Origin of the sequence: Vibrio sp. SCSIO 43136 (assembly GCF_023716565.1) — a bacterium.
GTDB lineage: Bacteria > Pseudomonadota > Gammaproteobacteria > Enterobacterales > Vibrionaceae > Vibrio.
Genome location: NZ_CP071848.1, coordinates 1725730 through 1782243, shown reverse-complemented (window position 1 = coordinate 1782243; position 56514 = coordinate 1725730). Strand labels below are relative to the sequence as shown.

57 protein-coding genes and 4 pseudogenes (1 of these 61 only partly in view) are annotated in these 56514 nt (G+C 43.7%); 41 read left to right on the top strand and 20 right to left on the bottom strand.

What is annotated here, in order from left to right; translation table 11 throughout:
• The 3 genes from ydiJ to J4N39_RS08315 form a co-directional block, all read left to right on the top strand.
• A protein-coding gene (gene ydiJ, locus J4N39_RS08325) for a D-2-hydroxyglutarate dehydrogenase YdiJ (protein ID WP_252017970.1) crosses the window boundary here: on the top strand, positions 1 to 1362 show its 3' portion. Its footprint begins 1668 nt before the window's first position; 1362 of the gene's 3030 nt are visible here — the last part of the coding sequence; its start codon lies off the left edge, out of view; its stop codon occupies positions 1360 to 1362.
• Positions 1363 to 1502: 140 nt separating this feature from the next.
• Positions 1503 to 2057, top strand: coding sequence for a GNAT family N-acetyltransferase (locus J4N39_RS08320; RefSeq protein ID WP_252017968.1), 555 nt, complete (start codon positions 1503 to 1505; stop codon positions 2055 to 2057).
• On the top strand, positions 2039 to 2485 hold the full coding sequence (locus J4N39_RS08315; RefSeq protein WP_252017966.1) for a methyltransferase family protein: 447 nt from the start codon (positions 2039 to 2041) through the stop codon (positions 2483 to 2485). Before J4N39_RS08320 ends, J4N39_RS08315 begins: the two co-directional genes overlap by 19 nt.
• Positions 2486 to 2539: 54 nt before the next feature.
• Here J4N39_RS08315 and J4N39_RS08310 read toward each other — a convergent pair whose 3' ends face one another.
• The 6 genes and pseudogenes from J4N39_RS08310 to hutC form a co-directional block, all read right to left on the bottom strand.
• On the bottom strand, positions 2540 to 3265 hold the full coding sequence (locus J4N39_RS08310) for a DUF3581 domain-containing protein (RefSeq protein ID WP_252023677.1): 726 nt from the start codon (positions 3263 to 3265) through the stop codon (positions 2540 to 2542).
• Positions 3266 to 3425: 160 nt separating this feature from the next.
• Complete coding sequence (gene hutH / locus J4N39_RS08305; RefSeq protein ID WP_252017964.1) at positions 3426 to 4958, bottom strand: histidine ammonia-lyase; 1533 nt, start codon at positions 4956 to 4958, stop codon at positions 3426 to 3428.
• A 14-nt stretch (positions 4959 to 4972) separates the two neighbouring features.
• On the bottom strand, positions 4973 to 6661 hold the full coding sequence (gene hutU, locus J4N39_RS08300; protein ID WP_252017962.1) for a urocanate hydratase: 1689 nt from the start codon (positions 6659 to 6661) through the stop codon (positions 4973 to 4975).
• A gap of 17 nt (positions 6662 to 6678) precedes the next feature.
• A complete protein-coding gene (gene hutG, locus J4N39_RS08295; protein ID WP_252017960.1) occupies positions 6679 to 7668 on the bottom strand; it encodes a formimidoylglutamase in 990 nt (329 codons plus the stop codon).
• Positions 7658 to 8840 (bottom strand): annotated as a pseudogene (gene hutI / locus J4N39_RS08290) (imidazolonepropionase). Before hutI ends, hutG begins: the two are co-directional and overlap by 11 nt.
• Before the next feature lie 105 nt (positions 8841 to 8945).
• Positions 8946 to 9653 carry a histidine utilization transcriptional repressor HutC gene (gene hutC / locus J4N39_RS08285; protein ID WP_252017958.1) on the bottom strand — a complete coding sequence of 236 codons (708 nt, stop codon included), beginning with the start codon at positions 9651 to 9653 and terminating at the stop codon, positions 8946 to 8948.
• Between the two features lie 281 nt (positions 9654 to 9934).
• Here hutC and thrS point away from each other — a divergent pair, with 281 nt between their 5' ends.
• From thrS to rplT, 4 genes are all read left to right on the top strand, one after another.
• Positions 9935 to 11863: a threonine--tRNA ligase gene (gene thrS, locus J4N39_RS08280; RefSeq protein ID WP_252017956.1), complete on the top strand. Its 1929-nt coding sequence runs from the start codon at positions 9935 to 9937 to the stop codon at positions 11861 to 11863.
• 3 nt (positions 11864 to 11866) lie between these two features.
• The gene (gene infC, locus J4N39_RS08275) at positions 11867 to 12418 is read left to right on the top strand and encodes a translation initiation factor IF-3 (RefSeq protein WP_252023675.1); all 552 of its coding nucleotides are present in this window, start codon (positions 11867 to 11869) and stop codon (positions 12416 to 12418) included.
• Between the two features lie 120 nt (positions 12419 to 12538).
• Positions 12539 to 12733, top strand: coding sequence for a 50S ribosomal protein L35 (rpmI, locus tag J4N39_RS08270; protein WP_004401085.1), 195 nt, complete (start codon positions 12539 to 12541; stop codon positions 12731 to 12733).
• 40 nt (positions 12734 to 12773) lie between these two features.
• A complete protein-coding gene (gene rplT, locus J4N39_RS08265) occupies positions 12774 to 13127 on the top strand; it encodes a 50S ribosomal protein L20 (protein WP_004401084.1) in 354 nt (117 codons plus the stop codon).
• A gap of 114 nt (positions 13128 to 13241) precedes the next feature.
• Here the strand turns inward: rplT and J4N39_RS08260 are convergent, their stop codons facing one another.
• Positions 13242 to 14210, bottom strand: coding sequence for an integron integrase (locus J4N39_RS08260; RefSeq protein WP_252017954.1), 969 nt, complete (start codon positions 14208 to 14210; stop codon positions 13242 to 13244).
• A 1307-nt stretch (positions 14211 to 15517) separates the two neighbouring features.
• Between J4N39_RS08260 and J4N39_RS08250 the strand changes: the two genes are divergently transcribed.
• The gene (locus J4N39_RS08250) at positions 15518 to 15805 is read left to right on the top strand and encodes a carboxymuconolactone decarboxylase family protein (RefSeq protein WP_017034940.1); all 288 of its coding nucleotides are present in this window, start codon (positions 15518 to 15520) and stop codon (positions 15803 to 15805) included.
• Positions 15806 to 15993: 188 nt separating this feature from the next.
• Positions 15994 to 16275 (top strand): hypothetical protein, encoded by a 282-nt coding sequence (locus J4N39_RS08245; protein WP_252017952.1) that lies wholly within the window; start codon positions 15994 to 15996, stop codon positions 16273 to 16275.
• Between the two features lie 195 nt (positions 16276 to 16470).
• On the opposite strand, the gene J4N39_RS08240 is transcribed toward J4N39_RS08245, so the two are convergent.
• The gene (locus tag J4N39_RS08240; protein WP_252017892.1) at positions 16471 to 16653 is read right to left on the bottom strand and encodes a hypothetical protein; all 183 of its coding nucleotides are present in this window, start codon (positions 16651 to 16653) and stop codon (positions 16471 to 16473) included.
• Between the two features lie 317 nt (positions 16654 to 16970).
• Between J4N39_RS08240 and J4N39_RS08235 the strand changes: the two genes are divergently transcribed.
• From J4N39_RS08235 to J4N39_RS08225, 3 genes are all read left to right on the top strand, one after another.
• Positions 16971 to 17372 (top strand): DUF6228 family protein, encoded by a 402-nt coding sequence (locus J4N39_RS08235; protein ID WP_252017950.1) that lies wholly within the window; start codon positions 16971 to 16973, stop codon positions 17370 to 17372.
• Positions 17373 to 17513: 141 nt separating this feature from the next.
• Positions 17514 to 17816 carry a hypothetical protein gene (locus J4N39_RS08230; RefSeq protein ID WP_252017948.1) on the top strand — a complete coding sequence of 101 codons (303 nt, stop codon included), beginning with the start codon at positions 17514 to 17516 and terminating at the stop codon, positions 17814 to 17816.
• Positions 17817 to 17947: 131 nt separating this feature from the next.
• Positions 17948 to 18235, top strand: a complete 288-nt coding sequence (locus tag J4N39_RS08225; protein WP_252017906.1) for a carboxymuconolactone decarboxylase family protein — start codon at positions 17948 to 17950, stop codon at positions 18233 to 18235.
• 191 nt (positions 18236 to 18426) lie between these two features.
• On the opposite strand, the gene J4N39_RS08220 is transcribed toward J4N39_RS08225, so the two are convergent.
• A complete protein-coding gene (locus tag J4N39_RS08220; RefSeq protein ID WP_252017946.1) occupies positions 18427 to 18660 on the bottom strand; it encodes a hypothetical protein in 234 nt (77 codons plus the stop codon).
• Between the two features lie 805 nt (positions 18661 to 19465).
• Here J4N39_RS08220 and J4N39_RS08215 point away from each other — a divergent pair.
• On the top strand, positions 19466 to 20029 hold the full coding sequence (locus tag J4N39_RS08215) for a hypothetical protein (RefSeq protein WP_252017944.1): 564 nt from the start codon (positions 19466 to 19468) through the stop codon (positions 20027 to 20029).
• Between the two features lie 863 nt (positions 20030 to 20892).
• Positions 20893 to 21060 carry a hypothetical protein gene (locus tag J4N39_RS08210; protein WP_252017942.1) on the top strand — a complete coding sequence of 56 codons (168 nt, stop codon included), beginning with the start codon at positions 20893 to 20895 and terminating at the stop codon, positions 21058 to 21060.
• Positions 21061 to 21291: 231 nt separating this feature from the next.
• Here J4N39_RS08210 and J4N39_RS08205 read toward each other — a convergent pair whose 3' ends face one another.
• A complete protein-coding gene (locus J4N39_RS08205) occupies positions 21292 to 21474 on the bottom strand; it encodes a hypothetical protein (protein ID WP_252017940.1) in 183 nt (60 codons plus the stop codon).
• Positions 21475 to 22237: 763 nt separating this feature from the next.
• Here J4N39_RS08205 and J4N39_RS08200 point away from each other — a divergent pair.
• From J4N39_RS08200 to J4N39_RS08185, 4 genes are all read left to right on the top strand, one after another.
• Complete coding sequence (locus J4N39_RS08200; RefSeq protein ID WP_252017938.1) at positions 22238 to 22651, top strand: hypothetical protein; 414 nt, start codon at positions 22238 to 22240, stop codon at positions 22649 to 22651.
• Between the two features lie 129 nt (positions 22652 to 22780).
• On the top strand, positions 22781 to 23473 hold the full coding sequence (locus J4N39_RS08195) for a hypothetical protein (RefSeq protein WP_252017936.1): 693 nt from the start codon (positions 22781 to 22783) through the stop codon (positions 23471 to 23473).
• 144 nt (positions 23474 to 23617) lie between these two features.
• Positions 23618 to 24367, top strand: a complete 750-nt coding sequence (locus J4N39_RS08190) for a metallophosphoesterase family protein (RefSeq protein ID WP_252017934.1) — start codon at positions 23618 to 23620, stop codon at positions 24365 to 24367.
• 619 nt (positions 24368 to 24986) lie between these two features.
• The gene (locus J4N39_RS08185; RefSeq protein WP_252017906.1) at positions 24987 to 25274 is read left to right on the top strand and encodes a carboxymuconolactone decarboxylase family protein; all 288 of its coding nucleotides are present in this window, start codon (positions 24987 to 24989) and stop codon (positions 25272 to 25274) included.
• A 184-nt stretch (positions 25275 to 25458) separates the two neighbouring features.
• Here J4N39_RS08185 and J4N39_RS08180 read toward each other — a convergent pair whose 3' ends face one another.
• Positions 25459 to 25647: a hypothetical protein gene (locus tag J4N39_RS08180; protein ID WP_252017932.1), complete on the bottom strand. Its 189-nt coding sequence runs from the start codon at positions 25645 to 25647 to the stop codon at positions 25459 to 25461.
• Positions 25648 to 26049: 402 nt separating this feature from the next.
• Positions 26050 to 26175 carry a hypothetical protein gene (locus J4N39_RS22970; RefSeq protein ID WP_286036782.1) on the bottom strand — a complete coding sequence of 42 codons (126 nt, stop codon included), beginning with the start codon at positions 26173 to 26175 and terminating at the stop codon, positions 26050 to 26052.
• 1396 nt (positions 26176 to 27571) lie between these two features.
• Between J4N39_RS22970 and J4N39_RS08175 the strand changes: the two genes are divergently transcribed.
• Positions 27572 to 28870 (top strand): hypothetical protein, encoded by a 1299-nt coding sequence (locus J4N39_RS08175; protein ID WP_252017930.1) that lies wholly within the window; start codon positions 27572 to 27574, stop codon positions 28868 to 28870.
• 189 nt (positions 28871 to 29059) lie between these two features.
• Here J4N39_RS08175 and J4N39_RS08170 read toward each other — a convergent pair whose 3' ends face one another.
• Positions 29060 to 29242, bottom strand: a complete 183-nt coding sequence (locus tag J4N39_RS08170) for a hypothetical protein (RefSeq protein WP_252017928.1) — start codon at positions 29240 to 29242, stop codon at positions 29060 to 29062.
• A 715-nt stretch (positions 29243 to 29957) separates the two neighbouring features.
• On the opposite strand from J4N39_RS08170, the gene J4N39_RS08165 reads away from it, so the two are divergent.
• A protein-coding gene (locus tag J4N39_RS08165; RefSeq protein WP_252017926.1) for an IS3 family transposase occupies positions 29958 to 31129 on the top strand; the annotation gives its coding sequence in 2 pieces (ribosomal slippage) (positions 29958 to 30240 and positions 30240 to 31129; 1173 coding nt in all).
• An 806-nt stretch (positions 31130 to 31935) separates the two neighbouring features.
• Here the strand turns inward: J4N39_RS08165 and J4N39_RS08160 are convergent.
• Positions 31936 to 32118 (bottom strand): hypothetical protein, encoded by a 183-nt coding sequence (locus tag J4N39_RS08160; protein WP_252017914.1) that lies wholly within the window; start codon positions 32116 to 32118, stop codon positions 31936 to 31938.
• A 306-nt stretch (positions 32119 to 32424) separates the two neighbouring features.
• On the opposite strand from J4N39_RS08160, the gene J4N39_RS08155 reads away from it, so the two are divergent.
• The 11 genes and pseudogenes from J4N39_RS08155 to J4N39_RS08105 all read left to right on the top strand — a co-directional run bounded on the left by J4N39_RS08155 (position 32425) and on the right by J4N39_RS08105 (position 42843).
• A complete protein-coding gene (locus J4N39_RS08155) occupies positions 32425 to 33183 on the top strand; it encodes a hypothetical protein (protein ID WP_252017912.1) in 759 nt (252 codons plus the stop codon).
• A gap of 668 nt (positions 33184 to 33851) precedes the next feature.
• Positions 33852 to 34277: a GNAT family N-acetyltransferase gene (locus J4N39_RS08150; protein WP_252017910.1), complete on the top strand. Its 426-nt coding sequence runs from the start codon at positions 33852 to 33854 to the stop codon at positions 34275 to 34277.
• A 137-nt stretch (positions 34278 to 34414) separates the two neighbouring features.
• A complete protein-coding gene (locus tag J4N39_RS08145; protein WP_252017908.1) occupies positions 34415 to 34831 on the top strand; it encodes a hypothetical protein in 417 nt (138 codons plus the stop codon).
• Positions 34832 to 36555: 1724 nt separating this feature from the next.
• Positions 36556 to 36843, top strand: coding sequence for a carboxymuconolactone decarboxylase family protein (locus tag J4N39_RS08140; RefSeq protein ID WP_252017906.1), 288 nt, complete (start codon positions 36556 to 36558; stop codon positions 36841 to 36843).
• A gap of 55 nt (positions 36844 to 36898) precedes the next feature.
• Complete coding sequence (locus tag J4N39_RS08135) at positions 36899 to 37339, top strand: hypothetical protein (protein WP_252017904.1); 441 nt, start codon at positions 36899 to 36901, stop codon at positions 37337 to 37339.
• A 128-nt stretch (positions 37340 to 37467) separates the two neighbouring features.
• Positions 37468 to 38010, top strand: a complete 543-nt coding sequence (locus J4N39_RS08130; RefSeq protein WP_252017902.1) for a hypothetical protein — start codon at positions 37468 to 37470, stop codon at positions 38008 to 38010.
• A gap of 199 nt (positions 38011 to 38209) precedes the next feature.
• A complete protein-coding gene (locus tag J4N39_RS08125; protein ID WP_252017900.1) occupies positions 38210 to 38710 on the top strand; it encodes a lecithin retinol acyltransferase family protein in 501 nt (166 codons plus the stop codon).
• A 138-nt stretch (positions 38711 to 38848) separates the two neighbouring features.
• Complete coding sequence (locus J4N39_RS08120; protein ID WP_252017898.1) at positions 38849 to 39280, top strand: NUDIX hydrolase; 432 nt, start codon at positions 38849 to 38851, stop codon at positions 39278 to 39280.
• Between the two features lie 159 nt (positions 39281 to 39439).
• A pseudogene (locus J4N39_RS08115) lies at positions 39440 to 39975 on the top strand (GNAT family N-acetyltransferase).
• A 1095-nt stretch (positions 39976 to 41070) separates the two neighbouring features.
• Positions 41071 to 41592 (top strand): GNAT family N-acetyltransferase, encoded by a 522-nt coding sequence (locus J4N39_RS08110; RefSeq protein WP_252017896.1) that lies wholly within the window; start codon positions 41071 to 41073, stop codon positions 41590 to 41592.
• Positions 41593 to 41736: 144 nt separating this feature from the next.
• Positions 41737 to 42843, top strand: a complete 1107-nt coding sequence (locus tag J4N39_RS08105; protein ID WP_252017894.1) for a hypothetical protein — start codon at positions 41737 to 41739, stop codon at positions 42841 to 42843.
• Between the two features lie 195 nt (positions 42844 to 43038).
• On the opposite strand, the gene J4N39_RS08100 is transcribed toward J4N39_RS08105, so the two are convergent.
• Entirely contained in the window at positions 43039 to 43221 is a 183-nt protein-coding gene (locus J4N39_RS08100) for a hypothetical protein (RefSeq protein ID WP_252017892.1), read from the bottom strand.
• Between the two features lie 315 nt (positions 43222 to 43536).
• Here J4N39_RS08100 and J4N39_RS08095 point away from each other — a divergent pair, with 315 nt between their 5' ends.
• Complete coding sequence (locus J4N39_RS08095; RefSeq protein ID WP_252017890.1) at positions 43537 to 44229, top strand: hypothetical protein; 693 nt, start codon at positions 43537 to 43539, stop codon at positions 44227 to 44229.
• 1812 nt (positions 44230 to 46041) lie between these two features.
• Here J4N39_RS08095 and J4N39_RS08090 read toward each other — a convergent pair.
• Positions 46042 to 46221, bottom strand: coding sequence for a hypothetical protein (locus tag J4N39_RS08090; RefSeq protein ID WP_252017888.1), 180 nt, complete (start codon positions 46219 to 46221; stop codon positions 46042 to 46044).
• A gap of 267 nt (positions 46222 to 46488) precedes the next feature.
• On the opposite strand from J4N39_RS08090, the gene J4N39_RS08085 reads away from it, so the two are divergent.
• The gene (locus tag J4N39_RS08085; RefSeq protein ID WP_252023783.1) at positions 46489 to 46635 is read left to right on the top strand and encodes a hypothetical protein; all 147 of its coding nucleotides are present in this window, start codon (positions 46489 to 46491) and stop codon (positions 46633 to 46635) included.
• Positions 46636 to 46667: 32 nt separating this feature from the next.
• A complete protein-coding gene (locus tag J4N39_RS08080) occupies positions 46668 to 47030 on the top strand; it encodes a GNAT family N-acetyltransferase (RefSeq protein ID WP_252023673.1) in 363 nt (120 codons plus the stop codon).
• A 185-nt stretch (positions 47031 to 47215) separates the two neighbouring features.
• On the opposite strand, the gene J4N39_RS08075 is transcribed toward J4N39_RS08080, so the two are convergent.
• Entirely contained in the window at positions 47216 to 47398 is a 183-nt protein-coding gene (locus J4N39_RS08075) for a hypothetical protein (protein WP_252017886.1), read from the bottom strand.
• Between the two features lie 316 nt (positions 47399 to 47714).
• Between J4N39_RS08075 and J4N39_RS08070 the strand changes: the two genes are divergently transcribed.
• Together J4N39_RS08070 and J4N39_RS08065 are read left to right on the top strand one after the other, a co-directional pair.
• Entirely contained in the window at positions 47715 to 48194 is a 480-nt protein-coding gene (locus J4N39_RS08070) for a GNAT family N-acetyltransferase (RefSeq protein WP_252017884.1), read from the top strand.
• Between the two features lie 228 nt (positions 48195 to 48422).
• Positions 48423 to 48884 carry a GFA family protein gene (locus tag J4N39_RS08065; protein ID WP_252017882.1) on the top strand — a complete coding sequence of 154 codons (462 nt, stop codon included), beginning with the start codon at positions 48423 to 48425 and terminating at the stop codon, positions 48882 to 48884.
• Between the two features lie 139 nt (positions 48885 to 49023).
• On the opposite strand, the gene J4N39_RS08060 is transcribed toward J4N39_RS08065, so the two are convergent.
• The gene (locus tag J4N39_RS08060) at positions 49024 to 49392 is read right to left on the bottom strand and encodes a hypothetical protein (RefSeq protein ID WP_252017879.1); all 369 of its coding nucleotides are present in this window, start codon (positions 49390 to 49392) and stop codon (positions 49024 to 49026) included.
• A 1578-nt stretch (positions 49393 to 50970) separates the two neighbouring features.
• Here J4N39_RS08060 and J4N39_RS08055 point away from each other — a divergent pair.
• Together J4N39_RS08055 and J4N39_RS08050 are read left to right on the top strand one after the other, a co-directional pair.
• Positions 50971 to 51507: a hypothetical protein gene (locus J4N39_RS08055; protein WP_252017877.1), complete on the top strand. Its 537-nt coding sequence runs from the start codon at positions 50971 to 50973 to the stop codon at positions 51505 to 51507.
• A gap of 669 nt (positions 51508 to 52176) precedes the next feature.
• Positions 52177 to 52461 (top strand): annotated as a pseudogene (locus J4N39_RS08050) (GNAT family N-acetyltransferase); the annotation flags it as partial.
• A gap of 40 nt (positions 52462 to 52501) precedes the next feature.
• Here J4N39_RS08050 and J4N39_RS08045 read toward each other — a convergent pair.
• Positions 52502 to 54036 (bottom strand): IS3 family transposase gene (locus J4N39_RS08045; protein WP_503061963.1). Its coding sequence is split into 2 segments (ribosomal slippage): positions 52502 to 53583 and positions 53583 to 54036, totalling 1536 coding nucleotides; the frame shifts between segments, so codons are not numbered across the junction.
• A gap of 50 nt (positions 54037 to 54086) precedes the next feature.
• On the opposite strand from J4N39_RS08045, the pseudogene J4N39_RS08040 reads away from it, so the two are divergent.
• From J4N39_RS08040 to J4N39_RS08030, 3 genes and pseudogenes are all read left to right on the top strand, one after another.
• Positions 54087 to 54364, top strand: a pseudogene (locus J4N39_RS08040) (GNAT family N-acetyltransferase); the annotation flags it as partial.
• Between the two features lie 130 nt (positions 54365 to 54494).
• Positions 54495 to 54827 carry a hypothetical protein gene (locus J4N39_RS08035; protein ID WP_252017862.1) on the top strand — a complete coding sequence of 111 codons (333 nt, stop codon included), beginning with the start codon at positions 54495 to 54497 and terminating at the stop codon, positions 54825 to 54827.
• Positions 54828 to 54983: 156 nt separating this feature from the next.
• Complete coding sequence (locus J4N39_RS08030) at positions 54984 to 55289, top strand: NIPSNAP family protein (protein WP_252017860.1); 306 nt, start codon at positions 54984 to 54986, stop codon at positions 55287 to 55289.
• Between the two features lie 234 nt (positions 55290 to 55523).
• Here J4N39_RS08030 and J4N39_RS08025 read toward each other — a convergent pair whose 3' ends face one another.
• Complete coding sequence (locus J4N39_RS08025; RefSeq protein ID WP_252017858.1) at positions 55524 to 55670, bottom strand: hypothetical protein; 147 nt, start codon at positions 55668 to 55670, stop codon at positions 55524 to 55526.
• Positions 55671 to 56514: the final 844 nt, after the last annotated feature.

Genomic DNA, 56514 nt, shown 5'->3' with positions numbered 1-56514 from the left:
CAGATAGACGTGCAAGTACGTGATAGCTTTAAGCAAGCCATGGAGTGTAATGGTAACGGCTTGTGTTTTAACTATGACACCAGCTCACCTATGTGTCCTTCGATGAAAGTGATGGCGGATAGACGCCATTCACCGAAAGGGCGTGCAGGGTTAGTAAGAGAGTGGCTACGTCAGTTAACCGACCAAGGTGCAGATGTACTCGATCTTGAAAAGCAGACCTTAACTGGCAGCGTTTCAATTCGTGATTTGCTTGAGCGTGTGCGTAACACCCTAAATAAACGCCATGAATACGACTTCTCGCACGAAGTTTATGAAGCGATGAACGGCTGTTTGGCGTGTAAGGCGTGTGCGAGCCAGTGTCCAATCAAGGTGGATGTACCGAGCTTCCGTTCGCGCTTTTTGAACCTTTATTACAGCCGTTACCAACGCCCAGCGAAAGATTACTTGGTAGCAAACATTGAAACCATGCTGCCGCTAATGGCGAAAGCGCCGACCTTAGTTAATGGGGTGCTCAAGCAGTCTTGGGTGCAGTCGTTGACGGCGAAAACCATAGGTTATGTTGATGCGCCGCTATTGAGTGTGCCTGTGCTTGAAAAGCGTGTGAGTACTGACACTCAGTTTGACCTGAAAAAGCTTAACAGTCTGTCTGAACAGGAAAAAGCGCAACACGTACTGATTGTTCAAGACCCGTTCACCAGCTATTACGATGCCCAAGTGGTTGAAGATATGGTGAGCTTGGTGAAAAAACTTGGACTGCAACCAATCTTGTTGCCATTCAAACCCAATGGTAAAGCCCAGCACATCAAAGGCTTCCTAAAGCAGTTCACCGATACCGCAAAGAGCACGTCAGAGTTTTTGGCCATGCTAGCGGATACTGGCATTCCACTTGTTGGTGTCGACCCTGCGCTAGTACTTTGTTATCGCGATGAGTACGCAGAGATCTTGCAAGAAAAACGTGGCAACTTTGACGTGTTGACTGTGCATGAATGGCTGCTACCACGTTTAGAACAGTGGCAAGCGGCTGAATCTGTCGATGATAAGCCTTGGCACCTGTTTGCTCACTGTACCGAGAAGACAAAGCTGCCAAACGCTGAGAAAGAGTGGTCTACCATTTTTAGTCACTTTGGCGCAAAACTCCAGCCGATGGCTGTTGGCTGTTGTGGTATGGCAGGCACGTTTGGCCATGAAGTGGACAAGCTAGAGATATCTCAAGATGTCTACGGATTGAGTTGGAAACCTCGTTTGACTGAGCTGGATAAACAACGCTGCGTGATCACAGGCTATTCTTGTCGAAGCCAAGTGAAACGCTTTGAAGGGGTGAGTTTGAAACACCCGCTGCAAGCCTTGTTGAGCTACGTATGAATTGAGCGCCCATAACGGGCGCTTTTTTTGTGGTTCAGATCAATAAATAGTCGATTTTTTGTGCGTATTAATTGAACGATCACTGGGTGTGATCCAAAATCACTGCACAAAAATTAATCGAATTTATTTGATGTTGGCTTATGCAAGATAATTTATATAAGTTCCCTGTGCTGTGTCACAGTGACGGTGAGGCACTGCTGCGCTTTGAGCAGCGTAATCGTCTTTGGTTCGAAGAGTTTGTCGAGCAGCGACCTGAGGGTTTTTACTGCATGACGGGCATTAGCAACCATATCCGACAGTGTTTGCACCAGTATCATGAATTAACCATGCTTCCTACCTTGATCAAAAATGGTCGTGGCGAGATTTTAGGCCGCGCCAATCTGCATCGTATTGATTTGACTGAAGGCGAAGCTTGGGTTGGCTACCGAGTGAGCGAAAAAGCGGCTGGTCAGGGACTTGCTACACGTGCGACCAGTCAGTTGATCAATTATGCTCGTACATTCCCCGGGCTTAAGCGTTTGAAGGCTTATGCTGCGGTACAAAACGTTGCCTCTCAACGAGTACTACTCAATAACAATTTCACCATGATTGGCAAAGTGGGTGTCTCTGAGAAACTTTCAGGTGCGATGCTTGATTGCTATGAGTATCAACTCGATATCCAAGGGTTTAATACCGCTTGTCGTTTCTTGAACTAAAAGTTCCTCCGGTCATTCTATTTATCGTTGCGCTGCTGCTGATTTGGTGGAGCGCATCGGTGCCACCAAGCTTTCTATCGACACTTGTTTCCCTTGTGATCTGGTTTGTTGCCGCATGGTTAGGCTTTTCCGGTGTACGTGAGTTCCGCCGTCATCAAACGACAGTCAACCCTCACCGTCCAGAGCAAGCAGCCACTGTGGTTCGTACTGGGGTATTTGCCCGCACCAGAAACCCGATGTATTTGGCACTCGTATTGGGACAGGTCGCAACCAGTATCTACTACGTGAATTTTTATGGCGTGGTGATCATTGCGGGATTTGTTTGGTATATGAATCGCTATCAGATCCGAGCGGAAGAGCGTGCGTTAGAGAAGCTGTATGGTGATGAGTACCGCACTTATTGTGAGTCGGTGAGAAGGTGGGTATAGATTGGATATAAAAAAGCCCCAACACAGGGTTGAGGCCGTTTAGTCATTCTTGCTTTATGCTGCAACTGCGTGCTCTGCGAGGAAAGCATCTTTACGTGAGTTGAAACGCTCAACCAGATCGTCAACAGCAGATTTCTCGTAAGGTTTCAGACCAGAGGCAACCATTCGCTTGCTTCCTTTGCCGACAACAATGCCATTGTCGATGAAGTCGAAGTTCATGGTCACTAGGCCGCGCTTACCTTCAATTTCAAACGTTGCACCTGCGAATTTAACTTCTGGCTTTTTCAGCTCTAGCGTATCAAATTCAACTTCCATGCTCTCGTAGATCACCAATGGGCGTTGGCAGTTGATCATCATCTGCTTCTCTTCCATCAGTGGCACCATGATGTGCGGGAAGTTCATGCCAGAGAACTGAACGTAAGATTTCACCATGTGCTCGATGAACTCAGGGTCTTTATTAACTGCGCCTTCGTGATGCATGTGCAGGTATTCTTTGCCTGCTTGGTCGATAAGTGCGCTTTCAGTGCCATGTTTTTCTTCAAACGACAGCTCAACACCGTCTGTCACCATACCTGAGAAGTCAAAACGCATCTTCTGGCTAACGCCTTCTTGGTGAAGCAGCACTGCGAACAGTAGGTCACCCGGTACACAGAAGCGCTTGTTATCTTCATCGTGGATTGGGTTGTAGTCACCAGCAACTTTTTTAGCAAAGTGGCTAGCCTGTTGGCGAGAGAACTGAATCTTGTCGTTTTGAGTTGTAAAGTAAGGTGTTAGAAACATAATCACTGAGTCATCTAAAAATCTGCGGTGATTATATCCGACTATTCAGTTTTAATGGTCTAACCATTGAGAATTTTGCTAAATATTCACTTTGGATAGGCGTTTATTGGGACATATATAAAAAAAAGCCCCAAAATATCGGGGCTGTTTGGATCGTAAGTTAAATACTTGGCAATAATTCATTAGGCATCAATGAATTGTGTTTCGCCTGTTTAAGCACATTATTGGCTTTTTCGATATCTGGGGCAAAGTAGCGGTCTTTATCATAAAACGGCACTTCTTCTCGTAGTAATTGTTTGGCAATTTCTACCCGTATTGACGATTTATTCGGCGCTCGGAAATCTAGCCCTTGTACCCCAGCTAAATATTCTACAGCTAAGATCCCACGGGTATTTTCTGCCATGTCTCTTAATCTCCGGCCAGCAAATGTCGCCATAGAAACGTGGTCTTCTTGGTTGGCAGAGGTTGGCAAGCTATCGATAGACGCTGGATGGGCGAGCGTTTTGTTCTCACTTGCCAGCGCCGCTGAGGTGACTTGAGCAATCATAAAGCCAGAGTTTACCCCTCCGTTGTCAACCAAAAATGGTGGCAGTTTGCTCAATGCGCTGTCGATAAGTAACGCCATACGTCGCTCGGACAGACTGCCAATTTCTGCAATTGCCAGTGCTAGGGTATCGGCGGCCATGGCAACGGGTTCTGCGTGAAAGTTACCACCCGAGATAATATCGTCTTGTTCAGCAAAGACTAATGGGTTATCAGACACCGAGTTCGCTTCAACCAGTAGTGTTTTGGCAGCATTGCGGATCTGTTCCAAACAAGCACCCATGACTTGAGGTTGGCAACGAAGTGAGTATGGATCTTGGACTTTTTCGCAGCCTGCATGCGAATTTCCGATTTCACTGCTGTCATCGAGCATATGCCTGTAGGCAAGGGCGGCATCGATTTGAGTTTGGTGACCTCGCACTTGGTGAATTCGCTCGTCAAATGGACGTCGACTACCAAGCGCTGCCTCTACGGAGATAGCGCCGCAAACTGTTGCTGATGAGTATAGGTCTTCTGCGTTAAATAACCCTTCTAGCGCAAATGCAGTAGAGGCCTGTGTGCCGTTAAGCAGCGCTAGCCCTTCTTTAGGCGCAAGGGTGATTGACTGAAGCCCGGCAATCTGCAGCGCCTCTTGACCAGAGATCACTTTGCCATTGTGTCTCGCTTGGCCTTCACCCAGTAATACTGTGCTCATGTGCGCCAGTGGTGCAAGGTCACCTGATGCGCCCACGGAGCCTTTTTCTGGTACGCAAGGGTAGACTTGGCTATTTACAAGCTCAATCAGTGCCTGAATCACTTCCAAGCGGATCCCTGAGTAGCCACGGGCAAGCGAGTTGATTTTCAACACCATCATGAGACGAACGGTTTCATCCGCCATAAAAGTGCCAATGCCTGCGGCATGCGAAAGCACAATGCTTTTTTGCAGAACTTCGAGATCTTCAGGGGCAATACGAGTGTTGGCGAGTAGACCAAAACCTGTATTGATGCCGTAAACGGTTCGGTCTTCTTTGATCACTCGCTCAACCGCTTGTGTGCTGAGGTTTATTGCATCGTGTGCACTTTCATCGAGTGACAAATTCACAGGGGTTCGGCTGATTTGACGTAGCTGACTGAGCGTAAGTTGTCCCGGCTGTAATTTAAGATTTAGCATGTCTGATACTTCCTTCATACTTTGCTCGAAGTGATCATTGGCAGGTCTAGTTGCTGCTCTTTGGCGCAGTTGATGGCAATGTCATAGCCCGCATCCGCATGGCGCATGACGCCAGTTGCTGGGTCATTTCTTAATACCCGAGCGATGCGTTGGTGTGCATCCTCACTGCCGTCACAACAAATCACCATGCCAGAGTGTTGCGAGAATCCCATGCCAACACCACCTCCATGATGGAGTGACACCCATGTTGCCCCGCAGGAAGTATTGAGTAGTGCATTCAGTAGTGGCCAATCAGAAACCGCATCTGAGCCATCGATCATGCCTTCTGTTTCACGATTTGGGCTGGCAACCGAGCCAGAGTCTAGGTGGTCTCGGCCGATAACAATTGGTGCTTTGAGCTCTCCGTTTTTCACCATCTCATTAAATGCCAATCCTAATCGCATTCGATCTTTGAGTCCTACCCAACAGATGCGTGCTGGCAGCCCTTGAAATTGAATACGCTCTTTTGCCATATCGAGCCAGTTGTGTAAGTGCGGGTTATCTGGGATAAGCTCTTTGACTTTTTGGTCGGTCTTGTAGATATCCTCAGGATCACCGGATAGCGCTGCCCAGCGAAATGGTCCAATACCTTCACAAAATAGGGGACGAATATAAGCAGGAACGAAGCCTGGGAAGTCAAAGGCGTTTTCAACCCCTTCCTCTAACGCCATTTGGCGGATGTTGTTACCGTAATCTAAAGTCGCAGCCCCTTTATCTTGAAGGTCAAGCATGGCTTTCACTTGCACCGCCATTGATGCCTTGGCGGCTTTCACCACGTGGGCTTCATCTTGTTGGCGCATTTGGGCAGCCTTCTCCATGCTCCAACCTTGTGGGAGGTAGCCGTTAAGAGGGTCGTGGGCGGAGGTTTGGTCCGTGACCACATCTGGGGTGATGTTTCGTTCAACCAATTCGCTAAACACATCAGCAGCGTTGCCGAGTAGCCCGACAGAGATTGGGGTGGTTGAGGATTGAATCATCGCCAGTGCTTCATCCAGGCTGGTGGCTTTTTTATCGACATAGCCCGTACGTAGGCGATAATCGATACGGCTTTCATCACACTCTACCGCCAGCATGGAGAACTCTGCCATGGTGGCGGCTAATGGTTGTGCGCCACCCATACCGCCAAGGCCACCAGTGAGAATCCACCGATCTTTCGCCACACCATCAAAGTGCTGTTTTGCCACCGCAACGAAGGTTTCGTAGGTGCCCTGAACGATGCCTTGTGAGCCAATGTATATCCAGCTGCCAGCAGTCATCTGCCCGTACATGGCTAGACCTTTTTTATCCAGCTCGTTGAAGTGCTCCCAGTTCGCCCAGTGAGGCACGATGTTAGAGTTGGCGATCAACACTCGTGGCGCATTGGTGTGGGTTTGAAACACGCCAACAGGTTTGCCAGACTGCACCAACAGGGTTTGATCGTCTTCTAGGCGTTTAAGTACTTCAACAATCTTGTCATAACACTCCCAGTTTCTCGCTGCACGACCAATGCCACCATAGACCACTAAAGCATGAGGGTGCTCGGCAACGTCGGGGTCTAAGTTATTCATTAGCATTCGTAGCGGCGCTTCTGTCATCCATGATTTTGCAGACAGCTCGCTGCCATGCGGGGCACGAATCGTACGTGACTCATCTAAACGAGAATGACTTCCTTGGTGGTGAGACATGGGAACTCCTTGTGGTTTTATCTGTTGTTTGGGTTTGATGCTGTCATCGCTCTTGCTATCTCCCAGCACAGGCGTGCGGCGAGTTTGGCGGTGTGACTGTCTTGATCAAACATTGGGTTATATTCGGCGATATCGGCGATTTTGAGTTTGTTCGCATTGGCTAAAATGGTTTTGAAATAAGGGAGTAGGCGTTCGAGACTGACGCCAAACGCTGCGGGCGCACTGACCCCCGGTGCAGTCGATGCAGGAAAGACATCGAGGTCAATGGTGAGATAGAGATAGTCACAACCATCGATAAAGCTTTGAAGTTGGTTAAGGGCTTGTTTGGGCTCGTTGTCCATCATTTGTGAGTCTTCGAGATACCAAACGTCTAGCTCATGGGCACGTTGGAACAAAGCGCGAGTGTTGCTGGCGCGACTTACCCCTAAGCAGGCGTATTTAAATGGCCAACCTCGCTTGTCGCAATCATGCTGGATCTGAAGAAAAGGGGTCCCTGAGCTTGGCTTTATTGGGAGATGTTCATCTTCGAAACAACGAAGATCAAAATGCGCATCAAAGTTAATGATGCCAATCTTAGGTGTATGATTGTTTTTAGAGAGGTGTTGCGCCAACCCTTGGTAAGAGGCCCAAGCAATCTCATGACCACCTCCGAGTAATATGACAGGAGTGTTTGATAACGCCTGTGACAGCGAGTTTGCCACTTGCTGCTGCGCAATTTCTAACTCATCGTCATGGCAATAAATGGTTCCTAGGTCGCAAATGGAAGAACTCTCATGCCAAGCCATGTCGGCAAGAGCTTTACGGATTTTGTTGGGAGCTTCCTTGGCTCCAATACGTCCCTTGTTTCTTGCGACACCAGCGTCGGTTCCAAACCCAACAATAGTGACGGTGTCACTCTCTCTTGGTGCTGTACCGACTTTATGGTGCACTCGTATGCCCATCTCTGCATCTTCGAGATCATTTCTTCCTTGCCAATGAAAGTCTTGCTCTAGTCGATTATCTTGCATGACAAATCTCTCCTTGAACTAAACGAGCTTCAAGTTGTGGCTGGCCGATTTGATAACTCAACTCGGCAGGAGTGTTGGCATTCCAAATCGCAAGATCAGCATCAAGCCCGACTTGGATACGGCCAGTATCTGGATTCCCAATCGCAACTGCGGCATTGGCAGTCACCCCTTTTAGGGCTTCTTGGGGCGTTAAACCAAACAGAGTGCAGGCCATATTCATCATCATTCGAAGATCGGTAAATGGGGAGGTGCCCGGATTGTGGTCACTCGCAACCGCCATTGGGACATTGTGCTGTCTAAGCAGCTCGATAGGAGGAAGCTGACGCTCTTTTAGGAAGTAGAATGCGCCAGGGAGCAGGGTAGCAACGGTGCCACTGCGGGCCATCGCTTCAACCCCTGACTTATCTAAGTACTCTATGTGGTCGGCAGAAAGCGCATTGTACTTGCACGCTAACTGGGTACCGCCCAGCAACGAAAGCTGCTCAGCGTGAATTTTTATCTCGAGATGATGGGCCTGTGCGGCTTGAAAGATGCGCTCGGTTTGCTCAACTGAAAAGGCAATTTTCTCACAAAATACGTCAACACTATTGGCAAGCTGTTGCTCGGCCGTGGCGATATTCTGGTGGCACTATGTGCGCTGCGAGCAAGGTGGTTGATACATTGATTTTTCGATGAGCCTGCAATGCTTTAGCGGCACGCAGCATCTTTATTTCCGACTGTGCACTTAACCCATAACCCGACTTAATCTCTATGCTAGTCACCCCCGATTGGATTAGGCCATCTAGGCGGGGAAGGGCGAGTTCAATCAGCGTATTGGTGCAGGCACCACGAGTCGCTTCAACCGTCGACAAGATCCCACCGCCTTGGCGGGTGATTTGTTCGTAACTCATTCCATTCAAGCGCTGCTCAAATTCGTTTGCGCGGCATCCTGCGTAAATCAGGTGGGTATGGCTGTCAATAAAGCCAGGGGTGACTAGCTTATTTTGGCAGTTGTAGATCTCGGTGCTGAGTGTGTTTTGTACTTGCGCTGTTTGTATTTGCCACTGAGACATGGGCAAGACACGAGAGATCTTTCCGTTTTCGATTTCAATCGCTTGGTCTTGCTGCACTTGGTAACCGCAGTCGTCATCGGCCATGGTTACGAGGTTTGCGTGAATGAGTGTCAGTGACATGGTAGTGCCTTTGTTTAAATGTATATACAAATAAATAGACAAATACAGCCAAAGGATCAAGGTGAGTGTTACAAAATTGTGATCTTTAAGACAAGAAGTCGGGGATCAAAGATCGACTTTTGATGTCAATTTATAGCGACTCGCAGGATGGTATAGCTTGGCAAAACTGACCAAATCACTGCCGCTCCATGTGCGGCGGTTGAGCAGCAAACATGGTTCAGAGTCATCGATTTGTAAGTGGTGTCGAATATCTGATTTAGCAATCAAAGCTTCTACTGTGTGCTCAAGAGCGGTGAGTGGACAATTATCAGAAAGATACTGGTGAGGAGTAATGGCAGTGAAGTCTTGCTCTAGGTAGTTTGGAGCCAGTTGGGCGTTAATCCAACGCTTCTCTAGTTGGATAGGTACGCCATCAGCAAAGTGCACGATCTGAGAAACAAACACCTGACTGCCGATCATCACGCCAAGTTTCGTTGCGATGGTTTCGTCGGCTTTGGTTTCGGCAACTTTTAGGATTTGAGCGTGATACTTTTGCTGGCGAGAAGTGACTTCAAAAGCGATGTTGGTGGTTCTAAGCAGTGGAGATTCTGCTTTATGCTGAGGTTGGCAAACAAAGGTGCCTCTTCTTGGAGTACGTTCTAGCTTTCCTGCATTGACCAAATCTCTGATGGCCTTATTTACTGTCATTCGGCTGACATCAAATTGCTTGGTGAGCTCAAGTTCTGTGGTGATTTGAGTACCCGCAGGCCATTGGCCAGATTGAATTTTCTGGTCGATGTAATCGCGAATCTGAACGTATCTTGGAGATTTCAAAGTGGTACTTCCTTGTTTGGTATAGACAAATAGTGCCGTGATATTGATAAAAATGCAAAACTCCTATTGTACGTTCATCGATTATAGGAATTAGCTCAATGAAAAAAAGAACGCACTTTGTCATGCAATCTTCTTTTGCTTTTAGTCAATTAGGTAAGTAGTATTGTGCGTTCGATGATGGTCCGGTATCCGTATTACCAATAGGCTATCGTCGTATTTCTCAACTGACATTAAATAAACACGTGTTGCTTAGTGTGCAACACCACTGTAAAGGATTAAACATGCCTATTATTACTCTTCCTGACGGCAGTCAACGTCAATTCGACAACCCAGTTTCAACGCTTGAAGTTGCTCAATCTATCGGTCCTGGTCTTGCTAAAGCAACCATCGCTGGCCGTGTAGATGGCGTGCGTGTTGACGCTTGTGACCTAATTGAAAACGATGCAAGTCTAGAAATCATCACTTCTAAAGATGAAGTAGATGGTCTTGAGATCGTTCGTCACTCTTGTGCTCACCTTCTTGGTCATGCACTTAAGCAGCTTTACCCACAAGCAAAAATGGCAATCGGTCCAACGATTGACAACGGCTTCTACTACGATATCGACTTAGACGAGTCTCTAACGCAAGAAGATCTTGAAAAGATTGAAAAGCGCATGAAAGAGCTTGCGAAAACTAAGTACCAAGTTATCAAGAAGACGGTGAGCTGGCAGGAAGCGCGCGATACCTTTGAGGGTCGTGGCGAATCTTACAAAGTGGAAATCCTTGATGAGAACGTTGCTAAAGACGATCGTCCAGGCCTATACCACCACGAAGAATACATCGACATGTGTCGTGGTCCACACGTACCACACATGGGTTTTTGTCAGCACTTCACACTGCTGAACGTTGCTGGCGCATACTGGCGTGGTAACAGCGACAACAAGATGCTGCAACGTATCTACGGTACTGCATTCCACGACAAGAAAGCTCTTAAGGCGCACCTAACTCGTCTAGAAGAAGCGGCTAAGCGTGACCACCGTAAACTTGGTAAGCAACTTGACCTGTTCCACATGCAGCAAGAAGCACCAGGTATGGTGTTCTGGCACAACCATGGCTGGACAGTATACAAAGAACTTGAAGACTTCATGCGTAAGCAGCTAGTTAAGTTTGAGTACGAAGAAGTTCGTGCACCGCTTATCCTAGATGTGAACATGTGGGAAAAATCAGGTCACTGGGACAAGTACGGTGACATGATTTTCGCAACAGAGTCAGAAAAACGTACTTACGCAGTAAAACCAATGAACTGCCCAGGCCACCTACAGATCTTTAACCAAGGTCTGAAATCATACCGTGATCTGCCATACCGTATGGCTGAGTTTGGTATGGTTCACCGTAACGAGCCATCAGGCTCTCTACACGGCCTAATGCGTGTTCGTTCATTCACTCAGGATGATGCACACGTATTCTGTACTGAAGACCAAATCCTGCAAGAAGTTTCTTCTTGTATCGAAATGGTATTTGATACTTACCGCACATTTGGCTTCGATAACATTGATATTAAACTGTCTACTCGTCCAGAGCAGCGTGTTGGTACTGATGAGATCTGGGACAAAGCGGAAGCAGCACTTGCAGAAGCACTTGATGCAAACAACCTGAAATACGAACTACAGCCGGGTGAGGGTGCGTTCTACGGTCCTAAGATCGAGTTCACTCTATACGACTGTCTAGATCGTGCATGGCAGTGTGGCACAATCCAGCTAGACTTCTCTATGCCTGGTCGTCTTGGTGCGACTTACGTGGATGAAAACAACGAACGTCAAGTTCCTGTAATGATCCACCGTGCAATTCTAGGTTCTCTTGAGCGTTTCATCGGTATTCTTATCGAAGAATACGCTGGCTTCTTCCCAACGTGGTTGTCGCCGGAACAAGCTGTTATCATGAATATTACTGACAAACAGTCTGAATATGTTCAAGAAGTAGCAGAAAAACTGCAAAAAAGTGGAATTAGAGCCAAAGCGGACTTGAGAAATGAGAAGATTGGCTTTAAAATCCGCGAACACACTTTGAAGCGTGTACCGTATATGCTTGTTTGTGGCGACCAAGAAATGGAAGCTGGCGAAATCGCAGTACGTACTCGTAAGGGCAAAGACCTAGGCAAATTTAAAGTGGATGATTTTATCTCATACATCCAAGCCGAAGTTGCAAGCCGTAAGCTCAATCTGGAGGAATAAGCTATTAAAGGCGGAAGACGTGGCCAACAACCGGCCAAGCAAAACCAGCATCGTTTAAACGGTGAAATTCGTGGCGTTCGTGAAGTTCGTCTAACAGGTGCAGATGGTGAATCTGTAGGTGTCGTTTCTATCCAAGAAGCACTAGATGCAGCTGTAGAAGCTGGTATGGATCTTGTAGAGATCAGCCCTAACGCCGAGCCACCAGTTTGTCGTGTGATGGACTATGGCAAGTTCCTCTTCGAGAAGAGCAAAGCTGCTAAAGAGCAGAAGAAGAAGCAAAAGCAGGTTCAGATTAAGGAAGTTAAATTCCGTCCTGGAACTGATATCGGAGACTATCAGGTAAAACTACGCAACCTGACGCGTTTCCTTGAAGACGGCAACAAAGTGAAGGTAACAATTCGCTTCCGTGGCCGCGAAATGGCTCACCAAGACATCGGCGTTGATGTTCTGAATCGCCTGAAAGAAGATACTGTAGATTTAGCTGTAGTAGAATCTTTCCCGAGCAGAATTGAAGGTCGCCAGATGATCATGGTATTGGCCCCTAAGAAGAAGTAATTAACGGCTTACAAGTAATCGAAACCCGCCGCCTATCTTTTTCGTAAAGAGCTGACGGCGGGTTTTTATTCGCCCTAATTACTATTGTTTAATCAACTCAACAATGCGGAGTTATTCATCATGCCTAAGATGAAAACCAACAAAGGTGCTGCTAAGCGTTTCAAGAAAACTGCTGGTGGTATTAAGTACAAGCACGCTACTAAACGTCACATCCTGACTAAACGTACTACTAAGAACAAGCGTCAGCTTCGTCCAAATGCAATCCTTCCTAAGTGTGAAGTGGCTGCAGTTGTTCGTATGATGCCATACGCTTAATTTTTTTAGTTTATTACATATTTAGTTTAGGAGAAGCATAATGCCTCGCGTAAAACGTGGTGTACAAGCTCGTGCACGTCATAAGAAAGTTCTAAAACAAGCTAAAGGTTACTACGGTGCTCGCTCTCGCGTATACCGCGTAGCTTTCCAAGCAGTTACTAAAGCTGGTCAATACGCTTACCGTGACCGTCGCAACAAGAAACGTCAATTCCGTCAACTATGGATTGCACGTATCAACGCTGCATCTCGTCAAAATGGTCTATCTTACAGCCGTTTCATCAACGGTCTTAAGAAAGCATCTATCGAGATCGACCGTAAGATCCTTGCTGACATCGCGGTATTCGACAAAGCTGCATTCGCAGTTCTAGTTGAAAAAGCGAAAGCTGCTCTTTAATAGCAGTTATTAGGATTAAGAAAGGGGAAGCTTAGGCTTCCCTTTTTTGTATGTGAAAATCGGTAATCGGTAATCGGTAATCGGTAATCGGTAATCGGTAATCGGTAAACACCCTTATAGCCTTGATAGTGGGCTTAGCACACCACTTGCTCCTCGATTGATTACATGGGTGTAGATCTGAGTGGTCTTCACATCTGTGTGACCAAGCTGTTCTTGCACGGTTCTAATATCTGCACCGCCTTCAAGTAGATGCGTTGCAAAGCTATGCCTTAACGTATGGCATGTCACTGACTTTTCGATGCCAGCTTTCTTTGCTGCATTCCTTACCGCTCTTTGAACCGACGTGTGGTCAATATGATGTCGGCGGATCTTGTTGGTAGCAGGATCTTGTGAAAGCCTCCTTGAAGGAAAAAGAAACTGCCAATTCAGTTCTCTATTCGCATCTGGATACTTCTTGCTTAAAGCGTCAGGCATCCAAACTCCACCGTATTCACTATTTAATCTATCTTGCTTCCAGTAGCGCTGAACCGTTTTTTGTTGATGCACAATGAAGTCGACGAGTTCTGTGGCCAAGGTGACCACTCTATTTTTATTGCCTTTTCCTCGCCAAACCCTAAGCGCACAGTAATCAAAATCGATATCGTGGAAACGAAGCCTCATGCACTCCATCAGCCTTAGGCCTGAACCATACATTAGCTGAGCGGGTAAGAGAAAATCAGGAGTAATATGCTCCATCACCAACCGAACCTCACTAGGTGTAAGTACCACTGGTAACTTAGGCTCTCGAGTAGACTTTCGAAAACGTAAATCGACCTCGATAGGCTCGTTAACTATGTGTTTGTATAAGAAAACCAAAGCATTGAGCGCTTGAGTTTGGGTTCTGCTCGCTACGTTTTTCTTGATCACCAGGTACGTCAGAAATTCTTCAACATGCTCTTTGTTAAGCTCTTTCGGGTGCTTCTTCTTGTGGTAAATAATGTATTGCTTAATCCAAGACACATACGCCTCGACAGTCGCTCTTGCATAGTGTCTGGCATACATAAACTCTGAAACATACTGTAGAAAAGGGGATTGATTAGCCATAAATTGATACTGGATAAATGAACAGTTACTTAACGATAGTTGGTTATTGAATTAATATTGAGCAAAAAACTTTATATTGTGGGTGTTGCGGCAGAAATGATTTTGTAGGTGTTTGATTTACAGTTGGTTTTGTGTTGTATGTCAAAAAGTGAGTGTGGAATAGGTAGCACTATGTGTGAGATGATCTACGGCATGGAGCTGTAGATAAAGCGTTAGTACGGGTTTGACATCAAGGGTCATCAGTTTTGGTGCTCGTCTTTACACCTTTCAGTTTGTACCTTTCACGTTCTTTCCTGTGGCACTATATGCGGAGTGTTCGCTTTGATTTCATCGTTTACGGTTTCTAACTCATAATCTATTTCTTTAGTGCTTCTTCATTTTTGTGGCGGCTTCTGGGCGAATCTTGGGTGCTATTGGTGTTGCCGTCGGAGTGCGAGGATCGAGTCCTTTTCTAATTTGAAGTTTGCAAAGTAGGGCGGTTCAGTGCGTTTTTCTTCTAGCCCACTTTTGTCTCTTAATCGAGTTTAAGTTTTGTAGCTGCCCGTCTCACTTCAGTGTTCAAAGCCTTTCATATTATGCTACTTTTCAATATCTTGGAGCGCACAAATAGAAGTGGCGCATGTACTAACAAATTGCTTAAGAGCGATTCGTAACGCGTGGCATTTTTACTATGCGGTGGCTTATGCTGATTATGGCGTCGTGCGGTAGCTTTTGTATTGCGTTACTCACACCTTAGCAAGGCGTTAGTTTGCGGTTGGAAAAAGCCAGTCCAAATAAGAGCTTAGTTCTGTGTTTTGGGTGTTCACCTGTTCGTATTCACCAAGCCACGTTCTTTCCGGTGGCACTTTTATTTAGGTGTTTGTGGTTCGCTCATCGTTTACTGAAGCGACCATTCTTTTGTTGTTCTAAAGCGCTGTTTCTTTTTTTGCTGGAACACTGTTCATCGAGTTTGGGTTTTACTAGTGCTGTTGTTGGAAATAGTGAAAGTATCCTTTGCCATTTATGCCGGTGTTTGGTCAAGAAATTATGCGATTGCCTCTTCTTTGCCACGTGCGTTTGTGCCATGTGTTCAAGTTGGTCAGCTGTCCGTTTACTTCAGCGTACGGTTTAAGTATTGTAAGTTAAATCAGCATCTTGGCACCAAGCCTTTAGCTTAGGGTGTGTTTGCAAACTAACAAGTGCTTGAAGTCGGACTGCCAACCTATGGCATTTTTGGTTCAAATTGGGTTTAGTGATTACGGTGGTCTGTTTGGGGTTTGTGCATTGGCAGCCGCTTAAGCAGGCGTTAGAACTTACAAGGAGTATGTATGCTAGGGAAACATCAAAAAGGTTATGAGGAGTTTTATCACTCAACCCACGAAAATGAGCACCTTGATACTAAGACCGAGCTGTTAGTCGGTTTGTCAGCGGCTATGGCTATGAATTGTTTACCGTGTACACGTTACTATTTGCTAGAGGCAAAAAAAGCAGGTATTACAAAAGGTGAAATATCTGATGTAACCGCAAAAGTTATGGCTGTTTCGGCGGGGCAGAAAAAGCTGCAAATGCAAGAGGTTTTAACAAAATATAAGATCGACCTCGACAGCTTTGAGTAACGTTCTAACAAGCAATTTAAGAGGGATTCACAACGCTTGGCACTTTTGCTTCTACTTCAAATTTAGTGTTTATGGCACAATGCTTTAGGTTTGGGTGGTAGCGTTGTTCACCCCTTAATTGGGCGTTATGTGTTTGTTTGAGTATCAGTCATACTTCAATTGTATAAATCTGGCGGCAGGTGCCCAATATGGATGATAAGCAGTTGGATCGTAGTTTGCGATCAATCGGGAAAGAGTGTTTTGTTAAGTACTACGAATTGTTCCGTGACCATAATTGGTCGAAAGAAGATTTAATTGAGCATTTGGTCGCTCTTGAAGGTTATCAAGAATCAGGTTGTATAACTCGAATATCTCAGTCGAGACGAATCTTTAAAGACAATCGTGAACACGATGCTTTGGATATTGTAATTAGTTCTAGTCGCTTACCTAATGAGATTGTCGAAAAGGCTAGAATGCTAAAAATTAAGTAGGTTACACATAACAATCAATTAAAGTCGGACTGCTAACCTGTGGCATTTTTGGTTCGGTCGGCAGCGGTGTTTACGGTGGCCCGGTTTGAGTTTTGTGGCGTTAGCAGCCGCTTAATTGGGCGTTAGTTTGCGGTTAGAAAAAGCCAGTTCAAATAAGAGCTTAGTTCTGTTTTTCGGGTGTTCACCTGTTCGTCTTCACCAAGCCACGTTCTTTCCGGTGGCACTTTGATTTAAGTGTTTGTGGTTCGCTCGTCGTTTACTGTAGCTTTCATTCGTTTGGTGTTCGGAGGCGCTGCTTCTTTTTCGCTGAAACAGTGTCGGTAGAGTAGGGGCTTGGCTGGTGCTGTTGTTGGTTACAGTGAAAGTATCCTTTGCCATTTTGTCACAGTGTTTGCTCGTGAAATTTTGCGATTCTCTCTTCTTTGCCACGTGCGTTTGTGCCTTGTGTTCAAGTTGGTCAGCTTGTCCGTTTACATCATCGCACGGTTTAAGTATTGTATTTTAAATCAGCATCTTGGCACCCAGCCTTTAGCTTAGGTTGTGTTTGCAAACTAACAAGTGCTTGAAGTCGGACTGCCAACCTATGGCATTTTTGGTTCAAATTGGGTTTAGTGATTACGGTGGTCTGTTTGGGTGTTGTGCATTGGCAGCCGCTTAAGCAGGCGTTAGCTGTCTTACGTTGAACGGTGTTGAATATGAAGATTACAAGTGAAAATGGAATAATGGCTGAGTTTCATTCGCCTGAGCTGGATTCATCGGGTTGGTTGGGGCATTACTCGTTATCTTTGTCCGGTGTAGCAATGAGTTCAACTATTCGTGTAACTAACCCACCGTATGGCGAAAGTCCATTGGATTATTTTTCCATGCTTGCTCGTAATTGGAAAGGTTGGGTTGGAGAGAAAAATTGGGTTGCACTAGAAGGTGAATACTCATTGTCCGCTAAGGCAGACACTACAGGCCACATTACACTAAGAATAAAAATATGGTCTGGGAGCTGTGAACCTTTTTGGAGTTCAGAGGTGGCACTTATAATCGAAGCAGGACAATTGAAGGCTATAGAAGATGGTTTTAAATCTTTCCTGCATCCAAACAGCTAACAATCGCTTCAACCTGACTGCCAACCTGTGGCATTTTTGATTCGGTTTGGCATTTGTGATTACGGTGGCCTGTTCGAGTTCGGTGCAGTTGGCAGCAAGTTAAGCGGGCGTTATACGTTTTATAGTGTTGGGTGGGATTATATGTCTGAAGAAGAAATTAGACTTGCAATGAGCTTACTTGAAACAGATGAAAACTACTTAGAAAATATAGTCGCTCTAACTCGAATTGGGAATAGAAAGTATGGGCAGTGTTGGAATACTGAATATCATGTGTTCGGTCTTGTAGCTTCGGATACTGATCATTTGCCATTAAATCATGTTCGCCCACGGTGCTCAGAAGATTTTCTTGTGAAAGCTGATAAAGAACTAGCTGAAACCATAGAGCACTATCGCATATATGTCGTTAAGGCTTGCAATGAGATTATCAGCCGCAACAACGTATAACAATTGCTTAAAGTCGGACTGCCAACCTATGGCATTTTTGGTTCGAATTGGCTTATGTGATTACGGTGGTCTGTTTGGGTGTTGTGCATGGCAGCCGCTTAAGCAGGCGTTAGAACTAAAATGGAGAAGTTATGCTAGGGAAGCACCAAAAAGCTTACGAAGAGTTTTATCATTCAACTCATGAAAATGAACACCTGGACTCAAAGACGGAGTTACTTGTTGGCTTATCAGCTGCGATGGCCATGAACTGTTTACCATGTACCAAATATTATCTACATCAAGCAAAGAAAGCTGGGATAACAAAAGGTGAAATTACTGATGTTACAGCTAAGGTAATGGCGGTAGCCGCTGGTCAAAAGAAACTACAAATGCAGGAAGTCCTTCAGAAACATAAAATAGACTTAGACACCTTTGAGTAACGTTCTAACAAGTGCTTGAAGTCGGACTGCCAACCTATGGCATTTTTGGTTCGGTTTGGCTTTAGTGATTACGGTGGTCTGTTTGGGTGTAGTGCATTGGCAGCCGCTTAAGCAGGCGTTAGTTTGCGGTTAGAAAAAGCCAATCCAAATAATAGCTTAGTTCATTTTTCTGGGTGTTCACCTGTTCGTCTTCACCAAGCCACGTTCTTTCCGGTGGCACTTTGATTTAGGTGTTTGTGGTTCATTCGTCGTTTACTGTAGCTTCCATTGGTTAGGTGTTCGGAGGCGCTGCTTCTTTTTCGCTGAAACAGTGTCGGTAGAGTAGGGGCTTTACTGGTGCTGTTGTTGGCAACAGTGAAAGTATCCATTGCCATTCTGTCATAGTGTTTGGTCGCAAAATTCTGCGATTGTCTCTTCTTTGCCATGTGCGTTTGTACGGTGTGTTCGAGTTGGTCAGCTGTCCATTTACATCAGCTCACGGTTTAAGTATTGTATTTTAAATCAGCATCTTGGCACCCAGCCATTAGCTTAGGGTGTGTTGGCAAACTAACAAATGCTTGAAGTCGGACTGCCAACCTATGGCATTTTTGGTTCAAATTGGGTTTAGTGATTACGGTGGTCTGTTTGGGTGCAGTGCATTGGCAGCCGCTTAAGCAGGCGTTAGTTTGCGGTTGGAAAAAGCCAGTCCAAATAAGAGCTTAGTTCTGTTTTTCGGGTGTTCACCTGTTCGTCTTCACCAGGCCACATTCTTTCCGGTGGCACTTTGATTTAGGTGTTTGTGGCTCGCTCACCGTTTACTGAAACGACCATTCTTTTGTTGTTCGAAGGCGCTGTTTCTTTTTCGCTGAAACACTATCTATAGAGATTGGTTTTTGCTTGTGCTGTTGTTGGCAGCGGTGCAAGTATCCTTTGCCATTTGATGTGAGTGTTTGGTCGCAAGTTTTGTGATTTTCTCTTCTTTGCCATGTGCGTTTGTACGGTGTGTTCGAGTTGGTCAGCTGTCCATTTACATCAGCGTACGGTTTAAGTATTGTATTTTAAATCAGCATCTTGGCACCCAGCCTTTAGCTTAGGGTGTGTTTGCAAACTAACAAGTGCTTGAAGTCGGACTGCCAACCTATGGCATTTTTGGTTCGAATTGGCTTTAGTGATTACGGTGGTCTGTTTGAGTGCAGTGCATTGGCAGCCGCTTAAGCAGGCGTTATGTTTTTTTATGGAGTTATCAGCTTTATGGAAGAGTTTATTCACGAATTTTCAGGTTTTAGTGGCTACCCATCGAAATGTCACATTCGTATACTTGATCAAGAAAATATGCCTCTAGTCATAATGTGTACACAAGTTCACGACAATGAAGGTACCTCAGTGACAAACATGGCTGAAGATATAGCGCAGGAAATTAAACGATATTTAGAAAGAGATAATTTAACGTTGTCTACTGCAATCAGTAGGTATTTAAGAGAGAGAAAACTGTCGGAAATGCTGGGTGATCTGGTTCGTGGCTTAAAGGAAGCGAACAAGTATACTGTTTTTGCGTTGGAATCGATTAAGTTAGCATTGGAACATACTGAAAGATACCGCAGTAAAAAAGAACGAGTTGATGGTTTTATTTGGGTTGAGCATTACCCAAAAGGGGTGCTATCAATTGTAAATAACGATTTATACTCAGTAGTAACTTTCAGTGGGGAAACTTGGAGTCCAAATTGGAATCACTGTAATATAGCAAGTATTTCTGAGTTTACTGGGTATTCTGAAAGTTATTTTAGAAGTCCAAAAGAAGCACTGCCACAAACATAACAAGTGCTTAAAGTCGGACTGCCAACCTATGGCATTTTTGGTTCGAATTGGCTTATGTGATTACGGTGGTCTGTTTGGGTGTTGTGCATGGCAGCCGCTTAAGCAGGCGTTAGTTTGCGGTTGGAAAAAGCCAGTCTAAATAAGAGCTTAGTTCTGTTTTTCGGGTGTCCACCTGTTCGTATTCACCAAGCCATGTTCTTTCCGGTGGCACTTTGATTTAAGTGTTTGTGGCTCGCTCGTCGTTTACTGTAGCTTCCATTCGTTTGGTGTTCGTAGGCGCTGCTTCTTTTTCGCTGACACACCATCTATAGATATTGGGTTTTATTGGTGCTGTAGTTGGCAACAGTGAAAGTATCCTTTGCCATTTTGTCACTGTGTTTGGCCGCAAAATTCTACGATTGTCGCTTCATTGCCAAGTGCGTTTGTGCGGTGTGTTCGAGTTGGTCAGCTGTCCGTTTACATCAGCGCACGGTTTAAGTATTGTATTTTAAATCAGCATCTTGGCATCTAGCCGTTAGCTTAGGGTGGGCTGGCAAACTAACAAATGCTTCAAGTGGACTGCCAACCTATGGCATTTTTAGTTCAAATTGGGTTTAGTGATTACGGTGGTCTGTTTGGGGTTTGTGCATTGGCAGCCGCTTAAGCAGGCGTTAGTTTGCGGTTGAAAAAAGCTAATCCAAATAAGAGCTTAGTTCATTTTCCCGGGTGTTCACCTGTTCGTATTCACCAAGCCATGTTCTTTCCGGTGGCACTTTGATTTAAGTGATTTTTGTTCGTTCACAGTTTACTGCGATTTTCCCAGTTTTGGTGTTCGTAAGTGCTTTTTCTTTGTTGTTGAAACAGTGTCATAAAAGGGGAGTTTCATGGGTGCTGTTGTTGGCAGCAGTGAAAGTGTCCTTTGCCATTTTGTCACAGTGTTTGGTCGTGAAATTCTGCGATTGTCTCTTCTTTGCCACGTGCGTTTGTGCGGTGTGTTTAAGTTGGTCAGCTGTCCGTTTACATCGGTACTAGGTTTAAGTATTGTATTTTAAATCAGCACCTTGGCACCCGGCCATTAGCTTAGGGTGGATGGCAAACTAACAAATGCTTCAAGTGGACTGCCAACCTATGGCATTTTTGGTTCGGTTTGGCTTATGTGATTACGGTGGTCTGTTTGAGTGTTGTGCATTGGCAGCCGCTTAAGCAGGCGTTAGTTTGCGGTTGGAAAAAGCTAATCCAAATAAGAGCTTAGTTCATTTTTTCGGATGTTCACCTGTTCGTTTTCACCAAGCCACGTTCTTTCCGGTGGCACTTTGATTTAGGTGTTTGTGGTTCGCTCGTCGTTTACTGTAGTTTTCTTTCGTTTGGTGTTCGGAGGCGCTGCTTCTTTTTCGTTGAAACAGTGTCGGTAGAGTAGGGGCTTTACTGGTGCTGTTGTTGGCTACAGTGAAAGTATCCTTTGCCATTTTGTCACTGTGTTTGCTCGTGAAATTCTGCGATTGTCTCTTCTTTACCACGTGCGTTTGTACGGTGTGTTCGAGTTGGTCAGCTGTCCGTTTACAATAGCGTACGGTTTAAGTATTGTATTTGAAATCAGCATCTTGGCACCTAGCCATTCGCTTAGGGTGTGTTGGCAAACTAACAAGTGCTTGAAGTCGGACTGCCAACCTATGGCATTTTTGGTTCGAATTGGCTTATGTGATTACGGTGGTCTGTTTGTGTTCAGTGCATTGGCAGCCGCTTAAGCAGGCGTTAGTTTGCGGTTGGAAAAAGACAATCCAAATAAGAGCTTAGTTCATTTTCTGGGTGTCCACCTGTTCGTATTCACCAAGCCATGTTCTTTCCGGTGGCACTTTGAATTAAGTGTTTGTGGCTCGCTCGTCGTTTACTGTAGCTTTCATTCGTTTGGTGTTCGTAGGCGCTGCTTTTTTTTCGCTGACACACCATCTATAGATATTGGGTTTTATTGGTGCTGTAGTTGGCAACAGTGAAAGTATCCTTTGCCATTTTGTCACTGTGTTTGGCCGCAAAATTCTACGATTGTCGCTTCATTGCCAAGTGCGTTTGTGCGGTGTGTTCGAGTTGGTCAGCTGTCCGTTTACATCAGCGCACGGTTTAAGTATTGTATTTTAAATCAGCATCTTGGCATCTAGCCATTAGCTTAGGGTGGGCTGGCAAACTAACAAATGCTTCAAGTGGACTGCCAACCTATGGCATTTTTGGTTCAAATTGGGTTTAGTGATTACGGTGGTCTGTTTGGGGGTTGTGCATTGGCAGCCGCTTAAGCAGGCGTTATATGCTCATGAGGAAATGATGGGACACAATGATATACATTGGCACGACTGTGAGTTGCTGTCGATGATTGAAATACCTTTACAAAGTGAGTTGATATTAAGAGTGCTATATCCGGTAGACTGGGAAAATGATAAATATGAAGAAGTTGCAATTGTATTCAGCGGATTTCACTCTCTCACTATCAACGAAATCCCTTTCGAGGGTAACCCAACACTCTTAGCCTTAGACTCGGTAGAAAGGGTAGATGATGACTTTTTCGAGTCGAGTTGGCTCAAATTCAATTTGAGTACAAGTGCTGGTTCTCGTGTGGTTGAAGCACAAAGCGTACATCTTAGAGAACGCATATAACAATCGCTTCAACCTGACTGCCAACCTGTGGCATTTTGGGTTCGGTTTGGCGTTTGTGATTACGGTGGCCTGTTTGAGTTCGGTGCAGTTGGCAGCAAGTTAAGCGGGCGTTAGGCGACAGGAGGTTAAATGGTAACAGTTATTCCAATCATATCTGTAGTAATTGGTATTTTACTAGGTGCTGTGATTAGCTTTATTTCATTCCAATATAAAGAGCGGAAGAGTTGTAGAGAACGGTTGAATAAATCACTATTTAATCTGTTGTCCGTGTGGGCCAGTATTGTAGTCAATAGTACAATACACTCAGATTTGCTCAAGGATGCTCTTGTTAATGCGCTAAAGCGAAAGTTTCCAAATGAAAGAATGCCAGACAACTTTACGGATGAACTGGCTAAAGGTTTACGTGGTATGTTTCCTGTGGTAGACCAACATGAGTTGTATAACAAGTATCATGCATCAGTTGAGTCATTGGCAGAAATCGATCCTCTATTAGCTTTTCAGTTATCAAACAACAAGTTTTTGATTGATTACCTCAAGACATTGCATGAATTCTCCATAAAAGAAGAGTCTGATGAAAAGTCAGGCGTCTTTTTGGATAGCTTTTCAAGTTTTGCATATAAGGAGTCAATGCTTGAGTTCGAGAAGGATCTTCTTAAGTTATCTCGGTTACTGGGGAAAAAACAGGAGTGTGAAGTTAAGGAGCGGATCGCCAATAAAAAGAAAAAAATGACGAAGATTCCCGATGCTGATATGGATGAATATGTAAGCCAAGTTTTCGACCCAGCGATTAAGAAAATCGTTGGTAGCACAAATGTCGCCTAACAAATTGCTTAAGAGTGACGGCTAACCTTTGGCATTATTGGTTTGGTTTGGTTTGGTTGGGTTTAGTGGTTACGGTGGCATTGTTTGGGCTTAGTGGCAGTTAGCCGCACCTTAGCAAAGCGTTATAAGCACAAGGAGTGCATCGTGGAAAAGTTTGCAATAATGTCAGATATTCATAGTAACATCTTTGCGCTTGAGGCAGTGGTTAAGGATGCTAGAGCGAAAGGTTTTACGAATTTCGTTAACCTAGGTGATATTTTATATGGCCCAATAGCTCCAAGGCAGACATATGAGTACTTGCAATCATTGGGAGCTATAACTATATCGGGTAATCAAGACCGCCAGATATACGAGGCTACGGAAGCTGAAATAGAATCAAATCCTACAATGCAATTTATTCTATGTGAGTTGGGGCAGGAGCCACTAAGTTGGATGAAGCAACTACCATTCGACTTACAAATCACAAATGACATTTACGCATGTCATGGAACACCCACGGATGATCTTGTGTATTTGTTAGAGGACATTAGTACTGGAAAACCAATAGTTCGGACTGATCACGAAATACTTAAAAGACTAAATGGTATTACCTCTCCGGTTATTATTTGTGGTCATACACATACACCGAGGTGTGTTGAGCTATCTACGGGACAATTAGTCATAAACCCTGGTAGTGTAGGTTTGCAGGCATATACGGATGACGAACCAAGTGTTCACTCAATGCAAAACTTTTCTTCAAGAGCATCATATGCAACGTTACAGAAAAACAAAGGCGGTAAGTGGGATGTTGTTTTCCATAAAGTAACGTATGATGTTGAAAGTGCGGTAAATGAAGCCCAAAAGCGAGGCAGAAATGACTGGGTTCATTTTCTATCTACAGGCAGGTGCTTATAACAAATTGCTTAAGAGTGACAGCTAACCTTTGGCATTTTTGGTTCGGTTAGCTTCAGTGTTTACGTGGCTTTGCTTAGGTTTAGTGGTCGCTTAGCTGCACCTTAGCAAGGCGTTATGTGGCTGTTTTAGTTCATATTTTCTAGCTTATTTCGGCGAAAGAGTACTGAGTTCTACGTCAGCGCTTTTCACCTTTCAGTCTTCATGATTCTTGGTGTTCAAGCACGCTGCTTCTTTGTGGTGGGATGTCTGTCCTCTAACCTCGATTTCCGTACTCGCTGTGGTCAGCTTCAGTGAAAGTATCCTTTGTCATGTGAGCGCAGCTAGTGCGGGCACATCGTCAAATGTCGCTTCATTGCCAAGTTCGTTTATCGATCTAGTTCAACTTGGGTAGCTGTCCTTTTTACTTCAGTGGCCGGGCCTAGTAATGTATTCCAAATCAACACCTTGTCACCAAGCCTTTAGGTTCATCGCACTGTCTCGCAACATAACAAATGCTTCAAGTGGACTGCCAACCTATGGCATTTTTGGTTCAAATTGGGTTTAGTGATTACGGTGGTCTGTTTGAGTGTTGTGCATTGGCAGCCGCTTAAGCAGGCGTTAGAACTAAAATGGAGAAGTTATGCTAGGGAAGCACCAAAAAGCTTACGAAGAGTTTTATCATTCAACTCATGAAAATGAACACCTGGACTCAAAGACAGAGTTACTTGTTGGCTTATCAGCTGCGATGGCCATGAACTGTTTACCATGTACCAAATATTATCTACATCAAGCAAAGAAAGCTGGGATAACAAAAGGTGAAATTACTGATGTTACAGCTAAGGTAATGGCGGTAGCCGCTGGTCAAAAGAAACTACAAATGCAGGAAGTCCTTCAGAAACATAAAATAGACTTAGACACCTTTGAGTAACGTTCTAACAAGTGCTTGAAGTCGGACTGCCAACCTATGGCATTTTTGGTTCGGTTTGGCTTTAGTGATTACGGTGGTCTGTTTGGGTGTAGTGCATTGGCAGCCGCTTAAGCAGGCGTTAGTTTGCGGTTGGAAAAAGCCACTCCAAATAAGAGCTTAGTTCATTTTTCCGGGTGTTCATCTGTTAGTATTCACCAAGCCACGCTCTTTCCGGTGGCACTTTGATTAAAGTGTTTGTGGTCCATTCGTCGTTTACTGTAGTTTCCATTGGTTTGGTGTTCAAAGGTGCTGCTTCTTTTTTGCTGAAACAGTGTTGGTAGAGTAGGGGCTTACTGGTGTTGTTGTTGGCAATGGTGCAAGTATCCTTTGCCATTTTATGCCAGTGTTCGGTCAAGAATTTCTGTGATTGTCTCTTCTTTGCCAAGTGCGTTTGTGCGGTGTGTTCTAGTTGGTCAGTTGTCCGTTTACATCAGCGCACGGTTTAAGTATTGTATTTTAAATCAGCACCTTGGCATCCAGCCATTAGCTTTGAGTGGTCTGGCAAACTAACAAGTCGTTCAAGCTGACGCACAGACCTACGGCACTTTTGGTTTGAAGTTAAGTGTGCTTTGTAAGTTGGGTGTTGGTGCGCAGCTTAACTCAGCGTTAGTTTGCGGTTGGAAAAAGCCAATCCAAATAAGAGCTTAGTTCATTTTTCTGGGTGTTCACCTGTTCGTCTTCACCAAGCCACATTCTTTCCGGTGGCACTTTGATTTAGGTGTTTGTGGTTTGCTCATTATTTACTGAAGCTACCATTCTTCTGTTGTTCAAAGGTGCTGTTTCTTTTTCGCTGAAACAGTGTCGGTAGAGTAGGGGCTTTACTGGTGCTGTTGTTGGCTACAGTGAAAGTATCCTTTGCCATTTTGTCACTGTGTTTGCTCGTGAAATTCTGCGATTGTCTCTTCTTTGCCACGTGCGTTTGTGCGGTGTGTTTAAGTTGGTCAGCTGTCCGTTTACAATAGCGTACGGTTTAAGTATTGTATTTTAAATCAGCATCTTGGCACCCAGCCATTAGCTTAGGGTGGGTTGGCAAACTAACAAATGCTTCAAGTGGACTGCCAACCTATGGCATTTTTGGTTCGAATTGGCTTTAGTGATTACGGTGGTCTGTTTAGGTGCAGTGCATTGGCAGCCGCTTAAGCAGGCGTTAGTTTGCGGTTAGAAAAAGCCAATCCAAATAAGAGCTTAGTTCAGTGTTCTGGGTGTTCACCTATTCGTTCTCACCAAACCACACTCTTTCCGGTGGCACTTTGATTCAAGTGTTTGTAGTCCGCTCATCGTTTACTGCGACTTTCCCAGTTTTGGAGTTCGCAAGTGCTGTTTCTTTTTCGCTGAAACAGTGTCGGTAGAGTAGGGGCTTTACTGGTGCTGTTGTTGGCTACAGTGAAAGTATCCTTTGCCATTTTGTCACAGTGTTTGCTCGTGAAATTTTGCGATTGTCTCTTCTTTGCCACGTGCGTTTGTGCCTTGTGTTCAAGTTGGTCAGCTGTCCATTTACATCAGCGTACGGTTTAAGTATTGTATTTTAAATCAGCACCTTGGCACCCAGCCATTTGCTTAGGGTGGGTTGGCAAACTAACAAGTGCTTCAAGTGGACTGCCAACCTGTGGCATTTTTGGTTCAAATTGGGTTTAGTGATTACGGTGGTCTGTTTGGGTGTAGTGCATTGGCAGCCGCTTAAGCAGGCGTTAGTTTGCGGTTGGAAAAAGCCAATTCAAATAAGAGCTTAGTTCATTTTTCCGGATGTTCACCGGTTCGTCTTCACCAAGCCACGTTCTTTCCGGTGGCACTTTGGACTAAGTGATTTTGGTTCATTCACTGTTTACTGCGACTTTCCCAGTTTTGGTGTTCGTAGGTGCTGTTTCTTTGTTGTTGAAACTGTGTCGTAAAAGGGGAGTTTCAAGGGTGCTGTGGTTGGCAACAGTGAAAGTATCCTTTGCCATTTTGTCACAGTGTTTGGCCGCAGAACTCTGCGATTGTCTCTTCATTGCCAAGTGCGTTTGTGCGGTGTGTTCTAGTTGGTCAGCTGTCCGTTTACATCAGTGTACGGTTTAAGTATTGTATTTTAAATCAGTACCTTGGCGCCAAGCCATTAGCTAATGGTGGGTTGGCAAACTAACAAGTGCTTCAAGTGGACTGCCAACCTATGGCATTTTTGGTTCGGTTCGGCTTATGTGATTACGGTGGTCTGTTTGAGTGTAGTGCATTGGCAGCCGCTTAAGCAGGCGTTATACAGCATGGCAAATTATGGAGTCAATATGACAGAATCTGAATTTAGAGAGTCAATAAAAGATAAAGACCTGATCGGTATTGATTCTGAATTTACATTTTCAACCCGAAAGCTGGTTTCTCAATTTAATGCTGACGGAGCACATTTAAATAGATGGTGGGTGATGACACCAGTCAGTTGGCAATGTCCTTGCTGTAAACGAAGCAAGGGAGAAATCGTTCGACTTAACAAAAATAACTATCTAACTTGTCAGCTTCATGAACATCACGATCATATGAAAGATGTGGTCAAAGAACTCTTCGAGAGCTTTTCAGTAAAGCAAAACATTATAGTGGCAGATGAACTGTCGGAAAAGTTTGCTATTAAAACAGCATTTTCACTTTCGGCTTATGACAATACAGTTGTTTGTTTTGATTGTAATAAAGCTGACGCTGATGCAAAAAAAATAGTAAATGCACATAAGAGTTTTTCTTTCTCTCCAAAACAGATTGGTGAGTTTTTGGTAGTTACTGCAAACAAAGAACATCAAATTGATGTGCATAAAGCGCAAGGGGTGTGGCAAGAAGCCAAACCTATTTTTGAACTACGTTTGAAGATGGCTGAAAACTTTGCTCGGATTGCAGCGGAGAAAAAAGACTGGTATCAGCCATCTGATAACACTGCGAAAAATATAGAAAGAAAGGCGAGATGGCAGTTTGGAGTAAATGGGGTTACAGAAGTTAATAAATATGAACCAGAAAGAGTGCTTTATACTCCAGAACCTTTCAAAGGAAAAAACTCTTCTTGGCGTGAAAAAGTTAATCCACAGACACGTTCCAGACCATCAAGCAAACAGTTAGAGCACCTTGCTTCAACTAGAGGTAAGTATTGGAATAGGTATGATGAAAATTGGCTTTGTCCTTGCTGTTCTAGAGATAAGTTCACTTGTGTCCGTCCTTCTAAAAAGAACCCGTGGGTTCTTGAAATAAAATCAGGTTCTATGTTTCAGCAAGCTACTTTTGAAGTGGATCATCAAGCTGAACCCATGTGTGCAGATTGTCTTGATACAGCACTAAACTGGGGGCGAGAGATTATAAAAGAAACTGGAATCGAAATATCTTTCCCTAGTTCATTGATCAGTATAGAAGAGTTAAACAGTATAATTGTTATTCGTCCTCACTCTAAGCATAATCATCTTAACGATAAAATTAATGCAATGATGCCTTATCTCATGAAACGAGCAAAAAAAATAGCATCGTTGGAAAAAGCTAAACATGAAGCAATGATGGAAGAAGTCCGCAAGCAAAATGAAGAGTTTCAACGTCTTCGTAGTAAAAATGCTGTATAACAAAGCATTTAAGAGTGATTCCCAACGCTTGGCATTTTTCATTTCATCGTTGGGTTTTGTGTTTACGGTGCTATGGTTGGGTTTCGTGGTAGCGTTGCTCACACCTTAATGCGGCGTTAGTTTGCGGTTTGAAAAAGCTTGTACAAATAAGAGCTTAGTTCTGTTTTTCGGATGTTCACCTGTTCGTCTTCACCAAGCCACGTTCTTTTCGGTGGCACTTTGATTTAGGTGTTTGTGGTTCGCTCGTAATTTACTGTAGTTTTCATTCGTTTGGTGTTCGGAGGCGCTGCTTCTTTTTCGCTGAAACAGTGTCGGTAGAGTAGGGGCTTTACTGGTGCTGTTGTTGGCAACAGTGAAAGTATCCTTTGCCATTTTGTCACAGTGCTTGCTCGTGAAATTCTGTGATTGTCTCTTCTTTGCCACGTGCGTTTGTGCCTTGTGTTCAAGTTGGTCAGCTGTCCGTTTACAATAGCGTACGGTTTAAGTATTGTATTTTAAATCAGCATCTTGGCACCCAGCCATTAGCTTAGGGTGGATTGGCAAACTAACAAGTGCTTCAAGTGGACTGCCAACCTATGGCATTTTTGGTTCGGTTTGGCTTATGTGATTACGGTGGTCTGTTTGAGTGTAGTGCATTGGCAGCCGCTTAAGCAGGCGTTAGTTTGCGGTTGGAAAAAGCCAGTCCAAATAAGAGCTTAGTACTATTTTTCGGGTGTTCACCTGTTTGTCTTCACCAAGCCACGTTCTTTCCGGTGGCACTTTGATTTAGGCGTTAGTGGCTCGCTCATCGTTTACTGAAGCGACCATTCTTTTGTTGTTCGAAAGCGCTGTTTCTTTTTTGCTGGAACACTGTTCATAGAGTTTGGGCTTTACTGGTGCTGTTGTTGGCAACAGTGAAAGTATTCTTTGCCATTTTGTCACAGTGTTTGCTCGAAAATTCTGCGATTTTCTCTTCTTTGCCACGTGCGTTTGTGCCTTGTGTTCAAGTTGGTCAGCTGTCCATTTACATCAGCGTACGGTTTAAGTATTGTAAGTTAAATTGATACGACCCCAATAAAGTAGACACCTAATTAAAGGATTAGGTGTCATGCAAGTCACATCTCGTAGAAAATACTCAGAAGAATTCAAACGTAATGCTGTTAAGCGATCATTAGAGTCTCCAGATACGGTAAAGTCTGTTGCTATAGCTTTGGGAATTAGCCCTAAAATCTTGAGCAAATGGAGAGCAACGATGACTACTCGAAAAAAGCCAGCTAAACCAATCCCAAACAAAGGGCCAAAAAAATCTCTAGCTCAGCTCGAAAAAGAAAACCGTGAGTTAAAGAAACGCCTTGAAATGGCTGAGATGGAGAACGAATTCTTAAAGGAAGCGAAAGCTTACTTCGACAGCCTAAAAGAGTAAGGTTTGAACATATTTTTAAGCGGACGAAGAACACCTTACCTGTGCGTTTGCTCTGTCGATGGCTCAATGTTTCTCCAGCGGGTTATTACAAATGGCGTAATCGCCAGCAGACAACACGTGAGCAAACCAATGACACTTTGCTGGAGTTCCTTAAGAAGGAAAGTGATGATCAACACTGCATTCCTGGGTACCGCAAACTCTGGGAAGCAGCGATTGCGAGCGGGTTCATCTGTAATAAGAAAAGAGTTCAACGCTTATTACAAAGCCTGGGGTATCGTTCAATAGCCAGTAAAAGGCGTCATGGCCGAGCACCACGACAAGAGCCGATGATGGCAGCATACAACCTGCTCAATCGCCAGTTTGATGTAAAGGAACCAAACCGTGTCTGGGTATCGGATATCACTCAAGTTAGATGCAAAGAAGGGTGGAACTACCTCTGCATCATTCTTGACTTGTACTCTCGTAAAGTCGTTGGGTGGTCTACAAGCCGTATTAACAATGCGGATTTGGTCATAAAAACCCTGAATAAAGCTTGGAAATCTCGACGTCCAAATGGTGAAAAACTGATGTTCCACTCGGATCAAGGCGTACAGTATAGAGCCTTCGAAACCATACGCTGGCACCGCAAACGCAAAGTCACGATAAGTATGTCTGGTAAAGGTAATTGCTGGGATAATGCTTGCTCAGAGAGCTTCTTTGCCCAATACAAAAAAGAATGGATAAGCAATCTAGGCGAACTGTCTCGACAGGAGATGACCGTTCAAAGTCGACAATATATCGATAGTTATTATAATCCAGTAAGAAGACATGGGGCCCTTGGTGGAGTGAGCCCCAATGACTTCGAGCTAATGAATTAAAACCCCGTGTCTACTTTTAGGGGGTCATATCAAATCAGCATCTTGGCACCAAGCCTTTAGCTTAGGGAGTGTTTGCAAACTAACAAGTGCTTGAAGTCGGACTGCCAACCTATGGCATTTTTGGTTCGAATTGGGTTCAGTGATTACGGTGGTCTTTTTGGGTGCAGTGCATTGGCAGCCGCTTAAGCAAGCGTTAGTTTGCATTCAAAAAAAACGATCCAAATAAGAGCTCAGTTCATTGTTTTGGGTGTTCACCTGTTCGTCTTCACCTAGCCTCGTTCTTTCCGGTGGCACTTTGAGTTAAGTGATTTTGGTTCGTTCACTGTTTACTTCGACTTTCCGAGTTTTGGTGTTCGTAGGCGCTGCTTCTTTGTTGCTGGAACAGTGTCGTAAAAGGTGAGTTTTATTGGGGCTGTTGTTGGCAACAGTGAAAGTATCCTTTGCCATTCTTGTCACTGTGTTTGCTCGTGAAATTCTGCGATTGTCTCTTCTTTGCCACGTGCGTTTGTGCTGTGTGTTCGAGTTGGTCAGCTGTCCGTTTACAACAGCGTACGGTTTAAGTATTGTATTTTAAATCAGCACCTTAGCACCTAGCCATTAGCTTCGGGTGTGTTTGCAAACTAACAAGTGCTTGAAGTCGGACTGCCAACCTATGGCATTTTTGGTTCGAATTGGCTTATGTGATTACGGTGGCCTGTTTGGGTGTTGTGCATGGCAGCCGCTTAAGCAGGCGTTAGTTTGCGGTTGGAAAAAGCCAATTCAAATAAGAGCTTAGTTCAGTGTTTAAGGTGTTCACCTGTTCGCTCTCACCAAGCCACGTTCTTTCCGGTGGCACTTTGATTTAAGTGTTTGTGGTTCGCTCGTCGTTTACTGTAGCTTTCATTCGTTTGGTGTTCGGAGGCGCTGCTTCTTTTTCGCTGAAACAGTGTCGATAGAGCAGGGGCTTCACTGGTGCTGTTTTTGGCAGCAGTGAAAGTATCCTTTGTCATTTTGTCACAGTGTTTGGCCGCAGAACTCTGCGATTGTCGCTTCATTGCCAAGTGCGTTTATGTGGTGTGTTCTAGTTGGTCAGCTGTCCGTTTGCATTAGTGCACGGTTTAAGTATTGTATTTTAAATCAGCACCTTGGCACCAAGCCATTAGCTTAGGGTGGTCTGGCAAACTAACAAATGCTTCAAGTGGACTGCCAACCTATGGCATTTTTGGTTCGAATTGGCTTTAGTGATTACGGTGGTCTGTTTGAGTGTAGTGCATTGGCAGCCGCTTAAGCAGGCGTTAAGTTACTAGGAGGACTACGTGGAAAAGGAAATATGCCGCTTATGTAATAAGGTCGCTATCCTTCAGCGATCGCATATAGTCCCCAGCTCTGTATTTAAATCAGTTAAAGCAGGTGAATCCCAGTTGTATGTTTTTGAAGAACAAGCAAAACCTGCTTATCGTAACGTTGATCCTAAAGAGAAACTACTTTGTCGAGACTGTGAACAGTTTCTTAGCGTGAATTATGAGCGATATGGGACTGCTTTTACAAAGAATCCTAAGAATGTAGTAAAGTACAAAGAACACATTGAGTTCAAGAAATTCGACTATCAAAAGTGGTATTTGTATCACTTGAGCATCTTATGGCGAGCGTCAATTTCTACTCTTGAGGAATTCTCTAGCATAGAACTCGGGGATTTTGATCCAGTTTTACAACAATGCATTTTGGCTAATAGCTTAAGCTTGGGTGGTGGTTTTTCGCTTGATGACTTCATCACCATCACAATGTTTCGTGTAATTGATAAATCATCTCGTATTAACGATGCTGCAATAAAAAATATTATGCTCAACCCAGTACGGGAAGGTGACAACAACGATGTATTGTTCTTTTTTATGGCAAATGGCTTTTTGGTTCAATATAGGCTGAACAAAAAACACATTGAGCAACTTCGGTACAAAACGCGAAGAAGAACAGATTTAGAAAGAAATATGCAAAGGTTTGTTCGTAAAGTTGACATAACTGAATCAGCTTTTTTGGTAGACAATTTCAATTGGTTGATCGAACAGGTGAAATCGTAACTTAACAAATTGCTTAAGAGTGACGGCTAACCTTTGGCATTTTTGGTTCGGTTGAGTTTAGGGATTACGGTGGCTTTGCTTAGGTTTTGTGGCAGTTAGCCGCACCTTAGCAAGGCGTTATGTGGCTGTTTTAGTTCATGTTTGCTAAGTTGGTTCGGCTCAAGGGTACTGAGATCTACGTCAGTGCTTTTCACCTTTCAGTCGGCGTGATTTTTGGTGTTCAAGTACGCTGTTTCTTTGTGGTGGGATGGCCGTCTGTAAACCGAAATTTGTGTGCTCGCTGTGGTCAACTTCAGCGACAGTATCCTTTGCCATTTGAGCGCAGCTGGTGCGGGAACATCCTCAAATGTCGCTTCATTGCCAAGTGCGTTAATCGAGTCAGTTCAACTTGGGTAGCTGTCCGATTTACTTCGGTGGCAGGGTCTAGTAATGATATTCCAAATCAACACCTTGTCACCAAGCCTTTAGGTTCAACGTACTGTCTCGCCACATAACAAATTGCTCAAGAATGACGGCTAACCTTTGGCATTTTTGGTCCGGTTTGGTTTAGTGATTACGGTGGCTTTGCTTAAGTTTCGTGGTAGTTAGCCGCATCTTAGCAAGGCGTTATGTTCACACGAGGAAATATGGAAGTTTTTTGCAAAAAATTGAGCTCTGAAGACAGTCGTATGTATCGTGATTTACGATTGGAAAGTCTGAAGTTGTCCCCCGAGTCTTTTGGTTCATCTTATGAAGAACAGTCACAACTTCCTAAGTTGTTCTTTGAAAAGCTTATCGAGGAACATAGCGAGACTCATGTGATGATCGGTGCTTTCGCAAATGGTCAACTTGTTGGGATATGTGGCTTAATTCCTACCGATTGTGGTGACGCTTTAGAAGTGGTTCAAATGTATGTATCAGCAACCGCTCGTGGAAAATCGGTAGGGCAGCAACTGTTGTCAAAAGCCTGCTCAATTCTAAGTTCGAGGCTTGAAAGCAAGCTAGAATTAACAGTTTACCTTAGCAATGATGCCGCTATTAACGCATACGAGAAATTTGGCTTTAAACAGGTCTTTAAGACCGAGCACGAAATGGTTATGAATTTTGAGCCGTGAATATAACAAATGCTTAAAGACGGACTGCCAACCTGTGGCATTTTGGGTTCGGTTTAAGTTTTGTGATTACGGTGGTCTATTCAGGTGTCGTGCATTGGCAGCCGCTTAAGCAGGCGTTAGGCATACAAGGAACTTCTATGAATATTCGAACATTCAGAATGCTGGTATTACTTTACGTTGCTATATCGATTGGTGGTTCAATACTCAACCAAAAATACCTTTTCTGGCTTATCCCAGATGAAATAATAGGCACATGGAATGCGTACAACACTTTTATCTTTGATCTTAGAGATTTACCTTCCATGGTAAATATCGGCCAGATTCTTATAAATTTGTTACTTTCGATTTATGGTACATTTGGCCTTATTTTTTGTTGGAGATATTCACGAGAAGTGTTTTTTATATCAACTTTTCCTTTGTCTATAGTTATGATTTTTATGGCAACGTCTCACCTTACTCACGCGGGTGCTCTTGCGCTTGACTATCTTGAATGGTCTTTGGCTGGAGCGATAGTGTGCGCCAGTTACTTCACACAGCTTAAAGAAAAGTTTTGAAAGCAAAAATCCAGTGACAAAGTATGCCTAACAAGGCGTTCAAGACGGATTCACAACGCTTGGCGATTTCAGTACAAGTCAGGTTAAGTGTTTAAGGTACAATGATTTAGGTTTGGTGGTTGGCGTTGTTCACCACTTAACGCGGCGTTATGTGGCTGTTTTAGTTCATTTTTTCTAGCCGGGTTCGGCGCAAAGATACTGAGTTCTGCGTCAGTGCTTTTCACCTTTCAGTCATCATGAGCCTCAGTTTTCAAGCACGCTGTTTCTTTGTGGTGGGATGTCCGTCTGCAAACCGAAATTTTCGTGCTCTCTGTGGTCAGCATCTGTGAAAGTATTCTTTGCCATGTGAGCGCAGCTGGTATAGGAACATCCTCAAATGTCGCTTCATTGCCAAGTGCGTTAATCGAGTCAGTTTAACTTGGGCAGCTGTCCGTTTTACTTCAGTGGTAGGGTCTAGTAATGTATTCCAAATCAACACCTTGCCACCAAGCCACTAGGTTCATCGCACTGTCTCGCAACATAACAAGTGCTTGAAGTCGGACTGCCAACCTATGGCATTTTTGGTTCGACTTGGGTTTAGTGATTACGGTGGTCTGTTTGGGTGCAGTGCATTGGCAGCCGCTTAAGCAGGCGTTAGTTTGCGGTTGGAAAAAGCCAGCCCAAATAAGAGCTTAGTTATGTTTTTCGGGAGTTCACCTGTTCGTCTTCACCAAGCCACGTTTTTTCCGGTGGCACTTTGATTTAGGCGACTTTGGTTCGTTCATTGTTTACTGTAGCTTCCATCCTTTTGGTGTTCATAGGCGCTGCTTCTTTGTTGCTGGAACAGTGTCGTAAAAGGGGAGTTTGATGGGTGCTGCTGTTGGCATTGGTGAAAGTATCCTTTGCCATTTTGTCACAGTATTTACTCGCAAAATTCTGCGATTGCCTCTTCTTTGCCACGTGCGTTTATGCGGTGAGTTCAAGTTGGTCAGCTGTCCGTTTACATTAGCGTACGGTTTAAGTATTGTATTTTAAATCAGCGCCTTGGCATCCAGCCATTAGCTTTGGGTGATCTGGCAAACTAACAAGTCGTTCAAGCTGACGCACGGACCTACGGCATTTTTGGTTTGAAGTTAAGTGTGCTTTGTAAGTTTGGCGTTGGTGCGCAGCTTAACTCAGCGTTAGTTTGCATACAGAAAAAGCTAATCCCAATAAGAGCTTAGTTTAGTGTTAAGGGGGGCCACCTGTTCGTCTTCACCAAGCCACATCCTTTCCGGTGGCACTTTGATTTAGGTGTTTGTGGCTCGCTCATCGTTTACTGAAGCTACCATTCTTTTGTTGTTCGAAAACGCTGTTTCTTTTTTGCTGGAATACTGTTCATAGAGTTTGAATTTTGCTTGTGCTGTTGTTGGCTACAGTGAAAGTATCCTTTGCCATTTTGTCATAGTATTTACTCGCAAAATTTTGTGATTGTCTCTTCTTTACCACGTGCGTTGGTGTGGTATTTTCGAGTTGGTTAGCTGTACATTTACATCAGCGTACGGTTTAAGTGTTGTATTTTAAATCAGCACCTTGGCACCCAGCCATCAGGTTAGGGTGGGTTGGCAAACTAACAAGTGCTTGAAGTCGGACTGCCAACCTATGACATTTTTGGTTCGAATTGGGTTTAGTGATTACGGTGGTCTGTTTGAGTGTTGTGCATTGGCAGCCGCTTAAGCAGGCGTTAGAACTAAAATGGAGAAGTTATGCTAGGGAAGCACCAAAAAGCTTACGAAGAGTTTTATCATTCAACTCATGAAAATGAACACCTGGACTCAAAGACAGAGTTACTTGTTGGCTTATCAGCTGCGATGGCCATGAACTGTTTACCATGTACCAAATATTATCTACATCAAGCAAAGAAAGCTGGGATAACAAAAGGTGAAATTACTGATGTTACAGCTAAGGTAATGGCGGTAGCCGCTGGTCAAAAGAAACTACAAATGCAGGAAGTCCTTCAGAAACATAAAATAGACTTAGACACCTTTGAGTAACGTTCTAACAAGTGCTTGAAGTCGGACTGCCAACCTATGGCATTTTTGGTTCGGTTTGGCTTTAGTGATTACGGTGGTCTGTTTGGGTGTAGTGCATTGGCAGCCGCTTAAGCAGGCGTTATGCTTCTATGAGAACGAGGGGGGAACGGTGTTCGAAATAGAGTTTAGTATTTGGTTGGCCAGCAAAAAACAATGGGTTCATTTGGTAAAGGTGATTCCTCTCTCTACCGTCCCTAGGATTGGTGAGTTTATAAAGTTCGAAAATCGTGTTGTAGGCGATTATTTCGGTTGGAAAATCAGTGAAGTGACCTATCGAGAGAATGGTAAAATAGAAGTATCTACTGAGTTGCTAGACAACATAGATCAGAGAATGTACTCCTTTGAAGAGGACGAAGAATTTCAAGAGTATTATGAGTCCTATTTAGCGGAGGGTTGGATTTCCCCGCACGGCATAAAGGCTAATACTCAGTTCGTCTGTCGCCAATCCAAAGCATAACAATTGCTTAAACCTGACTGCCAACCTATGGCATTTTTGGTTCAAATTGGCTTTAGTGATTATGGTGGTCTGCTTAAGCACAGTGCAGTTGGCAGCAAGTTAAGCAGGCGTTATGCCTAAGGAGAAAAATGTCAATTTTAGATGAAGTCGAAACAGAGGTGTGGCATATCCTAGCCACAATCTACACATACCAACAGCAGACCGCAGGTCTAAGTGGTCAAACAACACGATATGATTTTGCTAATACTTTAGTAGCAAGAAACGCTTTAGCTGAAATGGTTGTAATTCGTACTGCACGATTAGCAGACCGAACTCGTAAAGTGAGAAATATGGAAATGCTGCTTAAACGAGTAAATTTTGGTGAGCGCACAAAAGAAGTTGAGTCTGCTGTGCAAGATTTTATGGTTGCAGTCGCACCAGTGGTAAAAAAGAGACATGAAGAAATCGCTCACATGAAGCCAGGAACACTCTCTAGTTATCCGGTGGAGCCACTAGCAGGGGAAACCTTGGAAGCTGTATCCAAGCTAGTAACAGCAGTCGATGTGGCAAGAAATAATATTGTGACTTACAAATATAAAGTTGGTTCGCTTGAGCAGGTTATAGATTTACGTGAGTCATTAGTTGCTGGGAAAAGAGTGTTTCTTGTTGAAGAACAGCAGGTTGAAAATTAGGCATAACAAAGCATTTAAGAGTGATTCCCAACGCTTGGCATTTTTCATTCCATCGTTGGGTTTCGTGTTTACGGTGGTATGGTTGAGTTTCGTGGTAGCGTTGCTCACACCTTAATGCGGCGTTATGCCTTCATCGCTCTTGAATTAGAAATATACACCCTCATATTAAGCTAGGTGTATATTAACGAAAGAGTAGAAAATGGATTTTTCGACGATCAAACCGGGTGATGTTGTAGTGTCAAACTTTAGCATGGGCCCCTTTCCATACCAACATTGGGCATTGGTTTCAGACAAAAAGTGTTCTGATGGTTATTACATGTTAATTTCAGCATCAGAAAGAACTGGAACAGTAAAAGAAGAACAAGTCGGTGTAGTTACTGAAGGTGCAAAAACGTACCTTGCAGATATAAATCTACCAGTCCCTGCTGAACTAGCTATTCAAAATGCTCGCTCCCAAATTGATGTATGGCAGTATTCAGTGACGGATAGAAATTGTGAGCAGTTCATAAACTTCGTCCTTGGGCTTGGCATTACATCAAAACAAGTTAAGACAGGGTTAGCTCTTGGTGCTACTGGTGCTTTGGCTACCGCACTTATTTCAGAGAAGCCGACATTGTTCAAAATCCTAGGTGTAGCTGTAGCGTGCGCTGGTATTGGCGTTGCGAGTGCAAAAGCGGTTGAGAAAAAAGAACAGGCATAACAAGCAATTTAAGAGGGATTCACAACGCTCGGCATTTTTGCTTCTACTTCAAATTTAGTGTTTATGGCACAATGCTTTAGGTTTAGGTGGCAGCGTTGTTCACCCCTTAATTGGGCGTTATTGGCACGGGAAAGTTCAGTGGAAGAAAGAGTACGAAATAGGGAAGTTAAAGTATGTCCAGTTGTACTGAGGATTTCAGAGAATAGTCGTGAATTGCTTCTGTTTAACCATCCGCTGGCTGACGTTCAGTTAGTAAAAGGTACATTGGAATTAACGGACTCTTCTATAGAAAGTGCTGCTTTGAGAGAACTCGAAGAGGAGTCTGGCTTATCTAATATTGCACAGACTCAGTATCTTGGTTGTTGGGAAAGTGGTTTCCAAAATCAATTGTGGCATTTTGTTCTTTGTGAAGCAGAACAAGAACTACCCGATAGTTGGAAGTTTTATACACTAGATGATGGTGGTCATGAATTTAGTTTTTTTTGGTATAAGGTCGGAAGTAAACCCGATTTTACATGCCACAAAGTATTCTCTGATGCCATTAAGCGAGTCGAAATGCTGTGCAAATAACAAATGCTTCAACCTGACTGCCAACCTATGGCATTTTTGGTTCGGTTTGGCTTTAGTGATTACGGTGGTCTGTTTGAGTGTGGTGCATTTGGCAGCAAGTTAAGCAGGCGTTATGTTTTTCAATCAATCATAGAAGCAATATTACAAGGAAGTGTTCAGTTGTTTAAATGGCAAGTCGATAATGAAGTAGCTTTAGAGTTAGTAAATTCCCAAAGAGCCCACGAAGTTTTTCAAATTATTCGTGACGAAAATGAATATTTATCGGAGTGGATGGCGTGGCCTCCTCATACCAAAAAGATAGAAGATTATCAGCGATTTGTTTGTGACTCGCTCCATAAATATTCTGAAGGTAAAGGTTTGGTTTGCTTTATTCTTTATAAATCAGCTGCATTAGTTTTAACTACATTGACTATGACTTAAAGAAAGTAGAAATAGGCTACTGGCTATCGAAAGCCTTTCAAGGCAAGGGGATCATGACTAGGGCATGTAAGCAATTAATTGGTATCGCTTTTACTGAACTTAACATGGATAAAGTTGAAATACCGGTTAGTGTTGGCAATATGCCAAGTAGAGGTGTATGTGAACGCCTGGGTTTCGAAAAAGAAGGCATCATAACTAATTCCGAAAATTTGAACGGTCGTATTATGGACCATGTTTACTATAGTTTGTCTCGTAATACATGGAATCAAACATAACAAGGCAATTAAGGTGACCCGTTACACTCGGCATTTTTGGTATGAAGTTCGGTGCGCTTTGTAGGTTTGTCGTGGGGCACCTTATTGCAGGCGTTAGTTTGCATTCAGAAAAAGCTAATCCAAATAAGAGCTTAGTTCAGTGTTCTGGGTGTTCACCTGTTCATTCTCACCAAGCCACGTTCTTTCCGGTGGCACTTTGAATTAGGTGTTTGTGGCTCGCTTATCGTTTACTGAAGTGACCATTCTTTTGTTGTCCGAATGCGCTGTTTCTTTGTTCCTGGAACAGTGTCGTAAAAGGGGAGTTTTATTGGGGCTGTTGTTGGCAGCAGTGAAAGCATCCTTTGCCATTTTGTCACTGTGTTTGCTCGCAAAATTCTGCGATTGTCTCTTCTTTGCCACGTGCGTTTGTGCGGTGTGTTCGAGTTGGTCAGCAGTCCGTTTACATCAGCATACGGTTTAAGTATTGTATTTTAAATCAGCACCTTGGCACCCAGCCATTGACTTAGGGTGTGCTTGCAAACTAACAAATGCTTGAAGTCGGACTGCCAACCTATGGCATTTTTGGTTCGAATTGGCTTATGTGATTACGGTGGTCTGTTTGGGTGTAGTGCATTGGCAGCCGCTTAAGCAGGCGTTAGTTTGCGGTTAGAAAAAGCCAATCCAAATAAGAGCTTAGTTCTGTTTTTCGGGTGTTCACCTGTTCGTCTTCACCAAGCCACGTTCTTTCCGGTGGCACTTTGATTTAAGTGTTTGTGGTTCGCTCGTCGTATACTGTAGCTTTCATTCGTTTGGTGTTCGGAGGCGCAGCTTCTTTTTCGCTGAAACAGTGTCGGTAGAGTAGGGGGCTTTACTGGTGCTGTTGTTGGCAATAGTGAAAGTATCCTTTGCTATTTTGTCACAGTGTTTGCTCGAAAAATTCTGCGATTGTCTCTTCTTTGCCACGTGCGTTTGTGCCTTGTGTTCAAGTTGGTCAGCTGTCCGTTTACAACGGCATACGGTTTAAGTATTGTATTTTAAATCAGCATCTTGGCACCCAGCCTTTAGCTTAGGGTGTGTTGGCAAACTAACAAGTGCTTGAAGTCGGACTGCCAACCTATGGCATTTTTGGTTCGAATTGGGTTTAGTGATTACGGTGGTCTGTTTGGATGTTGTGCATGGCAGCCGCTTAAGCAGGCGTTATGCAGCAGGGGAAATATGGAAATCGTAGAAGCGGATAGTTCACTAAAAGCAGTTGTTGAGGAATTTTATTTGGAGCAAGGTTATCACAGCGGCTGGTCAGATGATGAAAGGGCATTTATCTGTTTAATTGATGGGGTTGTAATTGGCTCAGTCAAAGTCGAGCTACTAAATGACGTAACTGTTCTGCGAGGGATGTATATTGATTCCCAATATCAAGGACAGGGTCTAGGGTTGAGGTTTCTGAAGCATATTGAACCAGTTTTGAACAAACGAACAGCCTATTGCATGCCATTGAACAGTGCTGCGAACTTCTACAAGCACATTGGTTTTGTTGAAGCTTCAGAAGCTGAGTATCCAGAGTTTTTGCAAGTTCGTTGTAGAAAATACAGAGAGCAAGGATACGAAATATCAACTATGCGTCGAGAAATGCTCGCATAACAATTTGCTCAAGCTGACAGCTAACCTGTGGCACTTTTGGTTCTGGTTGAGTTTAGTGATTACGGTGGCTTTGCTTGGGTTTCGTGGTGGTTAGCTGCAACTTAGCAAGGCGTTATACGCTTAATGTTTATAAATGAGGGTGCGATGATAAAGCTCGATAAATGTTCAGATGACTGGAAAGAGTGGCAAGTGACTATTGACGGAAATAGTTATAATTTAGGCGATATTGGTTCTTCTTATAGTGAAAATACATTCGACATACATTTAGAAAGTAATTTTATTCCACTATCTTCATTGCCAACACGTAGCCTTTCTGACATCCCTAGAGAATTAGTTATCAATTTAGATGGGGCAGACGGAGGATTAGGTAAGTATGTTAGGTATATTTTCATTTCTACATACCCTGGCGAAGAGTACTTTGGCTACGTTTGGGAAATTGACCCTGAAAAGTGGGAAAGCCCTTTAAATCCCTTCATGATACGAGATGAGTTAGCTAAACACTTGGTTCATAGTTTGTGTGATGATGACCCTAAAAAAGTGAGTTCCGAAAATGATGAATATATGGCTACAATCTATTTCAATATCGATTACCATTTACCGAATGAAGACTTGTTAAGCACAATCGAGATGGTCAAAAGTACTATTAATGTCGGACTTGAAAGAGCGGAGGAAAAGTTACTTTTAGGAGGGTACAGCAATAAAATCGTTGCAAAATTCCAGTTCGCTCCTGAGGCACAGCAAGCGTGCACTAGCTATTTACTTTATTTCATTGAGTTTCTTAGAGATATGGGGATCGATGCAGATGGACAAATAGAAAGTCATGAAAGTAAAGTGCTGTTTGCTGTTCAGCCTAAGTCGAAAGATGAATCATTGACAGTAATATCCCAAGCTTTGGCAATGTACTTATCTTCATCTGAAGTTGATACACGCAATATTACACCATTAGTGAAAGAACTTGATCCGCTGACTGAACTAAAAATTGAAAAGTTAAAAAGTGAAATAGATAGGCTTAAATCGAGCTTGCGCACAAACGAGGCCATTTTGAGATATCAAGATCGATTATTAACCAATACCGAGCATGTTGCAAAACTTCCTAAGCAACCTATAGAGGGCCTAAGCGAGGTGTACGTCGATGACAAAAAGCTAGATAAAGGTAGTTTTCTAGGTGGGGGAATTAAACTCGGTGTATACAAAAAAGCAGGTATAGAAATAGATTGGAAAGCTTTGATATCATTTTTCTCTCGCAAATGAGTTCGCGTATAACAAATTGCTTAAAAGTGACGGCTAACCTGTGGCATTTTCGGTTCGGTCGAGTTTAGTGATTACGCTGGCTTTGCTTAGGTTTTGTGGTTTAGCCGCACCTTAGCAAAGCGTTAGTTTGCGGTTAGAAAAAGCCAGTTCAAATAAGAGCTTAGTTCTGTTTTTCGGGTGTTCACCTGTTCGTCTTCACCAAGCCACGTTCTTTCCGGTGGCACTTTGATTTAGGTGTTTGTGGTTCGCTCGTCGTTTACTGTAGCTTTCATTCGTTTGGTGTTCGGAGGCGCTGCTTCTTTTTCGCTGAAACAGTGTCGGTAGAGTAGGGGCTTGGCTGGTGCTGTTGTTGGTTACAGTGAAAGTATCCTTTGCCATTTTGTCACAGTGTTTGCTCGTGAAATTTTGCGATTTTCTCTTCTTTGCCACGTGCGTTTGTGCCTTGTGTTCAAGTTGGTCAGCTTGTCCGTTTACATCATCGCACGGTTTAAGTATTGTATTTTAAATCAGCATCTTGGCACCCAGCCTTTAGCTTAGGTTGTGTTTGCAAACTAACAAGTGCTTGAAGTCGGACTGCCAACCTATGGCATTTTTGGTTCAAATTGGGTTTAGTGATTACGGTGGTCTGTTTGGGTGTTGTGCATGGCAGCCGCTTAAGCAGGCGTTAAGCAGCAAATTGGAATCAGTGGCAGAATGGAAATAAAAAAGAAAAGTGAAAGTGGTGCACCATGGTACCCCGTTTCAATAGAAAAGCTTGATGGATTGCTATCGAATGCGATCTGCACCAATGATGCATATGAGCACACATATGCTCTGAGGCGTAACATTGCGTACAATCTTCAATACATCGAATTTCAACTGAAGGTTATAGAGGATATTAAACTCAGCTCGGTTCTCTACACACAAACAATTAAATCCATCTTACTAGTTGGTTGTAGCGTTATCGAATCAATTCTTCATTACGTTTTGATTGTTAATGGTGTCCACTCCACGATGGAGTGGAAAGAAAAAGCAGTGTTCAAAGGCAACCAGAAAAAGTACGAAGGAGAGCAAGTAAGAGTCGATACAGTTATTTATTCTAAGCTAGAGCAGCCAGTGCTGAAGCACATGACGTTTGATGCAATGATTAAGAGTGCGAAATCCAAGCACATATTCGGAAAAGAGCCACTAATCTATGAGAAATTGAATGAATTAAGGGCTCTTCGAAACAAGGTTCATTTGCAAGTCATTAATACACCAACGGACACAGACTGGAATTCATTCAATTCCTCCGATCTATCAGACATCTCAGTTGTACTCTACGAAGTATTTAGTAGTGAACTATTTAATCTGTCCGAAAGCCAACAAGGGTGTTTTGAGTATTTGCGTCTTAACTTTTCTGCTTAACAAGCAATTTAAGAGGGATTCTCAACGCTCGGCATTTTTGCTTCTACTTCCAATTTAGTGTTTATGGCACAATGCTTTAGGTTTGGGTGGGGCGTTGTTCACCCCTTAATTGGGCGTTAGTTTGCGGTTGGAAAAAGCCAATCCAAATAAGAGCTTAGTTCAGTGTTCTTAGTGTTCACCTGTTCGTTCTCACCAAGCCACGTTCTTTCCGGTGGCACTTTGATTTAGGTGATTTTGGTTCGTTTACTGTTTACTGCGACTTTCCCAGTTTTGGTGTTCGCAGGCGCTGCTTCTTTTTTTCTGGAACAGTGTCGTAAAAGAGGAGTTTTATTGGGGCTGTTGTTGGCAGCAGTGAAAGTATCCTTTGTCATTTTGTCACAGTGTTTGGCCGCAGAATTCTGCGATTGTCGCTTCATTGCCAAGTGCGTTTGTGCGGTGTGTTCTAGTTGGTCAGCTGTCCGTTTACGTCAGCGCACGGTTTAAGTATTGTATTTTAAATCAGCACCTTGGCATCGGGCCAGTAGCTTTGGGTGGGCTGGCAAACTAACAAGTCGTTCAAGCTGACGCACGGACCTACGGCATTTTTGGTTTGAAGTTAAGTGTACTTTGTTAGTTGGGAGTTGGTGCGCAACTTAACTCAGCGTTATGTGGCTGTTTTAGTTCATGTTTTATAGCTTGGTTCGGCGAAATGGTACTGGGTTCTGCGCCAGCGCTTTTCACCTTTCAGTTATCATGATTCTATGTATTCAAGCACGCTGTTTCTTTGTAGTGGCATGTCCATCTGCAAACTCAAATTACCGAGCTTGCTGTGGTCAGCTTTGGTGAAAGTATCCTTTGTCATGTGAGCGCAGCTAGTACGGGCACATCGTCAAATGTCGCTTCATTGCCAAGTTCGTTTATCGATCTAGTTCAACTTGGGTAGCTGTCCTTTTTACTTCAGTGGCCGGGTCTAGTAATGTATTCCAAATCAACACCTTGTCACCAAGCCTTTAGGTTCATCGCACTGTCTCGCAACATAACAAATGCTTCAAGTGGACTGCCAACCTATGGCATTTTTGGTTCAAATTGGGTTTAGTGATTACGGTGGTCTGTTTGAGTGTTGTGCATTGGCAGCCGCTTAAGCAGGCGTTATGTTGCTGTTTGAATTCAAGGTTTTTAGCTAGGTTTATCGAACAGTTTCTTTGTTCAGTGGCCGTGCTTTTCACCTGCCAGTCAGCACCTGGCCACGATCTTTCCGGTGGCACTTTGAATTAAACCTTCGCTGAACTGAAGGCGTTTACTGTGGCTTTCTCATTTGCGGTGTTCGATGCAGCTGTTTCTTTGCTGCTGAACCAGTTTCGGAAAACGGGAGTTTTGTTGGCGCTGTAGTCGGCATCAGCGAAAGTATCCTTTGCCATGCAAGTGTGGAGTTGGCTGGAATGTCGCAGGGTGTCGCTTCATTGCCAAGTGCATTCATTGGGTGAGTTCAACTTGGGCAACTGTCCGTTTTACTTCGGTGCTGAGGTTGGGTAATGTATTTATATTCAACACCTTGGCGCCAAGCCTGAAGTTCATCGTACTGTCTCGCTACATAACAAATTGTTCAAGCTGACAGCTAGCCTGTGGCATTTTTGGTTCGGTTGAGTTTAGTGATTACGGTGGCTTTGTTTGAGTGTCGTGGCAGTTAGCTGCAACTTAACAAGGCGTTAGTTTGCGGTTAGAAAAAGCCAATCCAAATAAGAGCTTAGTTCAGTGTTCTAGGTGTTCACCTATTCATTCTCACCAAGCCACGTTCTTTCCGGTGGCACTTTGATTCAAGTGTTTGTAGTCCGCTCATCGTTTACTGCGACTTTCCCAGTTTTGGTGTTCGTAAGTGCAGTTTCTTTTTCGCTGAAACAGTGTCGGTAGAGTAGGGGCTTTACTGGTGCTGTTGTTGGCAACAGTGAAAGTATCCATTGCCATTTTGTCACAGTGTTTGCTCGTAAAATTCTGCGATTTTCTCTTCTTTGCCACGTGCGTTTGTGCCTTGTGTTCAAGTTGGTCAGCTGTCCATCTACATCAGCGTACGGTTTAAGTATTGTAAGTTAAATCAGCATCTTGGCACCAAGCCTTTAGCTTAGGGTGTGTTTGCAAACTAACAAGTGCTTGAAGTCGGACTGCCAACCTATGGCATTTTTGGTTCGGTTTAGATTTAGTGATTACGGTGGTCTGTTTGAGTGTTGTGCATTGGCAGCCGCTTAAGCAGGCGTTATGCGTAATCGATGGAGTACCGAGAATTAGATGGAAGTAGTAGAAGCGGAAAAATCGGATTTAGATTCATTCTTTGTGTATCTAGAAAATCAGCTGTCTGAAAATGGTAATGGAGAAGTTCCTCTTTTCCAGCCAAGTCAGGCCGCATCAGTACAATGGCGGTCTCACACCAAATGAGTCGGAAAGACTTTACTGGGAAACTTACAAAACTGTGGCCAATTTTAGTTGACCACTACAAAGACACTTCTGGAAATATCAAAGGTCATATTGATCTTCGCCACCACAGTGATGAAAGCCGTTCTCATAGGGTTCTATTAGGTATGGGCGTAGATGTTTCTTGTCGGAAGCAAGGTCTTGGTCAAAGGCTCATTGATGCTGTTATAAATTTCTGCCAAGAAAAAGCTGAAATTGACTGGCTTGATCTTTGTGTATTATCAGAGAATTTCCCAGCAAAAAACCTCTACCTAAAAGCAGGGTTCAATGTTGTTGGAGAGTTCAAAGATCAATATAGAATCGACGGTTTGTCAGTCTCGGAAACAGCAATGACAAAGTACGTCAAAAATTACGCATAACAAGCAATTCAAGCTGATTCGCAACGCTCGGCGCTTTCGGTTTCAATTTGTTTGGTGATTACGGTGCAGTGTTTTAATCATGTGGCAGCGTTGCTCACAACTTAATTGGGCGTTAGTTTGCGGTTGAAAAAAGCCAGCCCAAATAAGAGCTTAGTTCTGTTTTTCGGGTGTTCACCTGTTCGTCTTCACCAAGCCATGTTCTTTCCGGTGGCACTTTGATTTAGGTGTTTGTGGTTCGCTCGTCGTTTACTGTAGCTTTCATTCATTTGGTGTTCGGAGGCGCTGCTTCTTTTTCGCTGAAACAGTGTCGGTAGAGTAGGGGCTTTACTGGTGCTGTTGTTGGCAACAGTGAAAGTATTCTTTGCCATTTTGTCATAGTGTTTGCTCGTGAAATTCTGTGATTGTCTCTTCTTTGCCACGTGCGTTTGTACGGTGTGTTCGAGTTGGTCAGCTGTCCATTTACATCAGCGTACGGTTTAAGTATTGTAAGTTAAATCAGTATCTTGGCACCAAGCCTTTAGCTTAGGGTGTGTTGGCAAACTAACAAGTGCTTGAAGTCGGACTGCCAACCTATGGCATTTTTGGTTCGAATTGGCTTTAGTGATTACGGTGGTCTGTTTGAGTGTAGTGCATTGGCAGCCGCTTAAGCAGGCGTTATACAACTAATACATCCAAGGAGGGGATATGGAACAAATCAAAATTAGGAAAGCAGACAAGAGTGACGCTGAAACGATACTTCGATTTATCACAGATTTAGCTACCTATGAAAAGGCAGAACATGAGGTAAAAGCTACTCTCCTAGATATTGAGTCCAGCTTATTCTCTCCTCAGTCTACGGCTCATGCAATTATCTGTGAGGTTAAAGGCGAGCCTGTCGGTTTTGCGGTTTACTTCTATAACTATTCTACATGGTTGGGCAAAAACGGTTTGTATCTGGAAGATCTGTATGTTTCCCCGGAATATCGTGGTTTGGGAGCAGGGAAGGTCATTCTCAAATATTTGGCAAAGCTAGCAGTTGAAAATGGTTGTGGTCGTTTTGAATGGTGCGTTCTTGATTGGAATGAGCCAGCAATTAACTTTTATAAGTCTATTGGTGCAAAACCCCAAGATGAATGGGTTAACTATCGACTGTCTGGTAGCGATCTAATAGAGTTCTCAAAATAGTCGTTGTATAACAATTGCTTGAAGTCGGACTGCCAACCTATGGCATTTTTGGTTCGGTTTAGCTTCAGTGATTACGGTGGTCTGTTTAGGTGTAGTGCATTGGCAGCCGCTTAAGCAGGCGTTATGTGCTAGGTGCAACTTTATACTTGAGTCTTCAGCTTTCCTTTGGATAATACCATTTTATGAGTTTTGTTTTATATTAAGTGCAGTGTAGAGGGTTAGGATATCGTGAAAGGAAGTTGCTTGTGTGGTGAAGTTGTATTTGAACTCTCTGGTGAGTTACCACTGATCTACCAATGCCATTGCTCGCTATGTAGAAAGGTGTCTGGCTCGTCGTCAAACTCGGCTCTTATCATTAAACAGTCAAATTTTAAATGGTGCTCTGGAGAAAAACAAATTGGTTCGTATGCTACTGAGTCAGGTTTCAAATCAGAGTTCTGTACTCGATGCGGCAGTCCTGTCCCAAATCTAAGCTCCGACGGCCAGTCATATTGGGTTCCTGCGGGTTTGTTAGCTGATCCGATAGAAACTCATGTTGCGGCTCATGTTTACGTTGATTCACACGCAAGTTGGGACATTGGACTGCTTAATGATGGGATAGCTAAGTTTGAGCAAATGCCTAGTGAACTTGAGTGGTCACAGTTGTATTCGAAAGAAGCACATAACAAATTGCTTAAGAGTGACAGCTAACCTTTGGCATTTTTGGTTCGGTTGAGTTTAGTTATTATGGTGGCTTTGCTCGGGTTTCGTGGCAGTTAGCTGCACCTTAGCAAAGCGTTAGCTTTCTCAGCATAAAAAATGAGCCGCTACTGAGCGGCTCTTTCTATTTTTAAACTGTCAGAACTTTCATTGTCGTACTGTAAGGTTTGAAGTTAGCCTTACGCATGACAGTGATAACAAAACTTTGTGCGTGGCTGCCATTCTTTTTTAGTTCACAGGGTAAATTTAGGTGACCTGTGCCACATCGGATTAAGAACTCATCTCCGTCTTTTAGAGTCAATAAGCTTTCCATCTTTGTATCGACAACTTTATTGAAGATGTTACGAAGCTCTTCAATTGTTACAGGCGGCTTGTTTCGTGTGTCGTTGACTCTATCTAGAGCAAAATGCATAGAAAACTTAAAGGATGCATCTTTCCCTTTAAGTTTAGCATTAATCTCTTCTTCAAGCTGGTTTAGCTGTTCGACGGTTATTGTCATTCTTGTTTCCAACTGCGCTTATCAATTCTTGTAGTTTAGTGTTTAGTTCTTCGTCGCTATGAGCGATAATTTCGCCTATACGCTGGGACGAATCCACAGTTCCGAAACGAACGTCGAAAACTTCGTTATCAAAAGAATCTACAAAAACTCTTTGATCCGTTTCATCACAGCGAAAAGATGCGTAGTGGTTTTGTATTGACATATTAAATGCAAACATAGTAACGCCCCTTAGTAGTAAGTAGATCTTGCATTTTACGGTGCAAGTACCTGAATAGATTATAGCATTATCTATTACAGAGTTGAATTCTATTTGTTTACAATAACTTGTCAACTGATTGGTTCAAATATTTTGCGGTATACTTAGGTTCTATGGGTCGATAAAGCTAACAAACGCTTGAAGTCGGACTGCCAACCTATGGCATTTTTGGTTCGAATTGGGTTTAGTGATTACAGTGGTCTGTTTGAGTGTTGTGCATTGGCAGCCGCTTAAGCAGGCGTTAGTTTGCGGTTAGAAAAAGCCAATTCAAATAAGAGCTTAGTTCAGTGTTCTGGGTGTTCACCTGTCCTTTCTCACCAAGCCATGTTCTTTCCGGTGGCACTTTGATTTAGGTGTTTGTGGTTTGCTCATCATTTACTGAAGCTACCATTCTTTTGTTGTTCAAAGGTGCTGTTTCTTTTTCGCTGAAACAGTGTCGGTAGAGTAGGGGCTTTACTGGTGCAGTTGTTGGCAACTTTGTCACAGTGTTTGCTCGTAAAATTCTGCGATTTTCTCTTCTTTGCCACGTGCGTTTGTGCCTTGTGTTCAAGTTGGTCAGCTGTCCATTTACATCAGCGTACGGTTTAAGTATTGTAAGTAAAATCAGCATCTTGGCACCAAGCCTTTAGCTTAGGGTGTGTTTGCAAACTAACAAGTGCTTGAAGTCGGACCGCCAACCTATGGCATTTTTGGTTCGAATTGGGTTTGGTGATTACGGTGGTCTGTTTAGGTGTAGTGCATTGGCAGCCGCTTAAGCAGGCGTTAGTTTGCGGTTAGAAAAAGCCAATCCAAATAATAGCTTAGTTCATTTTTCTGGGTGTTCACCTGTTCGTCTTCACCAAGCCACGTTCTTTCCAGTGGCACTTTGAATTAGGTGTTTGTGGTTTGCTCATCATTTACTGAAGCTACCACTCTTTTGTTGTTCGAAGGCGCTGTTTCTTTTTTGCTGAAACACTATCTATAGAGATTGGGTTTTACTTGTGCTGTTGTTGGCAACAGTGAAAGTATCCTTTGCCATTTTATGCCGGTGTTTGGTCAAAAAACTCTGCGATTGTCTCTTCTTTGCCACGTGCGTTTGTGCGGTGTGTTCGAGTTGGTCAGCTGTCCGTTTACAATAGCGTACGGTTTAAGTATTGTATTTTAAATCAGGATCTTGGCATCTAGCCATTAGCTTAGGGTGGGCTGGCAAACTAACAAATGCTTCAAGTGGACTGCCAACCTATGGCATTTTTGGTTCAAATTGGGTTTAGTGATTACGGTGGTCTGTTTGGGTGCAGTGCATTGGCAGCCGCTTAAGCAGGCGTTATGTTTAAGGAGAAAAATTGGAAAATTTCACCGAAGTGCAAGGGCGATTTTTTGCACTAAACTCCTTCTTTAGATCGTATTACTCATTTGAGGCTCTAGGGGAGATTTGTAATGATTATGACTCAGTATATCAATCGCTAAATCCCTTTACTCATATTCATAATGTCCTTCTTTGTGATGCTGTCATTAGCTGGTGCAAAGTCTTTGGTTCAAACAAAGAAGAGTGCCACTGGAAGAATTTAATTTCTGACCATCAGGCCTTTAGAGATAGGCTGTTTTCTGAACTGAACATCACTCAAAAGGAATTCGCAGCTTATCAATCGAAAGGTCTCGATTTTCGGAATAAGTGGGTTGTTCATTATGAACCAAGCTATAAACACGACGTTGTCCCACATTTTGATTTAATGCTAAAAAGTGCGGTCATATTACACACGTTTTTAAGAGAAAATGTGTCTAACGAGTTCATTTATAATGGACCGGTGTCGATAGAGGGCTTTGGTAGAAGTGTAGGAGTGGCAATAATGGATTCCCTCAAACCGATAGATCAAACATAACAAGTGCTTGAAGTCGGACTGCCAACCTATGGCATTTTTGGTTCGAATCGGGTTTAGTGATAACGGTGGTCTGTTTGAGAGCTGTGCATTGGCAGCCGCTTAAGCAGGCGTTAGTTTGCGGTTGGAAAAAGCCAATCCAAATAAGAGCTTAGTTCAGTGTTCTTAGTGTTCACCTGTTCGTTCTCACCAAGCCACGTTCTTTCCGGTGGCACTTTGATTTAGGTGATTTTGGTTCGTTTACTGTTTACTGCGACTTTCCCAGTTTTGGTGTTCGCAGGCGCTGCTTCTTTTTTTCTGGAACAGTGTCGTAAAAGAGGAGTTTTATTGGGGCTGTTGTTGGCAGCAGTGAAAGTATCCTTTGTCATTTTGTCACAGTGTTTGGCCGCAGAATTCTGCGATTGTCGCTTCATTGCCAAGTGCGTTTGTGCGGTGTGTTCTAGTTGGTCAGCTGTCCGTTTACGTCAGCGCACGGTTTAAGTATTGTATTTTAAATCAGCACCTTGGCATCGGGCCAGTAGCTTTGGGTGGGCTGGCAAACTAACAAGTCGTTCAAGCTGACGCACGGACCTACGGCATTTTTGGTTTGAAGTTAAGTGTGCTTTGTTAGTTGGGAGTTGGTGCGCAACTTAACTCAGCGTTATGCGTAATCGATGGAGTACCGAGAATTAGATGGAAGTAGTAGAAGCGGAAAAATCGGATTTAGATTCATTCTTTGTGTATCTAGAAAATCAGCTGTCTGAAAATGGTAATGGAGAAGTTCCTCTTTTCCAGCCAATGTCCAGAGAGCAAGGTGCAATTCCAGAAGCAACAAAAGATAAGTTTATCCAAGGCTTTTCTCATCAGTTTGGCGATTTAGGTTGGAGAAAACTTTGGGTTGTAAAAGACACTTCTGGAAATATCAAAGGTCATATTGATCTTCGCCACCACAGTGATGAAAGCCGTTCTCATAGGGTTCCGGCGTTTTTCAAGGTAGTTGTCATCATTCGCTCATTAATTAAGCGGCTATTCTCTCTGGGTTCAGATGAACCTCTCTAACTGGCTCACAGTTCCTAATTCCGCTCGACCAACGCTCAGGGTGCTTTTGCTTGGCAGCAAGTAACACCTTCGCTCGATGCATTAAGATCTCTTCATCTTGACCATTGTGTCGCTGTGCTGGTGTTACATAATTCAGCTTACTGTGCTTATGCTCTGTGTTGTACCAGCGCACGAAGGATTCTACCCAGTCACGGCTTATATCTAGGTTTTCGAAGCCTTTTGTTGGCCAACTTGGCATGTACTTTACCGTGCGGAACAGTGATTCCACATAAGGGTTGTCATCACTAACTCTTGGACGGCTGTAAGATGAGGTAATACCCAGCTCATCCATCTTAGCTTTGAACGTCAGCGACTTCATTGGTGCGCCATTGTCAGAGTGCAGTACCAGTGGTTGGTTAAAGCACCGTTCACGCATTAACGTGCGCTGTAATAGTTGTGAAGCTAACTCACCACATTCACACTCATAGACATCATAACCAACGACTTTGCGGCTGTAGATGTCCTCGATGACATACAGGTAATAGTGTTGCCCACGCACCTTTGACGGCAAGTAGGTAATGTCCCATGTAAACACCTGATTAGGGCCTGTTGCCGTATAACTTGTTGGTCGTGACTGTTTCTGTCGGCTCTTCTGACGTCCACGACCATGAAGCTGACCTTCCGCTTTTAGTACTCGATAGAAGCTTGACTCCGAAGCAATATATTCGCCTTTATCTAGCAGTGTTGGGACGATCTGAGTCGGTGGTAAGCTTGCATACTCAGGTCGGTTACACACCTCGATAATGGCCATCTGCTCTAGTGGTGTGAGCTTGTTGGCAGGCTCTGGTCTCTCGCAAGCCGGCCTTTTATCCTCTTGCACCTCACCTTGCTGATACCAGCGGCGATAAGTTCTTAAGTCTATCTCCACTTCACCGCATGCAGGCTCTAGACGGCAACCGTTATTCCTAGCTTCATGGATCAAAGTGACCAAATACAGCCTTTCATCGGCAGAGGTTAATCGTCCTCTGGTTCTTCCCCGTAAAAGGCTCTCAGCTTTTTTCTCAACACAAGTAGAGCAGCCGTTTCAGCAAGTGCCTTTTCCTTATGTCGGAGCTCCTTTTTGAGCTCTTTAATCTCAAGCTTATCGGCTTTGGCCTGTTTCTTGGCTTCAGCTTCACGCTCTTTATTCGACATAAAACCTTGCATGCATTCACTTCGCCAGCCTTGTACTTCTTCTGGATATAACCCTTTTTCTCGACAGTATTGACTGAGTTCATTCTCTGTCATTGAGTAGGTTTCAGCCACAATGGCTAATTTGGTTTGAGCTGACCATTGCTCTGATGAAGTGTTGCTATTTGGCACTGCGGCTCCTGAGCGTCGAAGTTGTTTCCGCCAATGATACAGGGTTGCTGTACTGATGCCTTCTTCTTTTGCAACTTCCGCCACTGACATGGAATATGGGGGCAGAAGTTTCTTCAATATGGCTTCTTTTCTTTCTGCTGAGATACGAGACAAAGTTCACTCATTACCGCCCAAAACTGGTTAAATTTTAACAGTGACAACTATCCTGCCAGAGGGGGGTTCTATTAGGTATGGGTGTAGATGTTTCTTGTCGGAAGCAAGGTCTGGTCAAAGGCTCATTGATGCTGTTATAAATTTCTGCCAAGAAAAAGCTGAAATTGACTGGCTTGATCTTTGTGTATTATCAGAGAATTTCCCAGCAAAAAACCTCTACCTAAAAGCAGGGTTCAATGTTGTTGGAGAGTTCAAAGATCAATATAGAATCGACGGTTTGTCAGTCTCGGAAACAGCAATGACAAAGTACGTCAAAAATTACGCATAACAAGCAATTCAAGCTGATTCGCAACGCTTGGCGTTTTCGGTTTCAATTTGTTTGGTGATTACGGTGCAGTGTTTTAGTAATGTGGCAGCGTTGCTCACAACTTAATTGGGCGTTATATGCTCATGAGGAAATGATGGGACACAATGATATACATTGGCACGACTGTGAGTTGCTGTCGATGATTGAAATACCTTCACAAAGTGAGTTGATATTAAGAGTGCTATATCCGGTAGACTGGGAAAATGATAAATATGAAGAAGTTGCAATTGTATTCAGCGGATTTCACTCTCTCGCTATCAACGAAATCCCTTTCGAGGGTAACCCAACACTCTTAGCCTTAGACTCAGTAGAAAGGGTAGATGATGACTTTTTCGAGTCGAGTTGGCTCAAATTCAATTTGAGTACAAGTGCTGGTTCTCGTGTGGTTGAAGCACAAAGCGTACATCTTAGAGAACGCATATAACAATCGCTTCAACCTGACTGCCAACCTGTGGCATTTTTGGTTCGGTTTGGCGTTAGTGATTACGGTGGCCTGTTTGAGTTCGGTGCAGTTGGCAGCAAGTTAAGCGGGCGTTATACGTTTCTCACAAATTTAGGCACTTAGAAGGATTTTAAGCTTATGATTACTTGCTATGTAAGGTATGTGATTGACCCGAAAAAGGTCAAAGAGTTTGAAGAGTACGCAAGGATGTGGATTCCACTTGTTGAGAAATTCGGTGGGCAGCACAACGGCTATTTCCTACCGTCAGAAGGTGCGAATAACATAGCTCTAGCTTTGTTCACATTTGAAAGCTTATCAGCTTACGAGGTATATCGTCTTAACTCTTTAAATGATCCTGCATGCATTGAAGCTTTTGAGTTCGCAGATAAAGTAGACTGCATTATTAGTTATGAACGTAGCTTTTTCAGACCAGTGCTAGGTTAGGAAAACAACGTATAACAAATTGCTTAAGAGTGACGGCTAACCCTTGGCATTTTTGGTTCGGTCGGTTTCAGTGTTTATGGTGGCTTTGCTTGGGTTTCGTGGTGTAAGCCGCACCTTAGCAAGGCGTTAGTTTGTGGTTGGAAAAAGCCAATCTAAATAAGAGCTTAGTTCATTTTTTCGGGTGTTCACCTGTTCGTATTCACCAAGCCATGTTCTTTCCGGTGGCACTTTGATTTAAGTGTTTGTGGTTCGCTCGTCGTTTACTGTAGCTTTCAATCGTTTGGTGTTCGGAGGCGCTGCTTCTTTTTCGCTGAAACAGTGTCGGTAGAGTAGGGCTTTACTGGTGCTGTTGTTGGCAACAGTGAAAGTATCCTTTGCCATTTTGTCACAGTGTTTGCTCGTGAAATTTTGCGATTGTCTCTTCTTTGCCACGTGCGTTTGTGCGGTGTGTTTAAGTTGGTCAGCTGTCCGTTTACAATAGCGTACGGTTTAAGTATTGTATTTTAAATCAGCATCTTGGTAACCAGCCATTAGCTTTGGGTGGCTTGGCAAACTAACAAATGCTTCAAGTGGACTGCCAACCTATGGCATTTTTGGTTCGAATTGGCTTTAGTGATTACGGCGGTCTGTTTAGGTGTCGTGCATTGGCAGCCGCTTAAGCAGGCGTTAGTTTGTGGTTAGAAAAAGCCAGCCCAAATAAGAGCTTAGTTCTGTTTTTCGGGTGTTCACCTGTTCGTCTTCACCAAGTCACGTTCTTTCCGGTGGCACTTTGATTCAAGTGTTTGTAGTCCGCTCGTCGTTTACTGTAGCTTCCATTCGTTTGGTGTTCGGAGGCGCTGTTTCTTTTTCGCTGAAACACTATCTATAGAGATTAGTTTTTACTTGTGCTGTTGTTGGCAACAGTGAAAGTATCCTTTGCCATTTTGTCACTGTGTTTGGCCGCAAAATTCTACGATTGTCGCTTCATTGCCAAGTGCGTTTGTGCGGTGTGTTCGAGTTGGTCAGCAGTCCGTTTACATCAGCGCACGGTTTAAGTATTGTATTTTAAATCAGCATCTTGGCATCTAGCCATTAGCTTAGGGTGGGCTGGCAAACTAACAAATGCTTCAAGTGGACTGCCAACCTATGGCATTTTTGGTTCAAATTGGGTTTAGTGATTACGGTGGTCTGTTTAAGTGTTGTGCATTGGCAGCCGCTTAAGCAGGCGTTATGTGGCTGTTTTAGT

Bases quoted from the DNA above. Each gene is read 5' to 3' on its own strand.
- J4N39_RS08170 (WP_252017928.1), bottom strand. From the start codon at position 29,242: ATGGCAAAGGATACTTTCACTGTTGCCAACAACAGCACCAGTAAAGCC.
- J4N39_RS08070 (WP_252017884.1), top strand. From the start codon at position 47,715: ATGGAACAAATCAAAATTAGGAAAGCAGACAAGAGTGACGCTGAAACG.
- J4N39_RS08175 (WP_252017930.1), top strand. From the start codon at position 27,572: ATGACAGAATCTGAATTTAGAGAGTCAATAAAAGATAAAGACCTGATC.
- J4N39_RS08075 (WP_252017886.1), bottom strand. From the start codon at position 47,398: ATGGCAAAGAATACTTTCACTGTTGCCAACAACAGCACCAGTAAAGCC.
- J4N39_RS08210 (WP_252017942.1), top strand. From the start codon at position 20,893: ATGGGTGCTGTTGTTGGCAGCAGTGAAAGTGTCCTTTGCCATTTTGTC.
- J4N39_RS08125 (WP_252017900.1), top strand. From the start codon at position 38,210: ATGGATTTTTCGACGATCAAACCGGGTGATGTTGTAGTGTCAAACTTT.
- J4N39_RS08150 (WP_252017910.1), top strand. From the start codon at position 33,852: ATGTATCGTGATTTACGATTGGAAAGTCTGAAGTTGTCCCCCGAGTCT.
- J4N39_RS08220 (WP_252017946.1), bottom strand. From the start codon at position 18,660: ATGGCAAAGAAGAGACAATCGCAGAATTTTGCGACCAAACACTATGAC.
- J4N39_RS08215 (WP_252017944.1), top strand. From the start codon at position 19,466: ATGGAAGAGTTTATTCACGAATTTTCAGGTTTTAGTGGCTACCCATCG.
- J4N39_RS08260 (WP_252017954.1), bottom strand. From the start codon at position 14,210: ATGGCTAATCAATCCCCTTTTCTACAGTATGTTTCAGAGTTTATGTAT.
- J4N39_RS08035 (WP_252017862.1), top strand. From the start codon at position 54,495: ATGATGGGACACAATGATATACATTGGCACGACTGTGAGTTGCTGTCG.
- J4N39_RS08225 (WP_252017906.1), top strand. From the start codon at position 17,948: ATGCTAGGGAAGCACCAAAAAGCTTACGAAGAGTTTTATCATTCAACT.
- J4N39_RS08160 (WP_252017914.1), bottom strand. From the start codon at position 32,118: ATGACAAAGGATACTTTCACTGCTGCCAAAAACAGCACCAGTGAAGCC.
- J4N39_RS08100 (WP_252017892.1), bottom strand. From the start codon at position 43,221: ATGGCAAAGGATACTTTCACTGTAACCAACAACAGCACCAGCCAAGCC.
- hutH (WP_252017964.1), bottom strand. From the start codon at position 4,958: ATGCTAAATCTTAAATTACAGCCGGGACAACTTACGCTCAGTCAGCTA.
- J4N39_RS08240 (WP_252017892.1), bottom strand. From the start codon at position 16,653: ATGGCAAAGGATACTTTCACTGTAACCAACAACAGCACCAGCCAAGCC.
- J4N39_RS08230 (WP_252017948.1), top strand. From the start codon at position 17,514: ATGTCTGAAGAAGAAATTAGACTTGCAATGAGCTTACTTGAAACAGAT.
- J4N39_RS08185 (WP_252017906.1), top strand. From the start codon at position 24,987: ATGCTAGGGAAGCACCAAAAAGCTTACGAAGAGTTTTATCATTCAACT.
- J4N39_RS08025 (WP_252017858.1), bottom strand. From the start codon at position 55,670: ATGGCAAAGGATACTTTCACTGTTGCCAACAACAGCACCAGTAAAGCC.
- J4N39_RS08140 (WP_252017906.1), top strand. From the start codon at position 36,556: ATGCTAGGGAAGCACCAAAAAGCTTACGAAGAGTTTTATCATTCAACT.
- J4N39_RS08310 (WP_252023677.1), bottom strand. From the start codon at position 3,265: ATGTTTCTAACACCTTACTTTACAACTCAAAACGACAAGATTCAGTTC.
- J4N39_RS08130 (WP_252017902.1), top strand. From the start codon at position 37,468: ATGTCAATTTTAGATGAAGTCGAAACAGAGGTGTGGCATATCCTAGCC.
- J4N39_RS08235 (WP_252017950.1), top strand. From the start codon at position 16,971: ATGAAGATTACAAGTGAAAATGGAATAATGGCTGAGTTTCATTCGCCT.
- J4N39_RS08105 (WP_252017894.1), top strand. From the start codon at position 41,737: ATGATAAAGCTCGATAAATGTTCAGATGACTGGAAAGAGTGGCAAGTG.
- J4N39_RS08095 (WP_252017890.1), top strand. From the start codon at position 43,537: ATGGAAATAAAAAAGAAAAGTGAAAGTGGTGCACCATGGTACCCCGTT.
- J4N39_RS08205 (WP_252017940.1), bottom strand. From the start codon at position 21,474: ATGGCAAAGGATACTTTCACTGTAGCCAACAACAGCACCAGTAAAGCC.
- J4N39_RS08085 (WP_252023783.1), top strand. From the start codon at position 46,489: ATGGAAGTAGTAGAAGCGGAAAAATCGGATTTAGATTCATTCTTTGTG.
- rpmI (WP_004401085.1), top strand. From the start codon at position 12,539: ATGCCTAAGATGAAAACCAACAAAGGTGCTGCTAAGCGTTTCAAGAAA.
- hutU (WP_252017962.1), bottom strand. From the start codon at position 6,661: ATGTCTCACCACCAAGGAAGTCATTCTCGTTTAGATGAGTCACGTACG.
- J4N39_RS08060 (WP_252017879.1), bottom strand. From the start codon at position 49,392: ATGACAATAACCGTCGAACAGCTAAACCAGCTTGAAGAAGAGATTAAT.
- J4N39_RS08320 (WP_252017968.1), top strand. From the start codon at position 1,503: ATGCAAGATAATTTATATAAGTTCCCTGTGCTGTGTCACAGTGACGGT.
- J4N39_RS08180 (WP_252017932.1), bottom strand. From the start codon at position 25,647: ATGGCAAAGGATACTTGCACCATTGCCAACAACAACACCAGTAAGCCC.
- J4N39_RS08030 (WP_252017860.1), top strand. From the start codon at position 54,984: ATGATTACTTGCTATGTAAGGTATGTGATTGACCCGAAAAAGGTCAAA.
- thrS (WP_252017956.1), top strand. From the start codon at position 9,935: ATGCCTATTATTACTCTTCCTGACGGCAGTCAACGTCAATTCGACAAC.
- hutG (WP_252017960.1), bottom strand. From the start codon at position 7,668: ATGCAAGATAATCGACTAGAGCAAGACTTTCATTGGCAAGGAAGAAAT.
- J4N39_RS08110 (WP_252017896.1), top strand. From the start codon at position 41,071: ATGGCATTTTTGGTTCGAATTGGGTTTAGTGATTACGGTGGTCTGTTT.
- J4N39_RS08195 (WP_252017936.1), top strand. From the start codon at position 22,781: ATGGTAACAGTTATTCCAATCATATCTGTAGTAATTGGTATTTTACTA.
- J4N39_RS08250 (WP_017034940.1), top strand. From the start codon at position 15,518: ATGCTAGGGAAACATCAAAAAGGTTATGAGGAGTTTTATCACTCAACC.
- J4N39_RS08145 (WP_252017908.1), top strand. From the start codon at position 34,415: ATGAATATTCGAACATTCAGAATGCTGGTATTACTTTACGTTGCTATA.
- J4N39_RS22970 (WP_286036782.1), bottom strand. From the start codon at position 26,175: ATGGCAAAGGATACTTTCACTGTAGCCAACAACAGCACCAGTAAAGCC.
- rplT (WP_004401084.1), top strand. From the start codon at position 12,774: ATGCCTCGCGTAAAACGTGGTGTACAAGCTCGTGCACGTCATAAGAAA.
- J4N39_RS08245 (WP_252017952.1), top strand. From the start codon at position 15,994: ATGGATGATAAGCAGTTGGATCGTAGTTTGCGATCAATCGGGAAAGAG.